Below are 56,084 nucleotides of genomic sequence, written 5' to 3'. Positions count from 1 at the left end.
CCCATTGCGGGTCATCGTTCAGGCACGGCACCAGCACCAACTCCTCCCCTCCCGCCTCGCGGAACTGTTCCTTGCCGCGATCGCCGATCTCTTCCAGGGTCTCGATGCAATCGGCGACAAACGCCGGGCACATCACCAGAATCTTCTTCACGCCGCTCTTGGCCAACTCATCCAGCCGCGCTTCGGTGTAGGGTTCGATCCATTTCGCCCGGCCCAGCCGCGACTGAAACGACACCGACCATTTACCGTCCGGGATGCCCATGCGCTTGGCAAACTCGGCCGCCGTGCGCAGGCACTGGCCGCGATAGCAGGTGGCAACCACCTCCGGTGGTGCACCGGCGCAGCAATCGCCGCCGCCCTCGAAACTGTGCCCCGGATTGAGTTTTTTCAGGTGCCGCTCCGGCAAACCATGGAAGCTCAGCAGCAGGTGATCGTAATCCTGCTGCAAGTGCGGTCGGGCACTCTCCGCCAGCGCATCAAGGTATTCCGGCTGATCGTAGAACGGCTGCAATACCGACAGTTGCACATCGAGTTTCTTCTCGCGCACAACCCGCTTGGCTTCTTCGATCACGGTGGTCGTGGTGCTGTCGGCGAACTGTGGATAAAGCGGCGCGAGAGTAATGCGCTTGTGCCCCGCTGCGACCAGCTTCAACAGGCTTGTCTCAATCGATGGCTCGCCGTAACGCATGGCCAGTTCCACCGGGCCGTGGGTCCACTGCGCCTTCATCTGCTGTTGCAGGCGACGGCTGAGCACCACCAGCGGCGAGCCTTCATCCCACCAGATCGAGGCGTAGGCATGGGCCGACTGCTCGGGGCGCTTGATCAGGATCAGCGACACCAACAGACGCCGCACCGGCCACGGCAGGTCGATCACGTACGGGTCCATCAGAAATTGATTGAGGTAGCTGCGCACGTCGGCCACCGAAGTGGAGGCCGGCGAACCCAGGTTGACCAGAAGCAAGGCGTGATCGGTCATGCAACGTCCTATTTCAGAGGCGGCTGGAGAGATCGTCCAGGGCCGCGCGTAAATCCGTGAAGCGGAAACTGAATCCGGCTTCCAGCAAGCGTGCCGGTGTGGCCCGTTGGCCACCCAGCAACAGCAATGACATCTCGCCGAGCCCGACCTTCAAGGCGAGGGCCGGCATCGGCATGAACGCCGGGCGATGCAGCACGCTGCCCAGCGTCTTGGCGAATTCGCGATTGCGCACAGGTTTCGGTGCGCACGCATTATAAGGACCGCTGGCCTGATTGCGGTGCAGAAGAAAATCAATCAGGGCGATTTGATCGTCGATATGAATCCACGACATCCACTGCCGACCATTGCCCAAAGGCCCGCCCAGTCCAAGTTTGAACGGCAACAACAGGCGCGACAAAAAACCGCCCTCGGCCGACAGCACCAGCCCGGTCCGCACCATCACCACGCGAATGTCCATCGCTTCGGCGCGTTGCGCGGTTTCTTCCCAGGCAATGCACAACTGACTGGCGAAATCGTCGATCACCGGTGGCGAATCTTCGGTCAACTCGCGCTCGCCGCCGTCACCGTACCAACCCACCGCCGAGCCCGAGATCAGCAGTGACGGTTTCTGCCCGCGATTTTCCAGCCACGTCAGCAACGTTTCGGTGAGCGTGATGCGACTGCTCCACAACACGGCTTTACGCCGATGGGTCCACGGCCGGTCGGCAATCGGCGCGCCGGCGAGGTTGACGATCACGTCGACCGGCTCGTCGCCAAAGTCCTCCAGACGCGCAATGCCACGCACTGGCGCTCCACAGATTTTCGCGACTTTTTCCGCGCGACGACTCAGCACGGTCAAGCGATGTCCCTGCCCCAACCAGTGCAGGCAGAGCTGACGTCCGATCAATCCAGTACCGCCGGTCAGCAATATGTGCATGACATCTTCCTCGCGTGGCGTTTTACCCCGATCCCTAGTCTATTTTTATAAGCAGGGATCTTTTCTATCGGGCAGGCTCTATTGTTTAACAATAGGCCAAGCTGTCAGAACGAAAACGCTGGAAGTTATACCAAAAAACAAAATTGTACAGGTTTCATCCACGGCGTAGTCTGTACAGAAAGGTAAACGAGGCCCCTATGACTGTACCTATCGCAATCATTGGCACCGGCATCGCCGGACTCTCCGCCGCCCAGGCCCTGACAGAGGCCGGGCACAGCGTTCAGTTGTTCGATAAAAGCCGTGGCAGCGGCGGGCGCATGTCGAGCAAGCGCAGTGACGCCGGCTCGCTGGACATGGGCGCGCAGTATTTCACCGCCCGCGACCGACGCTTCGTCACCGAGGTCCAGCGCTGGCAAAGCCAGGGCTGGGTCGCCGAGTGGACGCCGCAGCTCTACACCTATCATGGCGGGCAACTGAACCTGTCGCCGGACGAGCAGACCCGCTGGGTCGGCACACCGCGCATGAGCGCCATCACCCGTGGCTTGCTCGACGGCCTGGAAGTGCACTTCGCCTGCCGGATCACCGAGGTCTATCGCGGCGAAGAACACTGGCACCTGCAAGATGCCGAAGGCTTCACCCACGGGCCGTTCAGCCATGTGGTGATCGCCACCCCGGCCCCACAGGCCACCGCGTTGCTGGCCGCTGCGCCGAAACTCGCCGGGGCTGCTGCAGGCGTGAAGATGGACCCGACCTGGGCCGTCGCCCTCGCCTTCGACACGCCACTGGATACACCCATCGAAGGCTGCTTCGTACAGGACAGCGCCCTGGACTGGCTGGCCCGCAACCGCAGTAAACCGGGGCGCGACAACACCCTCGACACTTGGGTCCTGCACGCCACCAGTGCCTGGAGCCGGCAGCATATCGATCTGCCCAAGGAAGCCGTGATCGAGCAATTGCACGGTGCCTTCGCCGAATTGCTGCACAGCGCCATGCCCGCGCCCACCTTCAGTCTCGCCCACCGCTGGCTCTATGCCCGCCCATCCACCAGCCATGAATGGGGCACGCTGGCGGATGCCGATCTGGGGCTGTATGCATGCGGCGACTGGTGCCTGTCGGGCCGGGTCGAAGGCGCGTGGCTCAGCGGTCAGGAAGCTGCACGTCGCCTGCACGAACACCTGCAGTGAACCGCTTCAATCCGCGCAAACTGCTGCTGTCGAAATGGACAGCAGCCCTCCCGCAAAACCGTGAAAAGCATTTTCTGATAACCAGACTATTCTGCGACGAGGATGGCACGGTGCTGGAGATTGAATTACACGCTGTGTTGACCCGACACAGCACGCAGTTGGACTGGCACGCATTGCAGGACGATGCGCACTGGAAAATGGGCTGGCTCTAGTTCTCGCCAAAATCCTGTACAAATAAATTGACTTGTACACCCTTGAATCTATGCTGAAGGAATGTTGTACAGAATAATTATTTTGTACAAATTCAGATTCGAGGTGCCTCCATGTCCGAACCGTCCCCACCCAAGATCGCCATCAGCGCCTGCCTGATGGGAGCCGAAGTGCGCTACAACGGCGGGCACAAGGAATCGCGGCTGTGCACCCGCACCCTCACTGAGTATTTCCAGTTCGTCCCGGTCTGCCCGGAAGTCGCGATTGGCCTGGGAATTCCCCGCGAGCCGATTCGTCTGGTCGGCGACCCGGATCATCCACAAGCCCTCGGCACTGTTCATCGCGAGACAGACGTCACCGATGCGCTGTCCGCTTATGGCCAGAAAATGGCCACCGAACTCGATGACATCTGCGGCTACATCTTCATGCAGCAATCGCCGTCCTGCGGGCTGGAGCGGGTCAAGGTCTATCACCACAACGGCGCGCCGATCGGCAGCGGGCGCGGGATCTACGCCCAGGCCTTCTGTGCCCGGCACCCAGATCTACCGGTGGAGGAAGCCGGACGATTGAACGATCCGGTCCTGCGGGAAAATTTCATTACCCGAGTGTTCGCCTACAGCGACTGGCAGCAGGTGCTCGAACACGGCTTGAGCCGCCGCGCCCTGACCGACTTCCATTCCCGCTACAAGTACCTGCTGATGGCCCATAACCCGGTGCAATACAAGGCGCTGGGCAATCTGCTGGGCAACATGGGCCGGATCGATCCGGTGGAGCTCGGCCCGCGCTACTTCAGCCAGTTGATGGCAGCGCTGACCACCTGCGCCACACGCCGCACCCACAGCAACGTGTTGCAGCACATCTGCGGTTACCTGAAACGGGCCATCAGCGCCGAAGACAAACAGGAAATGCAGCACGTCATTGGCCAGTACCGCCACGGCATCGTGCCGCTGGTGGTGCCGCTGACGCTGCTCAAGCATCACTTTCGTCAACACCCCGATCCGTACATCGCGCAACAGGTTTACCTGCAACCGCACCCGGAAAACCTCAGCCTGCGAAACGCCATTTGATGAACGACTCACCCGACAGCAGCGCCCGCGAAGACCTCGGCGCCGACTTCAAGAAAGCCCTCGACGACGGCTGGCTGCCGATCCGCGAGGTCGCGCGCCAGACCGGCGTCAACGCGATCACCCTGCGCGCCTGGGAACGCCGTTACGGATTGATCGTGCCCCAGCGCACGCCTAAAGGTCATCGTTTGTATTCGGCCGAACACGTGCAGCGCATCCAGACCATCCTCACCTGGCTCAACCGGGGTGTTGCGGTCAGTCAGGTCAAACCGCTGCTCGACACACCGCAAGCCTTCAACGAGCCGCTGGAAAACGAATGGCAGCCGTTGCATCAAGCCGCACTGCAGGCGGTCATCCAATTGAACGAACGCAGCCTCGACGACAGCGTCAACCAGGCCATGGCGTTGTACCCGCCGCGAACCCTGTGCGAGCAATTGCTGATGCCGTTGCTGGCGGAACTCGAACAGCGCTGGCAGGGCCAGTTCGGTGCGCAGATGGAGCGGGTGTTCTTTCACGCCTGGCTGCGTAGCAAATTTGGCGCACGCATCTACCATAACAACCGTCAGTTGCGCGGTGCGCCACTGCTGCTGGTCAATCATTCGGACTTACTGCTGGAGCCGCACCTGTGGCTCTGCGCCTGGCTGATCAGCAGCGCCGATTGCCCGGTGCAGGTGTTTGACTGGCCGCTGCCGGCCGGGGAACTGGCGTTGGCAGTCGATCATCTGCAAGCCCGTGGCGTACTGCTGTATTCCAGCAAAGCCATGAACCTTGCGCAGTTGCCGAAGCTGTTGAATGGCGTCAGCTGCCTGAAAATGATTGCCGGACCAACGGTGTGCATCCACCACGCCGAGTTGTCCGTAAGAACCTCCGAGATCGCTGATCTGTACCTGGCCGAAGATCCTCTGGCGGCGCATCAGGTGCTGATAGAGCGAGAGTTGATTTGATGAAGACTGTCGAGAACACCATGCAATTGATCTGGCTGCGCAGCGACCTGCGCCAACATGACAACACCGCCCTGACGGCCGCCGCCGAGCGTGGCCCGACCGTGGCCGTGTACCTGTTGAGCCCCGAGCAATGGCAGAAACATGACGACGCTCCGTGCAAGATCGATTTCTGGCTGCGCAACCTGCGGGAGCTGAGCAAAAGCCTCGCAGCACTGAACATCCCGTTGTTGATCCGCAGCGCCCCGCGCTGGGATCAGGCGCCAGCGGTGCTGCTTGAGCTGTGCCGGCAATGGAAGGTCGAGGCCGTTCACGTCAACGAGGAATATGGCATTCACGAAAGCCGCCGCGATGCAGCGGTTGAGCAGGCGTTGCAAGCCGAAGGCATCACGTTTCACAGCTACCTCGATCAATTGCTGTTCAAACCGGGCAGTGTGTTGACCAAGACCGGCACCTACTTTCAGGTGTTCAGCCAGTTCCGCAAAGTCTGCTACGAACGTTTGCATGGCTCGATGCCGCCGCTGATTAATGCTCCGTCCGCGCAGGCCCCGCTGCACATCGACAGCGACCCGGTGCCTGAGTCCATCGACGGTTTCCCGACACCCGGCCAAGCCCTGCGCAACCTGTGGCCCGCTGGTGAAACCGAGGCTCAACGACGCCTCGACACCTTCGCCGACGTGCAGATCGACTATTACAAAAGCGAACGCGACTTCCCGGCCAAGCCTGGCACCAGCCAACTCTCGGCCTATCTCGCCGCCGGTGTGATTTCGCCGCGCCAATGCCTGCATGCCGCGCTGCAAACCAATCAGGGCGAATTCGAAAGCGGCAAAGTCGGCGCCGTTACCTGGATCAACGAATTGCTGTGGCGCGAGTTCTACAAACACATTCTGGTGGGTTACCCGCGGGTGTCCCGGCATCGCGCGTTCCGCCCAGAAACCGAAGCCCTGGCCTGGCGCGATGCGCCGCAGGAACTGGCGGCCTGGCAGGAGGCGCGCACCGGCCTGCCGATCATCGACGCGGCCATGCGCCAATTGCTCGAAACCGGCTGGATGCACAATCGCCTGCGGATGGTGGTGGCGATGTTCCTGACCAAGAACCTGCTGATCGACTGGCGTGAAGGCGAGCGTTTTTTCATGCGCCACCTGATCGACGGCGATCTGGCGGCGAACAACGGCGGCTGGCAGTGGAGCGCTTCAACCGGCACCGATGCAGCGCCGTACTTCCGGATTTTCAACCCGGTCAGCCAGTCGGAAAAATTCGACAGCGAAGGCCTGTTCATCAAACACTGGCTGCCTGAACTGGCCGGACTGAACAAGAAGGAAGTGCACAACCCGGCGAGCGCTGGCGGGCTGTTCGGGGTGGCGGACTACCCGTCGCCAATCGTCAACCTGAGCACCTCGCGGGAGCGGGCGCTGAGCGCGTTCAAGAACCTGCCGTCACGTCAGACGGCCGGAGGCGGGCATGAGTGAATTCCTGCGCCGCTTCGCCCGCCAGTTTGCGCAGTTGAACAAAGACAACCTGCACAGCCTGGACGCGCTCTACAGCGAGGACATTCATTTCACCGATCCCTTGCACGAGGTGCAGGGGCTGACGCAATTGCGCAGCTACTTCAGCGAGCTCTACGCCAATGTCAGCGAGCTGCGGTTCGACTTCCACGGTTTCGACCAGATCGGCGACTGCGAAGGTTACCTGCGCTGGGTCATGAGTTACCGCCACCCGCGTCTGGCGGGCGGGCGATTGATTCGCGTCACGGGCTGCTCGCACCTGCTCTGGCGCGACAAGGTTTATCGCCACCGGGATTACTTCGATGCCGGGGCGCTGCTTTATGAACATCTACCTGTATTGGGCCGGGTGATTGCCTGGCTGAAAAGGAGACTGGGATGAGTCGTTCAACGCCACGCCGTTATTGGCTGACCGGCGCCAGCAGTGGCATCGGCGCAGCACTGGCGGAAGAAATTCTGAAAACCGGTGCACACCTGGCGGTCAGTTCCCGTCAGGTCACACCACTCAAAGCGCTGTCGCAACGCTATCCGGGCCAAGTGCTGGTGCTGCCGGGGGATTTGACCAACAGCCAGACCGTGCGGGAAATCGGTGAACAGATCGCGATGGACTGGGGGGCGTTGGACAGCGTGATTCTCAACGCCGGCACCTGCGAGTACGTCGATGCCCAGCAGTTCGACGCCTCGATCATCGAGCACGTGGTGCGCACCAACCTGCTCGCCAGCAGCTACTGCATCGAAGCCGCCCTGCCCTTGCTGCGCAAAGGGACCGCGCCGCATCTTGTGGGCATGGCCAGCTCCGTCACTTATGTGCCATTGCCTCGGGCCGAAGCTTATGGCGCATCGAAGGCCGGGTTGCGGTATCTGTTCGAGTCGTTGCGCATCGATCTGGCGGACGAAGGCATTGAAGTCACGGTCATCAGCCCGGGCTTTGTCGAAACACCATTGACCGCCAAAAACGATTTCCCGATGCCATTGAGCTGGCCTGCGGAAAAAGCGGCGAGTCACATCTTTGGCAGACTCAAGGAGCGGCCTCTGGAGATAGCCTTTCCGGCGCTGTTCATGGCTGCGCTCTGGCCATTGTCGAAAATGCCGGCGCGGGTACAACTGGCGATTGGCAAACGCATGGTGCGGCGCAGCCCGCCGCTCAGGGATCTGACGTGAACATCGCCATTGTCGGCAGCGGGATCGCAGGCCTGACCTGCGCCTACCTGCTCAATCGCCGGCATGACGTGACGGTGTTCGAGGCCGGCGACTGGGTCGGCGGCCATACGCACACAGTAAAAGTGACGCTGGATGGGCGTGATTACGCAGTGGACACCGGGTTCATCGTGTTCAACGACTGGACGTACCCGAACTTCATTCGCTTGCTCGGCCAGTTGGGCGTAACCGCCAAGGCCACCGAGATGAGCTTTTCGGTGACCGACCCCGACACCGGCCTGGAATACAACGGCAACAACCTCGACAGCCTGTTCGCCCAACGCAGCAATCTGTTGTCGCCGGGGTTCTGGGGCATGCTGCGCGACATCCTGCGCTTCAATAAGGAAGCCCGGCGCGACCTCGCCGAACAGCGGATAACCACTGACACCACGCTGGATGATTACCTCAAGGCCGGCGGTTACGGCGAGCGCTTCATCCTGCATTACATCGTGCCGATGGGCGCGGCGATCTGGTCGATGCCCATGGCCCAGATGCTGAATTTTCCGTTGCAGTTCTTCGTGCGGTTCTTCGAGAACCACGGTTTGTTGTCGGTCAGCAATCGTCCGCAATGGCGAGTGATCGAGGGCGGCTCGAGTGCTTACATCGCGCCGCTGACCGAGTCTTTCAAAGAACGGATCCGCGTGAACTGTCCGGTAAACCGGATCGATCGCAACGAACACGGCGTGGTTATCCACAGCCCCGCCGACATCGAACACTTCGACAAAGTCGTGCTGGCCTGCCACAGCGATCAGGCATTGCGTCTGCTGGCCAATCCCGGCAGTGCCGAGCGGGAGATTCTCGGTGCCCTGCCCTACGCCGACAACGAAGTGGTGCTGCACACCGACACCCGCCTGCTGCCGACGCGCAAACGGGCCTGGGCCAGCTGGAACTATCGCCTCGGCGGGGCCGGCCATACCCAGGCGGCCGTCACTTACGACATGAATATCCTGCAAGGCATCCAGAGCGACACCACGTTCTGCGTCAGCCTCAACCAGAGCGCCGGCATCAGCCCGTCCAAAGTGCTTGCCCGTTTCACCTATGCCCATCCGCAATTCAGCCTCGCAGCGGTGGCGGCACAACAGCGCTGGGCCGAACTCGACGGAGCACAACACACCCATTATTGCGGCGCGTACTGGGCCAATGGTTTTCATGAAGACGGCGTGGTCAGCGCTTTACGCGTGGCCGCCGCGTTCGGAGAAAGCCTGTGAACAGCGCACTTTACAGTGGCTGGATCGCCCATCGGCGATTCGCTCCGCGCCGTCATGAATTCCGCTACCGGATCGGCCTGATCTATCTCGACCTGGCCGAACAGGACGCCGTGCTGAGCCTTTCGCCCTTGGCAGGCGCGAGCCGGTTTGCCCCGTTTTCGTTTCGCGAGACCGACTACCTCAAGACCTTCACCGGTCGTGGTGTGCGGCTGATCGATGCCGTGCGCCTGCTGGTCGGTGAGGCCCTTGGTCACGAGCCGCAGGGCTCGATCTGCCTGCTCACTCAGCCCCGCAGCTGGGGCCTGGCATTCAACCCGGTGAGTTTCTTTTACTGCCACGAGGCCGACGGGCAACTGGCGGCGATTCTCTGCGAAGTCAGCAACACGCCGTGGCGCGAGCGCTATCACTATGTGCTCCCGGCTCAAGCGCCGACCAACGTACGCGACTTCCACCAGCATTTCGCCGTGGCCAAGGCGTTTCACGTTTCGCCTTTCCTGCCGCCGGATCTGGAATACCGCATGAGCTTCAGCCCCGCCGCGCAAACCCTGGGCGTGCACATGGCCGACTGGCAAGGCGAGCAAAAACTGTTCGACGCCACGCTCAACCTGAAACGCGAAGCCCTTGATCGACGCAACCTGCACCGGCATCTGTGGCGCTTTCCCTGGATGACCGCCAAGACCGCGCTGGCGATCTATTGGCAGGCCCTGCGATTGCTGCTCAAGCGCACCCCGCTGTTTCCCCATCGGACGGCCGACGACAGCTTTCGAACCGCCACTGCGTCTCCCGAGGAGCACCGCCATGAAATCCTCTAGTGTTTCGGCCAGAGCCGCCATCCCGTTCAGTACGCACGGCATCACCGGTTCGCTGCTGCGCCGCGGTGTTCTTCGTCAGCTCGCACAGCTCAAGCATGGGCAACTGGTGGTGATCGAGGACGGAGAACGCCAGGTCTTCGGCACGCCGGGCAGTGCGTTGCTGGGCGAGATTCATGTCCTTGATGCGGCGGCGTGGGGCATGGTCGCGGGCAACGGTTCGATCGGTGCGGGTGAAGCCTTCATTCATGGTTACTGGAGTTCGCCGGACCTTACGGCGGTAGTGCGGGTCTTCGTCAGCAACCTTGAGGTGCTCGATGGCATGGAGGGCGGACTGGCGAAAATCGGCCGGCCGCTGGTGCGCGGGCTGCACTGGCTTAACCGCAACACACGCAAGGGCTCGCAGAAAAACATCGCCGCGCACTACGACCTCGGCAACGATCTGTTCGAGCAGTTTCTCGACCCGACCATGATGTACTCGGCGGCGCAGTTCCTGCGCCCCGACGACAGCCTGGAACAGGCGCAGCTGAACAAACTGGAGCGGATCTGCCAGAAGCTCGCGCTCGAACCCGGCGACCACCTGCTGGAAATCGGCACCGGCTGGGGCAGCATGGCGCTGTATGCCGCGCAGCACTATGGCTGCAAAGTCACCACGACCACGCTGTCCAAAGAGCAATACGCGTTCACGGCCCGGCGCATCGAAAGCCTCGGCTTGCAGGATCGAGTGACGCTGCTGCTCAAGGACTACCGCGACCTCACCGGCCAGTACGACAAACTGGTATCGATCGAGATGATCGAAGCGGTCGGCCATCGCTTCCTGCCGACCTACTTCAAGCAATGCGCGCACCTGCTCAAGAGCAACGGCCTGATGCTGCTGCAAGCAATTACCATTCGGGACCAGCGTTACGAGCAGGCGAAACGCGGCGTGGATTTCATCCAGCGTTACATCTTCCCCGGCGGCGCCCTGCCCTGTGTGCAGAAGATGCTCGAAATCGTCAGCCGCGACACCGACATGAACCTGCTGCACATGGAAGATTTCGGCCTGCACTACGCCCGGACCCTGCGCCTGTGGCATGAGAACTTTCGCCATGCCCACGGCCGCCTGAGCGAATTGGGCTACGACGATTATTTCCTGCGGCTGTGGGAGTTTTATCTGTGCTACTGCGAGGGCGGCTTCCTCGAACGCACCATCGGCACCGCGCAATTGCTGTTGGCCAAACCGGCGGCCATGCCGGCACCGCTGCTCGGGCGCTTCGATGCTTGAGCGGATCGCCAACGCCGTTCTGTTCCAGATTGGCTGGCTGGCCTGCGTGCTCGGCGGCAACAGCCTGTGGTTGCTGGTGGCGCTGGCGGTGCTGGTGATTCATCTGCGCTGGATCAGCAGTTGGGCGGCGGAGGGCCGACTGATTCTCAGCGTGGTGATTCTGGGTACGGCCGTGGACAGTGGCTTGCGCGGCCTCGGGGTGTTCGAGTTCAAGGATCTGTCGCCGCTGATTCCGCTGTGGCTGATGTTGTTGTGGGCACTGCTCGCCACGACGTTACGCCATTGCCTGCAATGGAGCGCCCGGCCATGGTGGCTGGCGGCTCTGCTCGGAGCCGTCGGTGGCGCGTTGTCGTATTGCGCCGGTGGACGACTGGCCGGGGTGCAATTTCCCTACGGCGAGTTACCGACCTTGATCGGCATCGGTCTGTTGTGGGCGCTGCTGTTTCCGTTGCTGCACCAACTGTCCGGGCGTCTGGAAGACTGATCGTCTGTCAGGGCTTTCACACGTCCATCGGGCACTGCCGTACACTGGCGCCCATGAAAACCATTCCCCTCAAGCCAATCGACGAGCCCGCAGTCACCTGTTCGACCTGCGCGGCCTGCTGCTGTCAGCTCGAAGTCATGCTGATCACCGACACCGGCGTGCCCGAGCGCTATATCGATACCGATGATTGGGGTGGTGAAGTGATGTTGCGCCTGGACGACGGCTGGTGCGCGGCACTGGATCGCGACACGATGATGTGCACGATCTACGAAAAACGCCCGCTGATCTGCCGCGAATTCGAAATGGGCGCCCCGGAATGCATCGACGAACGCCAGGGGATTGCCACGGCGTATCGCTGAATACAAAAAAAGGAGCGCCGGGCGCTCCTTTTTCATGGGTGTTACAGCGGCATCGAATAATGCAACGAGTAGCTTTCTACCCCGTCGTTGTTGCTCGACATGCCGGCGTTGGAATAGTGAGTCGCGCGAATCCCCACCTCGTGCCCGCCATGGAAACGCAAACCGAAACCGAAACGGTCTTCGAACTGGAAGGCCTGGCCGATCTTGTTGCCTTCGTATTCGGTGTTGGAAAACACCGCAGCGCCGATGCCGGCCTCGACGTACGGCTTGATCGACTCGCCGGAAAACTCGTAAACAAACACCGGCGAGAACGACAGGCTGTTGTTGCTGGAGCCCTTGTCGCCTTCCCAGTAGGTGTAGGCGCCACTCCAGTAACCGGTCAGGCGACCGACATCGCTTTGCAGCCAGCTCTTGTCCCAGTCGAAATTCATCCCCAGGCGATACGTCATCGTTGAATCGCTGGTGGCCCCAACCCCGAATTCCACACCCGCGGCTTGCGCGGTAAAACTTTGCCCCATCAGTGCGGCCGCAATCGCGGCCAAGCAGAATAGTCGCTTCACTTGAAACATCCTTTTCCGAACGGTCGTATGGTTTTTAGTTTGCTTGACGCTATAGAAATCGGCGTTTGAACAGAAGTTCAGCTGATTTTTCAGTTATGACGCAACTTTTTTACAAACCGAAGCTTTGCACATCGCCGGGCAATTGTCCCAGCAATGGCAGTATGTTTTTCAGGGATTGCGGATCGGCACTGGTCCAGAATTTCGCGGGGCGGTTCGGGCCCTCGGCGAGCAATTCGCGCTCGGCCAGCAGACGCTGAAGTTGCCGGGCCACGGCGGCGCCGGTGTCGATCAGGCTGATGTCGTCGGGGAGCATCGTCTTGAGCATCGGCTTGAGAAACGGATAGTGGGTGCAGCCGAGAATGATCGTGTCGCAGCCTGCGCCCAGCAGCGGTTCGACGTAGTGCTGAAGCAACTGACGCAGCGCTTCGCTGTGCAGGTCGCCGTTTTCGATCCGCTCGACCAGTCCCGGGCAAGGTTGGGTAATGACCCGAATATCGGTGGCAAAACGATCGAGCAAGGCCGCGAATTTCGCGCTCTGCAAGGTGCCGGTGGTGGCGAGTACGCCGACTACTCCGCTGCGAGTGGCGGCAGCAGCCGGTTTGACTGCCGGCTCCATGCCGACAATCGGCCAGTCGGGGAAGTCACGCCGCAGGTCAGCGACGCCGGCCACGGTCGCGGTGTTGCAAGCGATCACCAACGCCTTGGCGCCCTGCTCGCAGAAAAAACCGGCCATCACGCTGCAACGCTCGCGAATGAACTCCGGGGTTTTCTCGCCATAAGGAATGTGGCCGCAATCGCCGAGGTAGAGCAGCGATTCATTGGGCAGCAACTGCTGGATTTCCGCCAGCACCGACAGGCCGCCGACGCCGGAGTCGAATACGGCGATCGGCGCCTCACGCATGGTGCGAACCACAGACACTGCATCCAGGATCACGCTTGACCCGCAGTTCACGGAAGCGCGAGCCCAGTGCATCGATCAACAGCAGACGACCCACCAGTGGCTCGCCGAATCCTGCCAGCAACTTCAACGCTTCCAACGCTTGCAGGCTGCCGACCAGGCCAACCAGAGGACCGACCACGCCGGCCTCGCTGCAGGTCAGTTCGGCTTCGCTGCCGTGACCGTACAGGCAGTGGTAGCACGGACTTTCGGCACGACGCGGGTCGAACACCGAGAGCTGCCCTTCGAGGCGGATCGCCGCGCCGCTGACCAGCGGTTTGCGCGCAGCCACACACGCAGCGTTGACTGCTTCGCGAGTGGAGAAATTGTCCGAACAGTCGAGCACCAGATCCACCGCAAGCACGGCAGCAGCGAGGGAGTCCTCGTCCAGCGCCTGGCGATGGGGCACCAGTTGAATTTCAGGATTGATCGCGCTCAGGCGCTTGAGCGCCGAGTCGACCTTGGTCATGCCGACGCTGTCGGTGTCGTGGATGATCTGGCGTTGCAGGTTGGTCAGGTCGACCGTGTCGAAATCCGCCAGATGCAATTCACCGACACCCGCCGCCGCCAGGTACAAGGCCACCGGTGCGCCGAGACCGCCGAGGCCGACGATCAGGACACGGCTGTCCTTGAGCTTCAACTGGCCATCGATGTCGATGTGTTGCAGCAGGATCTGCCGACTGTAGCGCAACAATTCCTGATCATTCAGCACGGCAGGCGCCCCAGGCTGATCCGTTGATGGCCGCCCAGATCGGTGCGGCTGTGGACTTCTTCGAAACCTTGCGTCAGCAGCAGATCGCGCACGGCTTCGGCTTGATCATAGCCGTGTTCGAGCATCAGCCAGCCACCGGCCTCCAGATGTACCGGCGCCTGGGCGATGATCAAACGAATATCGTCGAGCCCGTCGATACCGGCCACCAAGGCGCTTTCCGGCTCGAAACGCACATCGCCTTCGGCAAGATGCGGATCGGCGGCGCGGATATACGGCGGGTTGCTGATGATCAGCTCGAAACGCTTGCCTTCGAGGGCACTGAACCAGTGGCTGCTCATCACCGTGGCGTTGTTCAGGTGCAGGCGCTGACGGTTGCGCTCGGCCAGGGCCACGGCTTCCAGCACACGATCCACGGCGGTGACGTTCCACGCCGGACGCTCGCTGGCCAGGGCCAGGGCAATCGCGCCGCTGCCGGTGCCGAGGTCGAGCACTTTGGCCGGGGTCGCCGGGAGCAATTCCAGTGCGGCCTCCACCAGCAGTTCGGTGTCCGGACGCGGGATCAACGTGTGCGGCGCGACTTCCAGATCGAGCTTCCAGAAACCCTGCTGGCCGAGAATATAGGCCACCGGTTCACCGCTGCGACGACGCTGCAGATATTCGGCGAAGACCATCACGGCTTCGCTCGGCACGATGCGCTCGGGCCAGGTGTGAAGAAAACTGCGCGACTTGCCCAGCGCCGCGGCAAGGAGCAGTTCGGCGTCCAGGCGCGCGGTGGGCGAGTCCGGCAGTTCGGCGGCGCGCAACAGGCTGGCGATGATGGTCATTTATTCACCTATCGCTGCAAGTTGGTCGGCCTGGTATTCGGCCAGCAACGGCTCGATCACCGCTTCGACGCCACCGGCGAGGATTTCGTCGAGGGAATACAGGGTCAGGTTGACGCGATGGTCAGTGACCCGGCCCTGGGCAAAGTTGTAGGTGCGGATGCGTTCGGAGCGGTCACCGGAACCCACCAGCAATTTACGCTCACTGGCGATGGCGTTGGCCGCCGCTGCGGTCTGCTGGTCGTTGAGCTTGGCCGACAGCCAGGCCATCGCCCGTGCACGGTTCTTGTGCTGGGAACGCTCTTCCTGGCACTCGACCACGATGCCGGTCGGCAAGTGGGTGATACGGATCGCCGAGTCGGTCTTGTTGACGTGCTGACCACCGGCCCCGGAGGAACGGTAGGTGTCGACGCGCAAATCCGCCGGGTTGATCTCGATCGCTTCCTGCTCGTCCGGCTCCGGCAACACGGCCACGGTGCAGGCCGAGGTGTGGATCCGGCCCTGGGATTCGGTGGCCGGCACACGCTGCACGCGGTGGGCACCGGACTCGAACTTCAACTTGCCGTAGACGTTGTCGCCTTCAACCCGAGCGATGACTTCTTTATAGCCGCCGTGCTCACCCTCGTTCTCCGAGAGGATTTCCACCCGCCAGCCACGCCGTTCGGCGTAACGCGAATACATGCGGAACAGGTCGCCAGAGAAGATCGCCGCCTCGTCACCACCGGTGCCGGCGCGGATTTCGAGGAACACGTTGCGCCCGTCGTTCGGGTCCTTAGGCAGCAGCATGCGCTGCAAGGTGGCTTCCAGTTCGATGAGTTGCTCTTTGGTTTCGCGGACTTCTTCCACGGCCATTTCACGCATGTCCGGGTCGCCGTCCTTGAGCAGCGCCTGGGCGCCTTCCAGATCGGCCTGGGCTTTGAGCAGCTGTTTATAGGCTTCGACGACCGGCTCGACTTCGGCGTATTCCTTGGAATAGGCGCGGAATTTGGTCTGGTCGGAAATGACTTCGGCGTCGCCAAGCAGCGCCGTCAGTTCCTCGAAACGGTCCTGGAGGATATCCAGCTTATTGAGCAGTGACGCTTTCATTGCGGTTTTTTATCCGAAAAGCTATCCGGTGAGCCCTCGAGGGCAAAGAGTTCCTGGGCCATGGCCAGCGCATCGAGGCGGCCTTCGGCAGAAAGCTTTTTCAACTGTACGCTCGGGGCGTGCAGGAGTTTATTGGTCAGGCCACGGGCCAACTGGCCCAGCACGTCTTCGGCGTTGCCGCCGTTGGCCAGCAGGCGCAGGGCCTTTTGCAGCTCTTCGTCGCGCAGGCGTTCGCTCTGTTGACGATAGGCCTTGAGCACATCGACCGCCGCCAGTTCACGCAGGCGCACCATGAAATCGTCGGCACCGACCGAAACCATCTCTTCGGCCGCTTGCGCTGCGCCCTGGCGGCTCTTGAGGTTTTCGGCGACCACTTCGTGCAGATCGTCGACGCTATAGAGGTAAACGTCGTCGAGTTCGCCGACTTCTGGCTCGATGTCACGGGGAACGGCGATGTCGACCATGAAGATCGGCTTGTGCTTGCGCAGCTTCAGCGCACTTTCCACCGCGCCCTTGCCGAGGATCGGCAACTGACTGGCGGTGGAACTGATGACGATGTCGCTGCGCACCAGTTCGGCCGGGATGTCCGAGAGTAGCACCGCGTGGGCGCCGAACTGTTCGGCCAGCAGGCTGGCGCGCTCCAGTGTGCGGTTGGCCACCACGATACGCTTGACCCCCAGCTCATGCAGATGGCGGGCGACCAGGGTGATGGTCTCGCCGGCGCCGATCAGCAGGGCCTGGCTGCGTTGCAAGTCGCTGAAAATCTGTTTGGCCAGGCTGACGGCGGCAAACGCCACGGACACCGGGTTCTCGCCGATGGCGGTGTCGGTGCGTACTTGCTTGGCAGCGTTGAACGTTGCCTGAAACAACCGGCCCAGCAACGGCCCGATGGTGCCGGCCTCGCGGGCCACGGCGTAGGCCGATTTCATCTGGCCGAGGATCTGCGGTTCGCCCAGCACCAGCGAATCGAGCCCGGAGGCGACCCGCATCATGTGACGAACTGCCGCATCATCTTCGTGCACATAAGCACTCGCGCGCAGCTCATCGAGGCTTAAATGGTGATAGTCGGCCAGCCAGCGCAGCACGATATCGGCCGAAAGCTGATCCTGTTCTATATACAGTTCACTGCGATTGCAGGTGGAAAGGATCGCAGCTTCGCGGCTGTCGGTGAGTCGGCAGAGCTGCTGCAAGGCCTCCACCAGCTGCTCAGGGGTAAAGGCCACGCGCTCGCGGACGTCTACTGAAGCAGTCTTGTGGTTGATACCGAGTGCAAGGAAGGCCATTCAAGGTCGCTGATGGTGACGTGAAGCCGGCAATTGTCCTACTTCGTCAGATTCAGAACAACTACCGCTGACTATTGTCCCAATTGTCCGCCCCTATAATGGCCACAATCGAGACTCGGTTATGTTTGGCCGAAGGCTTGTGTCATGATGATCCGACCGCAGGTTAGTCGTCCTCTTCCTATATGAATAGATCTTCCGCGTTGCTCCTTGCTTTTGTCTTCCTCAGCGGCTGCCAGGCCTTGGCCCCCGTTTCGCACGATGGCACCTCATCGGTCGAAGACACCACGCCAGCCCCTGAAAAGCCCAAGGTTTACAGCTCGTTCAGCGAGGAAACGGTGTTCAGCCTGCTGAGTGCCGAACTCGCCGGCCAGCGCAATCGTTTCGACATTGCCCTGGACAACTACGTGACCCAGGCCATCAACACCCAGGATCCGGGTGTTTCCGAGCGGGCGTTCCGCATTGCCGAGTACCTGGGCGCGGATCAACCGGCGCTGGATACCGCATTGATCTGGGCAAAAAACGCCCCGGATGACCTCGAAGCGCAACGCGCCGCCGCCGTGCAACTGGCTCGCGCCGGGCGCTATGACGACTCGATGGTCTATATGGAGAAAGTCCTGCAGGGCAAGGGCGACACCCATTTCGACTTCCTCGCGCTGTCGGCCGCCGACACCGATCAGGAAACCCGCAACGGTCTGATGAAAAGTTTCGACCGTCTGTTGCAGCGTCACCCGCACAACAATCAGCTGATTTTCGGCAAGGCCCTGCTGATGCAGCAGGATGGCGACACCAAAGGTGCGCTGGCCCTGCTCGAAGACAATCCGCCAGATGACGGCGAAATCGCCCCGATCCTGCTGCGCGCCCGCCTGTTGCAAGGGCTGAACCGTGGCGACGAGGCCCTGCCGCTGCTGCAGAAAAACATCAAGAAGTACCCGGACGACAAGCGCCTGCGCCTGACTTACGCGCGGATGCTGGTGGAACAGGACCGGATGGATGACGCCAAGGTCGAGTTCTCGACCCTGGTCCAGCAATACCCGGAAGACGACGAACTGCGTTACTCGCTGGCACTGGTCTGCCTGGAAGCCAAGGCCTGGGATGAGGCCAAGGGTTACCTGGAAGACCTGATCGCCCGCGAAAGCCATGTCGATTCCGCGCACCTGAACCTGGGCCGCATCGCCGAAGAACGCAACGACCCGCAAGGCGCGCTGATCGAGTACGCCCAGGTCGGACCGGGAAACGACTATCTGCCGGCGCAACTGCGTCAGGCCGATATTCTGATGAACAACGGCAAGACCGCCGAAGCCCAGAGCAAGCTGGCCGCCGAACGTGATGCGCAGCCGGATTACGCGATCCAGTTGTACCTGATCGAGGCCGAGACCCTGTCCGCCAACAATCAGGGCGACAAGGCCTGGAAAACCCTGCAACAGGCGTTGCTGCAATACCCGGATGATCTGAATCTGCTCTACACCCGGGCAATGCAGGCGGAAAAACGCAACGACCTGGCACAGATGGAAAAAGACCTGCGCCTGATCATCAAGCGCGATCCGGACAATGCCATGGCCCTCAACGCCCTCGGCTACACCCTGTCCGACCGCACCACCCGCTACGCCGAAGCCAAGGCGCTGATCGAGCAGGCCCATCAGATCAATCCGGAAGACCCGGCGGTACTCGACAGCCTCGGCTGGGTGAATTTCCGCATGGGCAACCTGGATGACGCCGAGAAGTACCTGCGCCAGGCCCTCGAGCGCTTCCCCGATCACGAAGTCGCCGCTCACCTGGGCGAAGTCCTGTGGACCAAGGGCAATCAGCGCGAAGCGAAACAAATCTGGGGCAAGTTCCTCAAGGATCAGCCCGACAGCACCATTCTGCGCAGCACCATCAAGCGCCTGACCGGATCCGAGACTCTTTAACTCATGTTTTTGCGCCACGTCATAGTTTTCAGCTTCATCGCCCTGCTCGCCGGTTGCGCGGGTTTTGGCGCTCGCGAATCGGTCGAGGGCCATGGCAGCCCGGCACAATGGGCCGCTAACAAACAGCAACTGACCGGCCTCGATGGCTGGCAGATCGACGGCAAGATCGGCATCCGCGCCCCGAAAGACTCGGGCAGCGGCACGCTGTTCTGGCTGCAGCGCCAGGATTACTACGACATCCGCCTGTCCGGTCCGCTGGGTCGCGGCGCGGCGCGGTTGACCGGTCGCCCGGGCAAAGTCTCGCTGGAAGTCGCCAACCAGGGCCGCTATGACGCGCAGTCCCCGGAAGTCCTGCTGGAAGAACAGCTCGGCTGGAAATTGCCGGTATCGAACCTGGCCTGGTGGGTTCGCGGCCTGCCGGCTCCGGCCAGCAAGAGCCGCCTGACCCTCGATGGCGACAGTCGCCTGGCCAATCTGGAGCAGGACGGCTGGCAGGTCGAATACCTGGGTTATGCCGAACAAAATGGTTACTGGTTGCCCGAGCGGATCAAACTGCACGGCACCGACCTGGACGTGACGCTGGTCATCAAGACCTGGCAACCGCGTAAATTGGGGCAATAAGCATGACCGCTCCACGCCTGACGCTGCCCTCTCCGGCCAAACTCAATCTGATGCTGCACATTCTCGGTCGCCGTGAAGACGGCTATCACGAGTTGCAGACGATTTTTCAGTTCCTCGACTACGGCGACGAAATCACCTTCGCCGTGCGCGACGATGGCGTGATTCGCCTGCACACCGAATTCGACGGCGTGCCCCACGACAGCAACCTGATCGTACGGGCGGCGAAAAAACTTCAGGAACAATCCGGTTGCGCCCTCGGCATCGATATCTGGATCGACAAGATCCTGCCGATGGGCGGTGGCATCGGTGGCGGCAGCTCGAATGCGGCGACCACGCTGCTCGGCCTCAATCATCTATGGCAGTTGGGCTGGGATGAAGATCGGCTGGCAACACTGGGCCTGAGCCTGGGTGCCGACGTCCCGGTTTTCGTGCGCGGGCACGCGGCTTTCGCCGAAGGTGTCGGCGAGAAACTGACCCCTGTCGAGCCTGTCGAACCGTGGTATGTCGTGCTCGTTCCGCAAGTCTCTGTTAGTACGGCAGAAATTTTTTCAGATCCGTTGTTGACACGTAACACGCCGCCCATTAAAGTGCGCCCCGTTCCCGAGGGAAACAGTCGAAATGACTGCTTGCCGGTGGTAGCAAGGCGTTATCCAGAAGTACGTAACGCATTGAATTTGTTAGGTAATTTTACCGAAGCAAAACTCACCGGAACTGGAAGTTGTGTGTTTGGGGGCTTCCCAAGCAAAGCTGAAGCTGATAAAGTCTCGGCCCTTCTGACAGAGACCCTTACAGGGTTTGTAGCGAAAGGAAGCAACGTTTCGATGTTGCATCGCAAGCTGCAAAGTCTGCTCTAAAGGAACCAAGTGCCCGGCACTTGCAAGCAACAGATACAGGGGCGTCGCCAAGCGGTAAGGCAGCAGGTTTTGATCCTGCCATGCGTTGGTTCGAATCCAGCCGCCCCTGCCATTTTCCTATACTCATCCAGGTATACCCTCAGCCTTCAGGTACTGCGCGTGTCCAAGATGATGGTCTTTACGGGGAACGCTAACCCCGATCTGGCTCGGCGTGTTGTACGTCAGCTGCATATCCCTCTCGGTGACATCTCTGTCGGTAAATTCTCCGACGGCGAAATTACAGCCGAGATCAATGAAAACGTTCGCGGTAAAGACGTTTTCATTATTCAGCCGACTTGCGCTCCGACCAACGATAACCTGATGGAACTGGTAGTGATGGCTGACGCCTTCCGCCGCTCCTCGGCTACTCGTATCACTGCTGTTATTCCTTATTTTGGTTATGCCCGTCAGGATCGCCGTCCGCGTTCCGCACGTGTGGCTATCAGCGCGAAAGTCGTCGCTGACATGCTTACCGTAGTCGGCATCGACCGTGTTCTCACGGTTGATCTGCATGCTGACCAGATTCAGGGTTTCTTCGATATTCCGGTAGATAACATCTACGGCTCCCCGGTTCTGGTGGATGACATCGAAGATCAGCGCTTCGAGAACCTGATGATCGTGTCCCCGGACATTGGTGGCGTCGTGCGTGCACGTGCCGTTGCCAAGTCCCTGGGCGTGGATCTCGGGATCATCGACAAACGCCGTGAGAAAGCCAATCACTCTGAAGTGATGCATATCATCGGTGATGTCGAAGGGCGTACCTGCATTCTGGTCGATGACATGGTCGATACCGCCGGCACTCTGTGCCACGCGGCCAAGGCCCTGAAAGAGCATGGCGCAGCCAAGGTCTTTGCCTACTGCACACACCCTGTGCTGTCGGGTCGGGCCATCGAGAATATCGAAAATTCCGTGCTGGACGAGCTGGTGGTCACTAACACCATCCCGCTGTCCGCTGCAGCACAAGCCTGTGCACGTATCCGTCAACTGGATATCGCACCGGTTGTTGCCGAAGCGGTTCGCCGCATCAGCAATGAAGAATCGATCAGCGCGATGTTCCGTTAAGGGCCCTGCCCTTCTCGAAATGTCTCGTTGACGAAAAGCGCCCCGCCCCGGCATTCCTGCCGGGGCGGGGCTTTTTTGCCCATACCGTGTTCGGCGCTGGTCGCAAACGCCACTCGGTCATGGCTATTTTGGAGATACAAAATGAACGATTTTACTCTGAATGCTGAAGCGCGTTCCGACCTGGGGAAAGGTGCGAGCCGCCGCCTGCGTCGTCTCGCCGCCCTGGTTCCAGCTGTTGTTTACGGTGGCGACAAAGCCCCTGAATCCATCAGCATGCTGGCCAAAGAAGTTGCCAAACTGCTCGAAAACGAAGCGGCTTACAGCCACATCATCGAGCTGAACGTTGGCGGCACCAAGCAAAACGTGATCATCAAAGCTCTGCAACGTCACCCGGCCAAAGGCCACGTGATGCACGCTGACTTCGTACGCGTTGTAGCTGGCCAGAAACTGACCGCTATCGTTCCTGTGCACTTCATCAACGAAGCTGCTCCAGTGAAGAAAGGCGGCGAAATCTCGCACGTTGTTGCCGAGATCGAAGTTTCCTGCCTGCCGAAAGATCTGCCTGAGTTCATCGAAGTCGACCTGGCTGACGCTGAAATCGGTTCGATCATTCACCTGTCGAACATCAAAGCCCCTAAAGGCGTTGAGTTCGTTGCTCTGGCTCACGGTAACGACCTGGCTGTTGCCAACGTCCACGCTCCACGTGTTGCTCCAGAAGCTGCCGAAGGCGCAGCAGAGTAATTCACTCTGTGAAGCCGGAGTGAGCAGGTAACATCGCGGACTGGAACGTAGCGAGAAAGCGGGCGAGAACGCGGAGTTTACATCCATGGTAAATGAGCATTTTTCGTCCACTTTCGCCGCCTTCCCTGATCGCGGCGATGTTATCCACCACTCCAAGGAAGGGCCCCTATCGTGACTGCCATCAAACTGATCGTTGGCCTGGGAAATCCAGGCGCTGAATACGAACAGACCCGGCATAACGCAGGGGCCCTTTTTGTTGAGCGCATCGCCCACGCACAGAATGTGAATCTCGTGGCCGATCGCAAGTATTTCGGCCTGACCGGGCGGTTTTCGCATCAGGGTCAGGATGTTCGTCTGCTGATTCCCACCACCTACATGAACCGCAGCGGCCAGGCCGTGGCGGCACTCGCCGGTTTCTTCCGCATCAAGCCTGAAGAAATCCTGGTGGCGCACGACGAACTCGATCTGCCTCCGGGCGTCGCCAAACTCAAGGTTGGCGGCGGTCATGGCGGTCACAACGGATTGCGCGACATCATTGCGCAATTGGGCAATCAGAATACGTTCCACCGCCTGCGGCTTGGCATCGGCCACCCGGGCGTCGCCAGTATGGTTTCAAATTTCGTCCTGGGTCGTGCGTCACGCGCCGAACAGGAAAAACTCGATGCCAGCATCGACTTTGCCCTCGGCGTGCTGCCGGATATCCTCGCCGGTGAATGGAACCGTGCGATGAAAAACCTGCACAGCCAGAAGGCCTGACTCTTATCCGAGGGGAAACACCATGGGATTCAATTGCGGCATCGTCGGCCTGCCTAACGTCGGCAAGTCCACCCTGTTCAACGCCCTGACCAAATCCGGGATCGCGGCCGAGAACTTCCCCTTCTGCACCATCGAGCCGAACAGCGGCATCGTGCCGATGCCGGATCCGCGTCTGGACGCCCTGGCGGCCATCGTCAATCCGAAGCGCATCCTGCCGACCACCATGGAATTCGTCGACATCGCAGGCCTGGTAGCCGGCGCCTCGAAAGGTGAAGGCCTGGGCAACAAGTTCCTGGCCAACATCCGCGAAACCGACGCAATCGCTCACGTGGTGCGCTGCTTCGAAGACGAAAACGTGATCCACGTTTCCAACAGCGTCGACCCGAAACGCGACATCGAAATCATCGACCTGGAACTGATCTTCGCCGACCTCGACAGCTGCGAGAAGCAACTGCAGAAAGTCGCGCGCAATGCCAAGGGCGGTGACAAGGACGCAGTCGTTCAGAAAGCCCTGCTGGAGCAACTGATCGCTCACTTCACAGAAGCCAAGCCTGCGCGCAGCCTGATGAAGAACATGAGCGCCGATGAGAAAGCGGTGATCAAAGGCTTCCACCTGCTGACCACCAAGCCGGTCATGTACATCGCCAACGTCGCTGAAGACGGTTTCGAGAACAACCCGCACCTGGACGTGGTCAAGGCCATCGCCGAAGAAGAAGGCGCCATGGTCGTTCCGGTCTGCAACAAGATCGAAGCGGAAATCGCCGAGCTGGACGACGGTGAAGAGAAAGACATGTTTCTCGAGGCCCTGGGCCTGGAAGAGCCTGGCCTGAACCGTGTGATCCGCGCCGGCTACGAAATGCTGCACCTGCAGACCTACTTCACCGCCGGTGTCGAAGAAGTCCGCGCCTGGACCGTCCGCGTCGGTGCCACCGCACCACAAGCTGCTGGCGTGATCCACACCGACTTCGAGAAAGGCTTCATCCGCGCCGAAGTGATCGCCTACAACGACTTCATCCAGTACAAGGGCGAAGCGGGCACCAAGGAAGCCGGTAAATGGCGCCTGGAAGGCAAGGATTACATCGTCAAAGACGGCGACGTGATGCACTTCCGCTTCAACGTGTAAAAGCTGCACCCAAAAAAAAGCCGCGTTTGATACGCGGCTTTTTTGTGCCTGAAATTCAGCCCGTCAGACTTTTTTGGTTCTTGGCAGAAAAATCGCCAGCACCCCGAACAACGGCAGGAACGAGCACAGGAAGTACACGTACTCGATGCCGTGAATGTCCGCGAGATGCCCGAGCAACGCCGCACCAATCCCGCCAAAGCCGAACATCAACCCGAAGAACACGCCGGCAATCATTCCGACGTTGCCCGGCACCAGTTCCTGCGCGTACACCACAATCGCCGAGAACGCCGAAGCGAGGATGAAGCCAATCACCACGCTCAGAACAGTGGTCCAAAACAGGTCGACATGCGGCATGAGCAGCGTGAATGGCGCAACGCCAAGGATCGAGAACCAGATCACCGCCTTGCGCCCGATCTTGTCGCCAATCGGCCCGCCGAAGAATGTCCCCGCCGCCACCGCGCCAAGAAACAGAAACAGGTGCAACTGCGAACTGGCCACCGACAGGTCGAACTTCTCGATCAGGTAAAAGGTGAAGTAACTGGTCAGGCTGGCCATGTAGAAATACTTGGAGAACACCAGCAATCCAAGCACCACCAGCGCGCTGGTCACCCTACCCTTCGACAACCCGTGAGTCGCCGCCTGGCCAGCCTTGAGCTTGAACAGGTTCAGGTGATGGGCGTACCAACGGCTGATGCGGTACAGCACGAACAGCGCAAACACGGCGAACAGCCCGAACCACGCCACATTGCCCTGCCCAAAGGGAATGATGATTGCCGCCGCCAGCAACGGCCCGAATGCCGAACCGGCGTTACCACCCACCTGGAAGGTCGATTGCGCCAGACCGAAACGCCCGCCCGACGCCAACCGCGCGATACGAGAAGCTTCGGGGTGGAAGGTCGAGGAGCCGATGCCGATCAGCGCTGCCGCCAGCAGAATCAGCGGGAAACTGCCGACCATCGACATCATCACAATACCGATCAACGTACACACGGAACCGGCCGGCAACAGCCACGGTTTTGGGTGCCGGTCAGTGTGGTAACCGACCCACGGTTGCAGCAGCGAAGCGGTCAATTGGAACGTCAGGGTGATCAGGCCGACCTGGGTGAAGGTCAAGCCGTAGTTGGCCTTGAGCATCGGATAGATCGATGGCAGCACTGACTGGATCAGGTCGTTGATCAAATGCGCCAGCGCCACCGCGCCGATGATGCGCATCACCAGAGGACTGCTTTGTGGAGGAGCGGACGCCGACGCAGCGGCGGTCTGAACGTTGCTGATAGCCATGGGAGTTTCCGTACAGCAGATGGGTGCACACGGGCAGGTGCGTCAATGTGCCATTTTTCGGTGCGCCAGCGCCATCCCCTTAGCCAGCTAACGAACTATTCATTCATCGCAACACAAGTGATAGCGCAAAGCCATGGTCTGATTCTTGCCTTGCTTCTCCGCTTGAACGCGGCCCCCTTACAAAGGGGATCGAGAATGGGAAGTTTTGCTACAGAGTCTGCCTACAGAGCGGACGAGAGTGGACTTTCGAAGCCTTTTAGCAGGGCACTGATCGCGCTCGCAACGAACGCGATGCACGCCAATGGTGCGTGGTGTCCAGAGGAGTCATGGGGCATGCAGGCTTTCTTATCACCGGGGATCAAATTGCTGGGGCGGTTTGGCTTCGCGCGTAAATTCCAGTTGTTGTTTCTGCTGTTCATTCTGCCGTTGGCCGGTAGCCTGTTGATGATCGGCCAGGACTATCGCGACAAGCTCAACCTGATTTCCGGCGAACGTGCCGGTGTGCGTCAGTTGCTCGCCCTCGATGCGCTCGACAACCTGCTCGCCGCTCAGCGCGACCGCGCTGCCCGCTGGCGTGCCACGGAAACCAACCGCCAACCGACGCCCGCGACTCTCGCCGCCATGGCCGCATTCGATGGCGTGCAACCTGCCGTCGCCCAAGCCACACAGGATCTGGGTAATGCGTTGAAAGCCGAAGGCGCGGAAGGTGAAACACTGGCTCGCTATCAGGCCCTGCAAACCGCCCTCGGTGGTCTGGACTCCAAGAGTCTGGCCGGCGTCGGCTGGTGGCCGGACGGTTACGATCGCTTCACCAACGCCCTCAGTGCCCTGCAAGCGTTGCGCGAACAAATCGCGATGGACAATCGCCTGATCCTCGCGCCATGGCTGGAAACCTATCTGCTGACACAGATTTCCACTCAACATGCACCGGACCTGATCGAACGGGTCGGCCGACTGGCAGCCGTGGGCCAGGCGTCTGTGGTGTCCGGGCAGTTCACCCTGCAAAGCCGCCTGCAACTGCGTGATCTGCGCAGTCGTATCGGCGATGCTCGCGAGCAGCTTGTAAAAACTGCAGGCCTGCTCGAAGCGCGTCTCCCGCCGGCCCTGCAAGGCTGGGCCGGGCAATACCACGACAGCCTCAAGCAGCTGGATGCCGGGTTGAAAGTGCTGGATGACGGCGTCTTCGGCGGCAGTATCAATCTCAAACCGGAAGACTTCGAGCGCAGCCTCGATGCCCTGCTCGGCAACCTCGCCACGCTGCGCCAGCAATCGCTGCTGTCGCTGGATCAGCGCCTGGACGACTACCACAGCTCGGCGATTCGTCAGTTCATCGTTGTGGCGACGGTCTTCGGTTGTCTGCTGCTGGCAGCGCTGTATCTGTTCGTCTGCCTGCAAGCCTCGATCCGCCGTAGTGCCAGCGGCATTACGGTGCTCGCCGAAGCCTTGCGCGACGGCAATCTGAGCCTGCAAGTGCCGGTCGTGGGCCGAGATGAACTGGCGTCGATCAGCACCGCGCTCAACGTGGCCGTGGTGCAACTACGCAACAGCCTGCTGGGCGTCGATCACGAGACCTCGCAACTGAGCAACGCAGTGCGCAGCCTCAACGATCACTCCAGTGGCGCTCTCAGCGAAGTCGAAGCGCAGCAATTGCAGATCAGCCAGATCGCCGCCGCCGCCACGCAATTGGCGGCGACCTCCCAGGGCGTCGCGCAGAGTTGTGAACAAGCCTCCGGCAGCGCCCAGCACACCCGCCGCATCGCCGCCGACAGCAGCCGCGACAGCCAGCGCACCACGGCGAGCATTCAACAGCTCAACCAGCGCCTGAATGAGACTGCTGCCGCGCTAGGCCGCGTCAGCGAGCAAGGCCAACAGATTCAATTGGTGGTCGATACCATTCGTGGCGTCGCCGAGCAAACCAACCTGCTGGCGCTCAACGCCGCCATCGAGGCCGCTCGTGCCGGTGAACAGGGTCGCGGTTTTGCTGTGGTGGCCGACGAGGTGCGCAGCCTCTCGCAACGCACGCAATCGTCCACCGCGCAGATCGCCGGCACCGTCGACAGCTTGCGTGCGACGGTGAATGAAGCGGTAAGCCTGATGGAAGCCGCGTGCGGCCAGGCGCAATCGGATGCCGAAGCCGTCACCGGGCTGGGCGAACGCCTGGGAGAAATCGCCAGCGCCGTGCAGAGCGTCACCGACACCCTCGCGCAAATCGCCACGGCGGTCGAGGAACAGGCGAGCACCGCCGATGAAGTCAGCGGCAATATCCAGCAGGTCGATCAAGCGGCGGTTCGTCTGCTCGAAGGCGCCCGGGCCGTGAACCTCGCGGCGGACACCTTGAGTCAGGGCAGCCACGCCTTGAGTGCGAATACCGGGAGATTTCAGCTGCGATGAAAGCTCTTCCCGCCCCGTTTTTCGGTGCGGGAGGATAAGCGGTTGAAAATAAGAAGAAATATTTTAAATTTACGCTTGACGCTTTTCCATTTCAGGGGAATAATGCGCGCCACTTGGCTACATAGCTCAGTTGGTTAGAGCATAGCATTCATAATGCTGGGGTCCGGGGTTCAAGTCCCTGTGTAGCCACCAAGTACTAAAAACGGCTTACCGAAAGGTAGGCCGTTTTTTTATGCCCGGAGAAAAGTGGCCTACCTCAGTGGGCCGGCCTGATTCCGTAGGAACAGAGCGCGAAAGACGTACTAAGAGGATTATTCGTTCGATTAGGTCCCTGTATCTCGGCAAGTCGGTTTGATCGCTCTCCCGATTGACCGACAAGCTCCCCCGTCTCGTTCCAAAGACAGACAGGGAGTTGTCATGGACCTGGACAAGTACCTTTTCGACGATGAATGGCATCGAAAACGCCCGAACGGCGGTGCCTCATGGGCCGCCTGGTTTCCGCCCCGAGAGCCGGAACCCGTCTACGTTCCAACAGATGAATGGCCAACCCCAAAACCCCGCGATGATCTGGTATTTGCCAAGTCCTGCACACCGGACAACTGGTGTCGAACGGATGCCGGCACAACACCTGAGCCCGCCTCCAGTTTCGGCAAGGTCATGGTGGCGGGCGCCATACGCTTTCCCGCAGCCAGTAGGGCCGTAGCGAAAGCAATCGGTGCCGATCTGGCCTAGGGGCGCATGGCGGGCGGTGGAATTCTGCAGCAACGTCTCAACTGGGCCATACGGGGCGCAGGCGGGCCGGCCAGTGTGTTCATCCTCGGGATGCTGCCGGCCAGAATGGGCGACGGCACCCTTTATACCGACGAACAATTACGCACCCTGCCCCGCGCCACCACTCGCGTGCGCTTCCAGTTTCGGCGTGACATCGACGGGGTGATGCAGATCTACGGCATCCACACCGGCGTCTCGGGCGACGATTCGGTGCGTACCGTAAAAGTCGAGTGGAACAACGACAAGACCGCCATGGAGGCCAAGCTCAACGGCATCACGATTTTGTGGACGCCGCAACGCGGGCCGCTGGGAGCGATGCCGCCGCTGGTTCATCCGGAGCACGGCGAAGCACTGAGTACGATCCTCGTCCACCCGATCGCCGCGAACACCGACAGCCAGATAGAAATCCTGCCCGGCGAAGACATCACCGCCGAGGATTGCATTCTGGTGTTTCCGGCGGAGACCGGGCTGAAGTCGTTGTATGTGGTGTTTTCGAAACCGGCGAGATTGATGCCGGGGACGGTGACGGGGGTTGGGGAGGATGTTTCCGGAATATGGCTCGTCGGAGCAAACTCAGGGGTGGGAGTTCCAATTCCAACAGACGTGGCAGACTCACTGCGGGGACTCGAATTCCAAAGCTTCGACTCGTTTAGAGCGGCCTTTTGGAAAGCCGTTTCGGAGTCAGCCGCGGCAGATCAATTCATCAACCAGAGCGCCGGCCGTATGCGTAAAGGTAAAGCGCCACGCGTGCGAAAAGCCGATAGCGTCGGAGGCAGAAGATCTTACGAGCTTCATCACCTCGAAAAAGTATCCGAGGGCGGCGGCGTCTACGACGTCGATAATCTGCGAGTGAATACGCCGCGAAACCATATCGATATCCATCGGAACGAATAGGTCACCCATGACAGACAATCTACTGAAAGGCAGCATTTCGGAATATACCGAGGTCGAGTTCGTCGCGTTGCTGGAAGAGCTCGCTAGAGAAGATAAAGAAGCCGAAAACGATGATCGCGCTGACTTGCTACTGTTGCACTTCGAGAAAATCAGCGAACACCCAGCCGGGTCGGATCTGATCTATTACCCAGAACCAGGTGCGGATAGCTCCCCTTGGGGGGTAACGCAAATTGTGAAGGACTGGCGAGCGACGCAGGGTTTGCCAGGGTTCAAGCAGTAAACATCTGGCATCGATACTCCAGACGGCTGCGTATCACTAAGCAGTCAAAACGGCTTACCAAAAGGTAAGCCGTTTGTTTATCCCTCGCCCACTAACGCCGCCAGCCCCTTCGCCCAGATCTGCCGCGTGCGCAAACCGACCATCGCCCGCCAGTCCGGATCGGCCGGATAGAACTGCTCCAGCAGATTCAGTTTGATCTCACGCCCCGTCGCATCCAGCGGATCGCCATGCAGATGCAGCCAGTGATCGTCGCGCAAGTAGCGATGCACGTCCGGCCCCGGATAAGTCCCGCACTCGATCACGAACGGCATCAACTGCATATTCGGCAGCGCGTTAAGCAACGCCTGCGAGGTGTAACCGGTAGCGGTTGCCGCGACACCGGTTTCGCTCAAAGTCTCGGCACCGGTATGCAGCGTGTAGAGCCACGGGCCGTAGATCGATTGCGCCCGGGCCAGTGCCGGATACGGTGCCTGAGTGATCGTCAGCAGCATTGGATGACCGTACTCGCCAGCGCCGGTGTGCAGGTCGAAACACATCACGGTTTCAGCACCGGCCAGGTGGTTCTCGATGATCTGATGCAGCGTGCGATTCGACCAGCTCGGGGCAAAGCCTCCGAAAAACAGTCCATCGGGATGACTGTGCTGACCGCCCTCGACAATCGACATCACCGCCGGCCAGCCGTGCTCGGCGATTTGCCCATCGAGCAAGACATCGGCGCACTGCCGCTCGGGGCCATTCAAATCGGCGCAGGCGTAGATCTCATGCAGCGCGGCGTAAGCCTGGTTGTCCGGAAGCGGTTGATTGAAATCCAGATGATTACGATTGAGGTCGATGTTGTCTTCGTTGACCCGTCGCAACCATGCGGTGCCCCACGGATTGATCAGGTGAATCATCACCACCGCCACATCCTTCGGCAGCGAGCCCGGAGTGAAATGCTTCAACCAGTCGATCTGACATTCCGAACCGTAGTAGCCCTCCACCCCGTGGGTGCCGCTGAGCGCCACCAGACGCCGTTTAGCCTGCGGATCTCCCAGCACCGCCACATCGGTGCTCAACGGCTCGCCAAACGGCCCGCAGCGCGGATGTGCGTAGGAGGTGAGCGTCGCACCGGCCGCAGTGGCGGCGGCAAGAAACTGTTCGCGCTGATGGCGGTAGCTGGACTGGGTCGGAAACTCGCTGTGCATAGTGGCCTCTTGTTGATTGTTCTGGCTTCACGCTTGGCCCTGACCCTACAGAAAATTCGCCAAGGCATGAAGGACAAACATACCGACGGTTTGCGTCCTGCACGGTCGGCCGATACAGTCCGTCAGACTTTTATCCCACGGACGGAGAGCCCCGCGTGTTTCCAGCCCTGCCCCTGAGCCGCTTTCGCCTGCCGGCCCTGACGCTGATCGTCAGCGCCATCACCCTCACCGCCTGCAATGCACCGCCCTCCTCGACCTTGCCGCTGGCGCCGGAAGCCGCCTCTGGTTACCGCACCGACCTGCAAGCCAGCCATGCCGAAAAACACATGGCCGCCGCTGCCAATCCGCTGGCTGCCGAAGCCGGTCGCGAGATGTTGCGTCAGGGTGGCTCGGCCATCGATGCCGCCATCGCGATGCAAGCCGTGTTGACCCTGGTCGAACCGCAGTCCTCCGGGATCGGCGGTGGCGCGATGATCGTGCTGTGGGATGGCAAGCAGGTGCGCACCTACGACGGTCGCGAAACCGCACCGGCCGGCGCGACCGAGAAGCTGTTCCTGCAGGCCGATGGAAAACCGATGCCGTTCCCGCAGGCGCAGATCGGCGGACGCTCTGTCGGCACACCGGGTGTGATGCGTGCGCTGGAACTGGCGCACAAACAACAGGGCCGCTTGCCGTGGGCGACATTGTTTGCACCGGCAATCAAACTGGCCGAACAGGGCTTTGCGATCTCCCCTCGCCTGCATTCGCTGCTGGAGTCCGACCCGGTGGTGCGTCGTTCGCCGGACATGGCCAGGTATTTCTTGAACAGCGACGGCAGCGTCAAAGCCGTCGGCACCCGACTGCAAAACCCGGCGTTGGCCGCCGTGCTCAAACGCATCGCCAACGAAGGAGCGGACGCGCTGTACAAAGGCCCGATCGCCGAAGAAATCGTGGCCAAGGTCCAGGGCCACGCCAATCCCGGCAGCCTGTCACTGAACGACCTTCAGCACTATCAGGCCAAGGAGCGCGCACCACTGTGCACCGACTACAAGCGCTGGCAGGTTTGCGGGATGCCGCCGCCGTCATCAGGCGGGATTGCGGTGGCGCAGATTCTCGGCACCTTGCAGGCGCTGGAAACCCGCGACCCGCGTCTGTCCCTGACACCGCTCAAACCGGCGCAAACCGATAAACCGGCCGGCCTCGAACCTGCGCCGCAAGCCGTCCACCTGATCGCCGAAGCCGAACGACTGGCCTACGCCGACCGCGCGCAATATGTGGCCGATACCGACTTCGTACCGGTGCCGGTCAAAGGTCTGGTCGATCCGGGTTATCTGGCCAGCCGCGCGAGCCTGATCGGCGAACGCAGCATGGGTACCGCCAAGCCCGGTACCCCACCGGGCGTGCAGGTTGCCTACGCACCGGATCGCTCGCCGCTACGCATCTCAACCTCGCAAGTGGTGGCGGTGGATGACTTCGGTGGCGCGGTGTCGATGACCACCACCATCGAAGCGGCATTCGGCTCGCACCTGATGGTTCAGGGCTTTTTGCTTAACAACCAGATGACCGACTTCTCGTTCATCCCCGAAGAGAACGGACAGAAAGTCGCCAACCGCGTGGAACCCGGCAAACGCCCTCGCTCGTCAATGGCACCGACCCTGATCTTCGACCGCAGCAGCGGCGAGTTCGTCGCCACCGTCGGCTCTCCGGGCGGCTCGCAGATCATCGAATACGTGGCCAAAACCACCGTCGGCCTGCTCGACTGGAACCTCGACCCGCAAAGCGCCATCAGCCTGCCCAACTTCGGCAGCCGCAACGGTCCGACAGAACTGGAACAGGGCCAGTTCACCCCGGCACTGATCCAGGCGCTCAAGGACAAGGGCCATACCGTCAACGAAATCGACATGACCAGCGGCACCCAGGCCATCGTGCGGGTCAAGGATGCGCAGGGGAAAGCAACGCTGGTCGGTGGGGCGGATCCTCGGCGTGAGGGGGAAGCGGTGGGGGATTGAGTTACCGTTGCCAACTGAAAAAGGCTTACCGAGAGGTAAGCCTTTTTTGTATGTCCATGAATCCGATTCGGTTAAATCACATTGCCTTTTCCTACACCGGAAAAATGCTGTCCGGGATAGAGTGCTTGCAGAGTTCTCACAAACAGTACGACGCAATCGACGCTGATACCGTCGAAATGGAGTAACCCATGAACATACGTCCGATTCATACCGAAGAAGACTACCGTGCGGCGCTCGAAGACGTGTCCGCTCTTTTCGAGAATGAGCCAGAACCCGGCACGCCTGAAGGTGATTACTTCGACATCATGATCACCCTTATCGAGGCCTATGAGGCCAGGCACTTCCCACTCGACCTGCCCAACCCGATTGATGCCATAAGGTTTGGATGGAGCAGTCCGGGCTGTCGGCAGCCGATCTCGCTCCCGCAATTGGCCGGACAAATCGCGTTTATGAGGTTCTGAATGGCAAGCGCGCCCTGACGCTTCCCATGATCTGGAAACTTCACGAGTTGTTCGGTATTCCGGCAGAAAGTCTGATCAAACCCATGAAATCGGTTTGATAGAAAAGCCCGAGTACAGCAAGCTCGATATGCCGCCCCCAACGCATATCACCGGTACAGAGCAATAAGATCGAACACTTTCCCGGGCTTGAGCTTGCCCTTAGGGCAATCCTTAATGTGGAGTCCGAGCAGCCAACAGGAGAGGTTCATGCTTACCATCGGACAAATGGCCCGCAGCCACGGGCTCACCACCAAGACTTTGCGCCATTACGACAGCATTGGCTTGTTCAGCCCGGCAGTCACCGGGCGTGACAACGGCTATCGCTATTACCGCCCGGAGCAGATTGTCACGCTTGGGCGGATCATCTGGCTCAAACAATTGGGCATGGCGCTGGAAGACATTCGTACCCTTGCCTCAAGTGGGGGCCTGGACAGCGTCATCAACCTGCGCGAGTCCCTTGAAAACCACGCTCGGCAGTTGAAGGCCGATATCCAGCGTAGCGAAAACATCCTGGGACAACTGACCCGCTACCTCGCGCAACCGGATCGTGAATTACCCGCCATGCAGACACCTCAGCGCATTGCCTGCCCCGAGTTGCGCATCATGGGGATGTCCTGGCAGCAGGAAGATGAAGGCACCATCGCCCAGATGTGGCAACGCTTCGTACCACGAGAAAGTGAGATCGATCGGCTGCACGACCCGATCGGCACCTTCGGTGTATGCCAACCGCTGGAGGACGGCCAGTGGCGCTATATCGCCGGACTGCCGGTGGGTGCCGATGCGCCTCTGGTCGCAGGCATGGTCGAGCTGCGGATACCGGCGCGTGACTATGCCCGCGTTGAACACCACGGCACCGTCACCACGTTGCCGGAAACCTTCCGCGCCGCCTACAGCGAATGGCTGCCCGCTGCCGGCATGGCACCGGCCGAAGGCATCGAGTTCGAATACTGCGGAGAACGTTTCTTCGGCCCGATGGACCCGCGCAGCGTGGTTGAAATCTACATTCCGTTGCACGACCCGGATTGATCCTGGAGCCTGCTGCGACAAACTTCACTGACCATCCCCGTGTTGCCAGAGCAGCACCTGCGCCTGGCAACCGGAACCCTCAGGCTTCGCCCTCCTCATCCGCAACCCTGACCAACAGATCGCCGGGCTGACAGTTGAGGTACTCGCAGATGGCATCCAGCGTCGCCAGTCGCAGCCCTTTGACCTTGCCCTGTTTCAGCAGCGACAGGTTGGCCTCGGTGATGCCGATGGCCGCTGCAAGGTCTTTGGATTTGACCTTGCGCAACGCGAGCATCACATCCAGTTGAATCACGATAGGCATGTCGACCTCATATAAACGTGCGGTTTTCCCGGTCCACTTCGCTTGCTTGCGACAGGATCCGCGCAATCACCGCGATACACGCGGCCAGGAACAATGCGACGAACGAAGCAGCCGTGATACTCAGGGTGAACAGCCGCTCACCGACCGGCGCATTCTGGGTGACCCACAAGCTGAGCATCGGCTCACAGAGGAAATCCAGCAGCACCCAGATCGCCACGGCTCGCCCGACCTTGCCCAGATAACCGGCCGTTTCACCGGCGAAATACTCACCCCGCCCATAGCTCTGAAACAGCCGGCGCAAATGGTTCAAGCCAGACGCCAGCGCCAGCAGGGGAATACTCGACAGCACGATCCCGCCCAGCTTCTGCCACCACGGGAACAGTGTTGCGGTGTCGACCATTTGTGACAGTTGACGCTCGCTCAGCGCAAACCCCAGCCCCCAGCCCTCCTTTTCCGCCAAGGGTGGGTAAACCCACAACACAGCATTGAGCAGCAGCATTGCGACGATCAGGATTAACGTCATCGTCGCCATGCGCCGACTGAATCGAACGAGTCCGCTGGTGGTCATGGGAAAGCCTCACAAGAATGAATGTGAGCGCCACACTAGCGATTAAAATTATCGAATAACAATAATTAATTGCTGCAAAACATTAACAAGCCGTCAAACGTCCAGATTCTTGCCGACCACCGGATCGCCGATTTTCAGAAAATTCCCACCGGCCACATGATGCAGCGTGCGCAGTTCATCATGCCCTTCAAAATGCCAACGCCCGTCGCTGAAGACTCGCGAATCAGCCTGCGCCGCGATCACCTCTGCCAGGAACAGATCGTACTGTTCATGATTGCGCGGCTCCGGCAGCAACCGACACTCGAGCCACGTCACGCAGCCTTCGAGCAGCGGCGCCTCGATCTGCTCGCCAGCGAAAGTCTGCAAGCCATGGGCCTGAAACTTGTCCCGGCCCTGATCACGATTGATTTCGAGGCCCGAAGTCGAACCGACGGTCTGCACAATGTCGGCCTGATTCACACAGGGAACGTTGAGAACGAAGGTGCCGGACGCTTCGAGCAATTGCCGGGTCCAGGTGGACTTGTCCAGCACCACCGCGACTTTCGGCGGTTCGAAATCCAGCGGCATGGCCCAGGCGGCAGCCATGATGTTGCGCTGCCCGTCATGGGCGGCGCTGACCAGCACGGTCGGCCCGTGATTGAGCAAACGGTAGGCTTTGTTCAGGGGAACCGGGCGACGGAAGGATTCGCTCATGGGATCTGCTCCGGGAAAAAGAGCCGATTGTAGCGGGATAAAAACAGCGAAGGGATTGCCTTGGACAATCCCTTCGCCTGGCAGGCATCAGCTGGACAACTGGTTGGCGAACTGGCCGACCGCGTTCACCACTTTCTGCGCGCCATCCTGGATCTCGACGATCACCGTACCGGCCTCTGCCGCCAGCGCCAGCCCTTGCTCGGCCTGAAGCTTGCCATCGGTCATCAGCGCCACGGCGTTGCGCGCCATGTCCTGGTTCTGACGCACCACACCAACGATTTCCTCGGTTGCCTGGCTGGTGCGCGAGGCCAGTTGCCGTACTTCGTCGGCCACCACCGCAAAACCACGGCCCTGTTCGCCTGCACGGGCGGCTTCAATGGCGGCGTTGAGCGCCAGCAGGTTGGTCTGCTCGGCAATGCCGCTGATGGTCTTGACGATGGTGCCGATCACCTGCGATTGCTCGTTCAGCGCCTCGATGCCTTCGCCGGCGGTCTGCATGTGCCGCGACAGGTCGCGCATCACGTTGACCGCTTCGGTGACCACACGGGTTCCGCGCTGGGCGGTGCTGTCGGTCTGCAAGGACGTGCTGTAGGCGATGTTGGCGGCCTCGGCGACGGCTTGCTCCTGATTGACCTGATCGGTGATCACGGTGGCGAACTTCACCACTTTGTAGAGTTTTTCGTTGGCGTCGAGTACCGGGTTGTAGGACGCCTCCAGCCAGACGATCCGGCCATGCTGATCGACGCGCTTGAATCGTCCGGCAACGTACTCACCGTTGTTCAAGCGGCGCCAGAAGTTCTGGTACTCGGCACTGTTGTACTCATCCGGTTCGCAGAACATACGGTGATGTTTGCCCTTGATCTGCGCCAGGCTGTAGCCCATCCCCTGGAGAAACCGGTCGTTGGCACTCAGCACGTTACCGTTGAGGTCGAACTCGATCACCGCCGTCGAACGCACCAGCGCGCCAATCAGGTTCTCGTGCTCGCGGGAGGCTTCGATGGTGCGGGTCAGGTCGCTGGAGAAAATCGAGAAATGCTTGATCCGTCCGTCTGATGAGCGGATCGGCTGAGCGATCGAACGCAGCCACGCCTCTTCGCCATTGCCGCGCGACAGACGCACGGCACCGGCGAAATGCTCGCCCCGGGTCAGTGCAGACTTGAAGCGGTGATGAAATTCGTCGGACTTCACATGGGCCGGCACGATGTCTTCGATCGCGCGGCCGACCAGGTCCTGGCTCTTGTAGAGCATTTCATTGAGGAAGTTCTGGTTGACCGATTGAATCCGTCCGTCGGGCTCAAGGGTCAGCACCAGCATCTCGCTTTCCAGGCTCTCCTTCACTTGCAGAAGGCTGGAGAGTTCTTCACGAAGAGCCGCCAGCTCTTGCTTGAGGCGTTTGTTGAACATGGGAAAGCACCGATGGACTAGATGGAAAGCGGGGTTACAGCCTAACCATCGGCCTTGGAAATCTTTTCTGAAGTGCGTTTGAGCCTTGTCCTACAAAAATAGTTACGCCTCGGGAAATCAGGCTGTTCCAGCCACCTGACAATGTCCTGCGCGCGGCATCCGCGAGCCGAAATACGCCGCACTGGCGACGCCCACCGCGCCCATCACCGCACAGAACATCACACAGATCCATGGGCTCCACGGCATCAGACCGATCAGCAGCAACGGTGTGACACTGGCCCACGCGGCGTAGGCAATGTTGTAGGTAAAGGAAATACCCGACACGCGGATACGGGCCGGAAACAGACTGACCATTACCGACGGCACGGCGCCGACCACGCCACAGCAAAGCCCTGCGATGGCGTAGGCCAGACCGACCCAGTCACCGCCGACAATCAGGCAGGTGTAGAGCACGCCGATGCCCAGAGGCAACAACAGGCTGTACAGCATGACGGTGCGCCAGGCGCCGATGCGATCGACCAGCCCGCCGGCAATCACGCAGCCGATGTTCAGGAAGACGATGCCCAGGGCACTCAATGCAAAGGTATGGCTGGCAGTCATGCCGAAAGTCTTTTGCATCATGGTCGGGGTGATGACGACGAACACCACCACTGCCGAAGTCAGTACACACGTCAGGAGCATGGCCGGCAGCATCGCCAGACGATGCTCACGCAATACCGTGCGCAACGGCAGTTCGACCCGAGCCTCACGTTGCGCTTCCATGGCCATGAACACCGGGGTTTCGCTCAGCCAGCGACGCAGCCAGACGCCGATCACACCGAACACGCCACCGAGCAGAAACGGATAGCGCCACGCGTAATCAAGCACTTCGGCGGGAGTGAAGACTTGTGCCAGGAAGGTCGCGGTCAGTGCGCCGATCAGGTAACCAAACGTCAGCCCGGCCTGCAGAAAGCCCAAGGCGTAACCGCGATGCCCGGCCGGCGCGTGCTCGGCCACGAACACCCAGGCGCTCGGCACTTCACCGCCCACCGCCGCGCCTTGCAGGATGCGCAGCGCCAGCAGCAGCAACGGTGCGAAATAACCGATCTGTGCATAAGTCGGCATGATCCCGATCAGCAGGCACGGCAGCGCCATCATCAGGATGCTCAGGCTGAAGACCTTCTTGCGTCCCAGCCGGTCGGCGAAATGCGCCATCAGGATCCCGCCCAGCGGGCGCGCCAGATAACCGGTGACAAAAATCCCGAAGCTTTGCAGCAGACGCAGCCACTCAGGCATTTCCGGCGGGAAGAACAACTGGCTGAGGGTCAGGGCGAAGAACACGAAAATGATGAAATCGTAGATCTCCAGCGCCCCGCCCAGGGCTGCAAGGCCGAGGGTCTTGTAGTCGGAACGGCTGAATGGCGCCGGTCGGGCTTCGGAGTTGGCAGTCATGGCAAAGAACTCTGACACAGGCAAAAAACAAGGCGCCCATGGTCTACGCAAACGGGCCGATGGACAACCCGTTAGACCATAGTCTGATTCGGCAAAACACGGTCACAAAAATCCGCCGGTTGATTTACTGTTGGCACCTGTCCAGACGGGCCGGCCAAGCCCCGAAGACCACAATAAACATAAAAATCCGAGGTACTCCCGTGGCCGTTGATATCGAAGATAGCCGCTCTGCGCGCTTTGCCTTGCGCTGCTCAAGCTTTGCCGAACGCTGGTTTCCCGACTCCTGGGTGTTCGCCGCACTGGCGGTGATCATCGTGGCGCTGGCCACCCTGGCCATGGGTGCCAAACCCACCGACGCCGCCATGGCCTTCGGTGACGGTTTCTGGAGCCTGATCCCCTTCACCATGCAGATGGCCTTCGTGGTCATCGGCGGTTACGTGGTGGCCAGCTCGCCGCCGGCCGTAAAGCTGATCGACCGTCTGGCAAAGATCCCGAAGAACGGCCGCTCCGCCGTGGCCTGGGTCGCGCTGATCTCAATGGTCGCGTCATTGCTCAACTGGGGCCTGTCGCTGGTATTCGGCGGTCTGCTGGTGCGCGCCCTCGCCCGTCGCACCGATCTGAAAATGGATTACCGCGCCGCCGGTGCCGCTGCCTATCTGGGCCTTGGCGCCGTGTGGGCGTTGGGCTTGTCGTCGTCTGCCGCACAGTTGCAAGCCAACCCCGCCAGCCTGCCGCCGTCGATTCTGTCGATCACCGGGGTGATTCCGTTCACCCAGACGATTTTTCTCTGGCAGTCGGGAGTGATGCTGCTGGCGCTGGTGGTGATCTCGATCATCATCGCCTACGCCACCGCACCGGGTCCGAACTCGGCGCGCGATGCCAAGGCTTGCGGCATCGACCCGGCCTTCAACCTGCCGCCCCTGCAACCGCGCACCCGGCCCGGCGAATGGCTGGAGCACAGTCCGCTGCTGATCATCGTGCTAGTGCTGCTGGCGGCCGGATGGCTGTTCCACGAGTTCTCGACCAAACCTGCGATCACCGCGATTTCCGGGCTCAACACCTACAACTTCCTGTTCATCATGCTTGGCGCGTTGCTGCACTGGCGCCCGCGCAGCTTCCTCGATGCGGTGGCGCGAGCGGTGCCGACTACCACCGGCGTGCTGATCCAGTTCCCGCTGTACGGCTCGATTGCCGCGCTGATGACCACGGTCAAGGGCACCGACGCCCAGACTCTGGCCCACCACATCTCGACCTTCTTCGTCAGCATCGCTTCCCACGACACCTATGCGCTGCTGATGGGCGTGTACTCGGCGATTCTCGGTTTCTTCATTCCGTCCGGAGGCGGCAAGTGGATCATCGAGGCGCCGTACGTGATGCAGGTGGCCAACGACCTCAATTATCACCTGGGCTGGGCGGTGCAGATCTACAACGCCGCCGAAGCCCTGCCGAACCTGATCAACCCGTTCTACATGCTGCCGCTGCTGGGCGTGCTGGGGTTGAAGGCGCGGGACCTGATCGGCTTCTCGTTCGTGCAACTGCTGGTGCACACGCCGCTGGTGCTGCTGTTGCTGTGGGCGCTGGGGACGACATTGGCGTATACGCCGCCGGTGATGCCATGACGCGGAGTCATCTTCAGGCGTAATTCTCATGAGGGAGCTAGCGTACTGGCTCCCTCATTTGTTTCTGCGCCTTGGAAATGTCACCCAACCGTCACATTCCCTTGCTAGCGTCCGCCCGAAACATACTGAAACAATTAAGCAAAAACGGACTTCGACATGAACGACGACACAGACGGCAAAGATCCCTCCTCGCCAGAATCCGACAATCCCACCGACACCAGCCGTCGCCGCTTTCTCGGCGGTGTCGCCGTTCTGGGTGTGGGCGCCACGCTGGCAGGGTGCGGAAATGCCGGTGATCAGCCGGGCAAACCCGAGGAGCGCCCGCTCTCGCCTGCCGAGCTGGACAAGGCCCTGCGCGATCAGGTGAAGACCGTTGTGGTGATCTACGCCGAGAACCGCAGTTTCAATAACCTGTTCGGTGATTTCCCCGGTGTCGAAAAGCCGTTGTCGGCGCTCAAGCCTGCCGACTATCAACAGCGTGACCGCGACGGCAGCCTGCTGCAGACCCTGCCGCCAGCCTGGGGTGGTGTGTTGCAGATCGGCCCGCAGACTCTCGATGGCGTGACCTATCCCAGCGCGGTCCAGTTCCAGGAAAACCTGCCCAACGCGCCTTTCGCCCTCAAAGGCCCGAACGCCGAGGACTTGCCGCTCGGCCTGGTGACTCGCGACTTGTGGCACGTGTTCTATCAGAACCAGATGCAAATCAACGGAGGCAAGAACGACGGCTTCGTTGCCTGGGCCGACGCCGGTGGTCTGACCATGGGTCACTACGCCCAGAGTCGCTACTCCCTGCGCCTGTGGGACGTGGCCCAGGAATTCGTGCTGTGCGACAACTTCTTTCAGGGTGCATTCGGCGGCTCGTTCCTCAATCACCAATACCTGATCAGTGCCACTGCGCCGTTCTACCCGAACGTCGCCAGTTCGGTCGCCAAGAGCCAGATCGCTGCGCTGCAAAGCGACGACCCGGCCGACCCGCGCCTCAAGCCGCTGGAGCAATCCCCGGCCAGCGCCATGACCGGCCCGCCGCAGTTTGGCCCAAGCGCGCTGACCCCGGACGGTTACGGGGTCAATACCCTCGCCCCGCCCTACTGGCCGACGTGGATTCGCGACCCGGAGCGTCCGGCGTATTCCAAAGCCGATCTGCCAAACGTCCTGGTGCCCCAGACCCACGAACACATTGGCGACAAGCTGTCGAAGAAGAACGTCGACTGGGCGTGGTACGCCGGTGCCTGGCAAGCGACGCTGGATCAGTACAAGGATTCCGGCGGTATCCCGAAAATCCCCAACTTCCAGTACCACCACCAGCCGTTCAACTACTTCCAGCAGCAAGGTCCGGAGCATCCCGAAGAGCGCAGCAAACGCCTGCGCGACGCCGGTCTGGGCGATGAATCGAGCACCAACAAGTTCTTCGCCGATGCCGAAGCGGGCAAGTTGCCGGCCGTGAGCTTCTACAAACCCCAGGGCAACCTGAACATGCACGCCGGTTACGCCGACGTGGCCTCCGGCGACCGCCACATCGTCCGTGCCCTGAAAGTGCTGCGGGAAAGTCCACAGTGGAAAAACATGGTGGTGATCGTGACCGTCGATGAAAACGGCGGCTGGTGGGACCACGTCGCGCCGCCCAAGGGCGATCGCTGGGGGCCGGGGTCGCGAGTACCGGCGCTGGTGGTTTCACCGTTTGCCCGCAAAGGCACGGTGGATCACACGGTCTATGACACCGCTTCGATCCTGCGCCTGATCACCCGGGTGTTTCAGCTGGAGACTCTGGCGGGTATCAAGCAGCGTGACGATGCAATGACCGGCCGGGGTCAGAAGCCGATGGGCGACTTGACCAACGCCCTGCATTTCAAGGTCTGAGGGCAGGTCCTGCGGTACAGCTCAAAAAACTGTGACTGACGGCTTCTCGCCATCACCCGGCTGATCCAATATGTGGCGCACCCGACCAACGGGGAACCCACGCTGAAAAGGATCTGAGCATGTTCAAACTCGCAGGACTTACCCTCGCTGCGCTCACGCTGAGCGCAGCCGCCCACGCCGATGTCGACCTGAAACTGGGCAGCACCGAGCGCGTCACCCGCCTCTTCGCCTATCCCAACAATTGCAGCGTGATCTGCTTTCGCAACTGGACGCTTGAGCAGACTGTCGCCCATTACCTGACTCAAAGTGTGCAGCGCGATGGTTATGCCAACGCCAAGGTGCTGGTGAAAACCGACAACCATCAGCTGTACGCCGAGATCAGCGGCGTGCCGAAAGGCTATGACAAGCCGCTGGCCGCGCTGCTGGATGCCGGCGACCTGGCCTACACCGGCGCCAGCAAGCTCAATGCCGATGGCAAATGGGCGTATAGCTGGTATCTGTTCCTGCCACTGGGCATGGCTCTGGAAAACCGTAAAAGCGTCGAACTGCTGCACTTCCCGCCGGATTACTCGCTGACCCAGGCCCAGGATTACCTGCGCTCCAACACCACCGACCGCTGGGCTGCGCTGCTGACCGACAACGGCATCCCCGCCGACCAGACGCCGGGCTATCAGACCATCATCGACATCGCGCCGATTGCCGCGCCCGCCAGCGCCGGCAAGGATCTGGAAGGGGTCTACGACTACTTCAAGGACTACCAGACCACCATGGTCAAGGAAGTCAGTCAGAACGCCAAAGGCGCCACTCTGCCGATGGTCGCTTTCGGCGCGCCAGTGCGTAACTGGATCAAACAGCAATACGGCGCGACCGTGAATGTACTGGGCCTGGCCACCATCAGCCCAAGCGCAGGCGTGAACGTGCCGGTGCTGGGTTCCAACCACCCGAGTTACATCTGGTACGCCGCCGACCCGGCCAACTACACCGGCGACGACGCACAGGCCAAGGCCGATGCGGCAGGTTTGAAAGTGATGGGGCAAGACTTGAGCGCAGCCTGCTGGCAGGCCGGGATGGGCAGCAAACCGGGCACCGATCCGAAAACCTTGCTGAACAGTTGCACCCAGACCTGGCAAGTGACGCAGAAAACCAAGACCTGCGAACTGTTCTACACCTCGATCCGTAACGAAACCGCAGCGCAGGCGGCGACCACCTGCTCGACCCCGACGATCAAGACTCAGCTGCAACAGCTGAACGGTCCGTTGCCGGCCATGGCAGCACCTGCTCCCCACCTCTGATCGAACGCATGAAGTTCCCGTGTCAGCCTTGGCTGACTCGGGAAAGCGTCTATTTCGCCTGTCAGATCTGACAGTAGACCGCTAGTGTCATTTACGGGATTCTTGGATTCAAAGCTCGGACTCAAGGACTGACAGGATGTCAGTCTCGGCAATCGCGACACCTGGCCGACAAGGAACGTTATGAACACTTACGCACTGCAAAGTGGCTCCCCTCGCGACACCGAGGGCATTTATCCCTTCGCCGGACTCCCCGTTCGCCTCGGATTCCCCTCCAGAGCTGATTTCGAAATTGTTCAAGGCAGCCATGCCATGTCCATCGCCGTCGTGGCGCGCCGGGAATTCCTGCGTATCACCCGAATGTGCAGGGTCTCGGGTCAACTGCTGCCTTACCGCTGCCGGCAGACCCGACAACTGCAGCCCGGTATTCATATCTACGATCCGCGTTTCTTCGGACTGTTCGAACACTCGTGCGACCCGAACGTGTTTCTCGACATGAGCGAATTGTGGCTGTGGGCACTGCGGGACATCAAACCCGGCGACCGGCTGACCATGGATTACACCGCCACCGAGGACAAACTGCTCAGGCAGTTCGTCTGCGGTTGCGGGTCTTCACACTGTCGCGGGTGGATCGTCGGCTACGACGAATCCCCCAATCTTGAAGGCCAGCGCTATTTGCAGAGCTGGCGTCGGCAAGGTTTGCGCTGACCGGAGAGTTACTGCGCTTCTACCGGACGCAAACGGTATTGCGGCGGCAGTTGCTCGAAACCGCTGATGGTCGTGTTCAAGCTCTTCCAGCGGCCATCCTTGATGCCGTAGATGCAACCGTGGATCGACAGGCTCTGCCCGCGATGCCAGGCGTTCTGGATGATGCTGGTGTGAGCGACGTTGGCCACTTGCTGGATCACGTTGAGCTCGCACAGACGATCGACCTGCTCTTCTTCGGTCGGCAACTTGGCCAGTTCTTCACGTTTTTCGTAATACAGATCGCGGATCGACCGCAACCAGCCATCGATCAGACCGAACTGGCGATCCTGCATCGACGCCCGCACACCGCCGCAACCGTAGTGGCCGGTGACCAGAATGTGTTTGACCTTGAGCACGTCCACCGCGTACTGGATCACCGACAGGCAATTGAGGTCGGTGTGCAGTACCACGTTGGCAACGTTACGGTGAACGAACAGATCACCCGGCAGCATGCCGACGATCTCGTTGGCCGGCACCCGCGCATCGGAGCAACCGATCCACAGGTATTCCGGCGTCTGCTGGCGGGCCAGTTTGGCGAAGAAATCCGGGTCTTCCTTGGTAATCGCGTCAGCCCAACGCTCGTTGTTATCAATCAGGTCTTGTAAGTCATGCATGCTGTAAGGCCTCAAGAAAGATGCGCTGCTTTGACAGACAACCGTCCGTCGGGGTCACGAAAGGATCGCAAGTGATTTCGTTGGAATTCTCGTGTGCCCGGTGAGTCCACCTCAGTAAGGCCCACAGTATGAGGATTTGCCATGACTGATTCACGACGTCCCTTCGATGCGGTGCAGCCGGAGCCCATCGATGATAACGAAGACCGCATGGGATCGGTGCATGAGCTGGACTTCGACGACGAACAGCCCAGCGCAAGGATCGGCGACGAACTGACGGAAACCGAGCGTGAACAGCTGATGCCCCGCGAGCGGGTGCGTGAGGCGGGCCTGACCGGTGCTTCGGTATCTGACCACGAGCCGACCGACGATGATCTGAGCCCGGAAACCCTGATCCATGAGGACGGCGCGCGGGATGCGGACGAGCCAGGATCAGGCAATCAGGCGGATTGGGACTTGAGCATTGTCGATGAGGACGACATTGGCGGCGGGGACGGGCTGGATGAAGCGGAAATGGCACGGCGCGATCCGATGGATGGCAAGCGAGGATGACCTGAAAGATCGCCATCGCGGGGTGACCCGCGATGGCGATCAACGCTTAATCCACCAGGGTGCAGGCCATGACCACAGCGTCTTCACGCCCGCCTACCGCCGGGTAGTAATCCCGGCGCCGGCCGATTTCGTTGAAGCCATAGCGCTCATACAAGCGAAAGGCCGAGGTGTTGCTGTCGCGCACTTCGAGGAAACATTCCCGGGCATCCGCCGCATAGGCGCGGGACATCAGGTGCTCGAGCAATGTCAGCCCCAGGCCCCGGCCCTGATTTTCCGGTTTGACCGTGATGTTGAGCAGGTGCGCCTCATCCAGAATGATCTGCACTACGCCATGTCCGACTTGTTGCTCACCTTCGAACATCAGCCAGATCTGGTATTTGCCCAGCCCGTCGAGAAAAATCCCGCGAGTCCATGGATGGCTATAGGCCGCGAATTCAATCTTCAGTACGGCATCCAGATCGGCTTCGACCATCGGGCGGAACGTTACAGCGTCACTCATTCGATTCTTTCCAGCGCGCCATCAGCCGACGCATGGCTTGCCACACGGCGGCCTTGCGCTGTGGCTCTTCCATCAACAATTCAAGCCCCGGCACGGCCCACGCCAGGCCAAGACCCTCGATTTGCAATTCGCGATTGAACGCTTCGGCATCCGCTTCGCCGGCAAATCGCACCGCCGGCAGGCCGATCAGCCACAGGCAGGCGCACGGCGCCGCCTCCATTTGAACCGACAGGAAACCCTGGACGAAATCCCGGGCCGCTTCGGGCCCCTGATCCATGGTGCCGCGCACCAGCAATGGCCAGCGCACCGGATCACCGACGATCTGCGGCGCATCCGGCAGACCGGCGGCGCGCAGCATATCCTTGAGCAACAGATACGCCGGATCGCGGGACTGGAAAGAATCGCCTGTGGGTAACTCCACCAACAGCAGGCAACGACCGGCCCGCAGCAATTGCAGAGTAAAACGCGGTGGCGGGACCGGCGCCGGTTTGACCACCACAGGCGTTTCGTCGACTTCTTCCACCGGCTTGGCGCCCGTGCGGGTGCTGGCCAGCGAAGGTCGCGGGACCTCGATCTTCGGCCGTTCGACCGGACGCGCGGCAGGCTGCACCGGCGCATCGGCCTGCGGCGCAGGTGCCACGAACACCGGGACGTCAGGCTCGGGCTCGGCAACGTCCAGCAGCTCGGGCCGTGACGGCGCGGCAAAGGGCAATTCGGTGCGCGGCAGCCAGTTGACCACCTGCATGGCGTTCAAATAGGCGCGGCGGCGGGACTCGATTAGCAAGGGTCGGCCACTTGTGGATAACTGAAGTGCGCTGATTCTACCGCCCTTCGCTCAAGATCGCCCGCTGTTGATCGATAGTCTTGACCGATACCTTGACGCAAAGAAAAGCGACAGCCCGTCCCGAGAGTGAATCGCATCCCGCGCGATGCAGTACAATCGCGGCTTTTAATCGCCAACCAGCCGGCCATTCCGATGATCGAACCCAAGCGCGTCTTGCGCGCCCTCGCTGAACACTGGGCACTTCTGGAGCCACTGTGCGAGCACTTCGACCAAGGCACCCTGAGCCTCAACGAACTGCGCACGCAACTGGCCGCCCAACAACTGGACAGCACGCCGCAGGACATCACCAGTCTGCTCGACGTGTGGATTCGCCTCGACATTCTGGTGCCCGTGGCCAAAAGCCCGAACCGTTTCGAGCTGAACGCGCAGATTCACGACTTCCTCGCCTACCTGCGTCGGGAACACCGACTGGGCCTGTGCCTGGAGATCGAAGCTTATTTGCGTCACCTCGAGCGTCTGGCCGGTTACATCCAGGATGCGTTCGACATTCGCGATGGCAATGATCTGGCGCGTCAGTTGCGCCTGCTCGACATGCGCGTGCGCGACGTTCTGAAGAAACTCGACAACGACGAACAGGCGCTGGTGGCCGTGGCCGAGCGGGCCAAGACCAGCGACCGGCAGATTCCGCTGCGTCAGCGTTACGCCGAAGTACTGGCGACCTGGGACGAATACGTCGAGCCGATGATTGATCTGGTGAACGCCGACGGCGCCTTCGAACAAGGCGTACGCAAGGTCGAAACCGTGCTGCTGAAGATGCTCAGTGAACAGCAGCGCCTCGGCCATCTGGTCGATGACGACATGCTGCTGCGCACCCACGCGCGCATCCTCGAGATGCAGACCAGCGCCCAGCTGACCCTGCGTCACGCCCGCGAACTGCTGCTGCCGTTGCGTGAAGAAGCGCGTCGACACAACGCCGTAACCCGTGGCGCCGCCCTCGCCCTTGCCGCGATCCGCCGCAAAGGCATCGACGCCGTACCGCAAGCCGCGATGCCGCTGTTCACCCGGCCGCAAAGCACCTTCCTTGGCAGCGCCAGTCAGGTTGAAGCCTACGTCTACGCCCTGGCCCGTTTCGAGCCGAAACCGGCGCGCTTCCCCAAGGCGCACAAGACACAGAAAGGCGAAGCCCCGCGCGCACCGCGCACCGTGCGCGAAATGGTCGACCGTTGCGAAGAATCCCTGCCAATGCCGGATCTGATGACCTGGCTGCTGGAGCAGGAACCGGACGGCGCGACCGACGAATTGCTTTACTGGTTCTCGCGCCTGTCGCGGGAAAAACGCTTCAAGCGCGAGCGTCTGGAACGCCGCGAATACCACACACACGAGCACCAGGTCAGCCTGCGCTCCTTCGCCCTGCTCTCGGCCGCCGACACCGCCGCCGAGGATTCTGCGAGCATTCCCAATGCATCTTGATCTTTCCGAACTGTCGCAACTCGCGCCGATCTTCCGCGAGCTGTTCAAGGGTTACCACGTCAGCCGCCGCGATCCGGAGCTGTACGCGCAACTGTCGAACTTCCAGGACCAGTACCGCACGCTGTTCAAGGCACTGGGTTTCGAACTGGTCTGCGACACCCGTGGCTTCTACTATTTCGTGCCGGACATGGCGGCAGCGGCGGTGAACAAGACCGCTCAGCGCCTGGCGCTGTTCACCTTCATCCTCGTCGAGCATCTGGCCGATCAGGGCCGCGATCCGATCGCTGTGCTCGACGGCGGCAGCCTCGGCCGCGAAGAATTGCCGTCGCTGCTGGAAAAGTACCGCGACCTGTTCATCCAGGCCGAAGTTCAGACCGTTGAAGAGCTCGAAGAAAAAATCATGCGCCGCATGACCCAGCTCGGTTTCGCTGGCGAAGAAAACGGCGTGTACCGTTTCCTGCCGCCGATGCACCGTTTCCTCGACGTCTGCCTCTCGGTTCAGCAGGACCGCGATCTGGCAGCCAGCGTGCACAGCGTGCTGCCGCTGCCGGCACCGGTGCTGATCGACGAAGAGGCCGAGGCCAAATTCCTCGAGACCGACGATCCACTCGATCTTTCCGAATTTGAGGAAGAGAGCGAAGAAGACGCACTGGCCCGCGCCATTGCCGAAGAACAGGAGTCCGACGCATGAGCCAGGAACGCTACGGCATCCGCCGCTTTGCCCTTTTGAACACCGCCGGTTACAGCCTCGGCCTGTTCCCGCTGGAAGAACCGCTGTCGGTCTACGGCGCGAACAACCTCGGTAAATCCGCCTCGATCAACGCCTTGCAGTTCCCGATCCTGGCGCGCATGTCGGACATGAGTTTCGGCAAGTACAGCCTGGAACAATCCCGGCGTTTCTACTTTGCCTCCGACACCAGCTACATCCTCGTCGAAGTGAACCTGCCCCACGGCCCGCACGTGATCGGCGTAGTCGGTCGCGGCCCGGGTGGTGGTTTCGGTCACCAGTTCTTTGCCTACGCCGGCAAGCTCGATCTGGCGCACTACCAGAAAAACGACACCTGCCTGCGTCAGAAAGAACTGTTCAGCAACCTTGAGAAGGAAGGCCTGAAAGCCTACGAACTCAAGCCTGATGAACTGCGCCGTTTGCTGGTTGGCGGTCATACGTCGATCCCGCTGGATCTGACCCTGATCCCGCTGCGCTCCACCAGCGAGCAGAGCCTGAAGACTTTCCGCGCGCTGTTCATCAACCTGCTGCACATGCGCGAAATCACCGCAGCCAAGCTCAAGCAATTGTTCCTTGATGCCTTCGAACACAGCCTGCGTTCCGGCAGCGTCGATTACATCGCCGCGTGCGAAGAAGCTTTCCGCGACGTGCGTCGCATGGAACAGGACTACAACTCGCTGGTGGCTGCCGGTCCACTGGTCGAAGCCTTGGCCAACGGCGTGAAACAGCGCGACGTGCTGCGCGGCAAGCTGCATCGCCTGTCGCCGCTGCTCGATTCGTTGCTCGGCACCTGGTCGGATTACGCCGGTGCGCGCAAAGAAGAACTGGCGATCCAGGCAGAACATTACCGTCGCGAGCAGGACGATCTGCAAAACGATCAGCGCGGTGGCACCCAGGAGCTGATGCGTCTGGAGCGGGAAATCTCCGGTATCCAGCGCTGGCTCGGTGAGTTGTCGGTGCTGAAAAACCGCTTTGCGCTGGTCGATGACGTCAAGGTACTGGAGCAGCAACTGCTGGCCGCCAAGGACGCTCACGATGAACTGGCCGGTGCGCTGGCGCAGTCCCGTCAATTCAGCGCCGAGGATCTCGAGGAGCGTCTGCGGGATCTGGAAAAACGCCTGAAGTCGGTGAAACAACAACTCGATCACGCCGACAACAACAGCTACGCCCGCCTGCGTGAAGAGTTCTCGCAACAGGACGTCGAACGCCTGATGCGTCTGTTCAACAGCGCACTGTTCAGCCTGCCGCTGGGCGAACACGGCATCACCCTCGACGAGGACGGCGAGTGGGTCAAATCGGTCGAGCTGATCCTCGACGGCTTCAAGGGCGAGCGTTTCGAAGTGCCGGGCCTGTCGATCGACATCTCGCACATCGAGCCGCCGGCCCTGCAAGCGCTGGCCGACCGTGCCGCGCTGCGTGATCAGAAAGAGCGTCTGGAAAAAGAACTCAAGCAACTGAAAACCCAGCAAGCCGTGGCCGCCGACCGCGCCGCGAGCAAGACCCAGACCGAAGCGCTGTACCAGCAGGTGCTGGATGCGCAGAAAGCTTTGGAAGACTTCCGCCGCACCCAGACCCTGAGCGCCGAAGAAGGTGACAAGCTGGAGCAACTGGCGCAGATGGAAGCCGCGCAGGACGAACTCAAGCGTTCCAGCGATGCGTTCACCGAGCGCGTCCAGCAACTGTCGGCCAAGCTGCAACTGGTCGGCCGGCAGATCGCCGACATGGAAGCCAAGCAACGCACCCTCGACGATGCCTTGCGTCGCCGTCAGTTGCTACCGGCGGATCTGCCATTCGGCACGCCGTTCATGGATCCGGTCGACGACTCCATGGACAACCTGCTGCCGCTGCTCAATGACTATCAGGACAGCTGGCAAGGCTTGCTGCGTGCCGATGGCCAGATCGAAGCGCTGTACGCGCAAGTGCGCCTCAAAGGCGTGGCCAAGTTCGACAGCGAAGACGACATGGAGCGCCGTCTGTCGTTGCTGATCAACGCTTACGCGCACCGTACCGACGAAGCCCTGACCCTCGGCAAGGCGCGTCGCGCAGCCGTGACCGATATCGCGCGGACCCTGCGCAATATCCGCAGCGACTACGACAGCCTCGAGCACCAACTGGCGCTGTTCAACCGCGAGATCAACAAGCGTCAGGTCTCCAACCTGCAGAGCTTCCGCATCGTGCTCGCGCCGAACAAGGAAGCGCTCAAGCACATCGACCAGATCATCCACAGCGCCGGTCAGTACGAAGAAGGCGAAACCCTGTCGGTGTTCGACCTGAGCCAAAGCGCGGAACAGGACAACAAGAACGAAGAGGCCAAGGAATACCTGGCGCGTCTGGTGGCGGCGAACCACAACCAGCTCGGCCTCAAGGACTTGTTCGAGCTGGCGTTCGAGATCACCAAGGTCAACGGCCAGCCGGTGATCCACACCGACATCGATGGCGCGGCGTCCAACGGCACCACGATGACCATCAAGGCGCTGACCAACATGTACTTGTTGCTGCACTTGATGGACCGCGACCTGGCCGGTCGCGTGCGCCTGCCGTACTACCTCGACGAGGCGGCGGACATCGACGAGAAGAACCAGGCAGCATTGCTGGAAACCAGCCTGCAACTGGGCTTCGTGCCGATTCTGGCGAGCGTGAAGCCGCAGGTCTGCGCCAGTGTCGCCATCGACCTGGAAGGCGGCAGCGGCCCGGCCGGCATCTACATCGACGAGGCGGACTGGAAATACATCCGCCGTCACGATGTGGTGAAAGCCACCATCAATGTCGAAGCGGACGAGCCGGAGCTGGATGCGGTTTGATGCGTAACTGACGGGCACAAAAAAGGGCCGCGATCCATTGGATCGCGGCCCTTTTTCATGGGCTCGGGATTATTTGCCGAGGGGGATTTTCGGCGCCCAGGTCAGCCATTCGTCTTCGAACTTGTCGAACAGCGCGAAGGTCTGTTCAGCCCGAGCCGGGTTGCCCATCCGCTCACCGTCCGGCGTGGCGAAGGCGATGCCGCCCTGTATCGCCGTCTCCAGAGACTCAGTGCGTACGGTCACGCCTTTGAACAAGCCGATATCGAAACCGACACCGCTGGTGTTCCAGAAGCGGCTACCGCTACGTACCAGTGGCGCGTACTTCGGCTCGATCAGGATGTGCACCAGTACGCGATCCGCAGTCTGGCCCAGTTCATAACCGGTGACTTTACCCACGGTGATTTCGCGGTAAGTCACTGGCACACCCGGTTTGAGCGAACCGCGACGAGCGGCGCTCAAGACCAGGCTCAAGCCTGCTTCCTGCTTGGCCAATTCTGGCGGATTGGCCAACGCCACGAAGTTCTTCTGCGGGCCGAGGTTCTTGGCTGCCGGTTGCACTTCGAGATATTGGCCGGTCACCAGGGTTTCCAGGTTCGAGGTTTTGATCAGCCCCAACTCCGGTTTGACCACCCAGAACTGACTGCCGACCCGAGCAATCTTCTCCGGCACTTCTGTGATGCGCGCGGTGAGGATCACCGATTGCAGGTCATCGGTCAGGTCGACGCTTTCGATCTTGCCCACATCCAGGCCTTTGAAGCGAATCGGCGTGCCGCTGCGCAAACCGTCGGCACGGTCGACCTTGATGGTGACCACCGCGCCCTTCTGATTCGCGTCATCATGATTGGCGAACAGACGGAAGCGCGGAATGCGCTTCTGCAGCGGAGCCTTGGCTTGCGGCGTTTCGAAGGCGATGCCGCCGGCCATCAGGGTCTGCAACGACTCGCTCTTGACCTGAATGCCGCCGGTCAAGCCACCGGTCAACGTGACACCGCTGACGTTCCAGAACCGGGTCGAGGCGTTGACCAGGTTTTCGTATTCCTTCTCGATGTGGACACCGATCACCAGTTGCTTCCGGGTCTTGGAGAATTGATAGCTCTGCACCGAACCGACCTTGACCTGCTTGTAGAGGATCGGGCTGCCGACATCGATCGAGCCGAGCGTGTCGGTGAACAGCACCAGGTGCAGACCCGGTGAACGGAGGTCCAGCGGCGGCGCTTTCGGCCGGGCTTCGAACTCACGCTGCGGAGCGCCGCCCTTGTCGCCTGGGCGCACGGCGATGTAGTTACCTTTGACCAACGCTTCCAGACCGGTGATGCCGGCCAGGGAAATCGACGGCTTGACCACCCAGAACTGGGTGCCGGTGACCAGATATTCTTCAGCCAGAGGATCGAGGGTCAATTCAGCGGTGGCGCTGGACAGATCCGGATCGATCTTCAGCGCTTTCAGGTTACCGACCTGAATGCCCTTGTACATCACCGGGGTACGCCCGGCCTGCAGACCTTCGAAATCACTGAGTTTGACCTTCACGCGGATGCCGGCGGCGGCCGCATCGAAGTCTTCGTAGAGGCGGAACGGTAGGCTCGGATCGGTCGGCGGGCTGTCCTTGCGGTTCTCCGGCGTGGCGAAGGCAATACCGCCGGCGACGATGCTGGCCAGGGATTCGCTGCGCACTTTCACCCCGGACAGGTTGGCGTCGATGCTGATGCCGCTGGCGTTCCAGAAGCGCGTATGTTTACGCACCAGTTTGGCGTAGGTCGGCTCGATGAACACTTTGAGTTCGACAGTGCTCTGGTCTTCCGACAGCACGTAACTCTTGATCTGGCCAACCTTGATCTGCTTGTAGAACACGGGGCTGCCACGGTTCAGCGAACCCAGGCGATCCGCCTTGATCGTCAGGTGCAGGCCGGGTTTGGAGTCCGACAGCGGCGGCTCTTCGGCCAGGGCCTTGAACTTGCGGGTCGGCTCGCCTTCACCCGGGCTGATCGCGACATAGTTACCCGATACCAGGGTTTCCAGACCGGTGATACCAGCCAGTGTCACACTCGGTTTGACCAGCCAGAAGCGGGTACTGGTCTTCAGGTATTGATCGACATCCTTGTTCATTTCGATGGTGGCGATCACGCCTTTGGTGCCGCCTTCGTCATCGAGCTTGAGAGCTTTGACCTTGCCGACGGGCATGCCTTTGTAGACCACTTCGGTCTTGTTGGCCTGGATACCTTCACCGCTTTCGAAGCGCACCTGAATCTCGATGCCGGTTTCGTTGTAGGCACGCCATCCCAGCCAGCCGCCGATGATCAGGGCAATCAGGGGCAGTACCCAAATGGCAGACCAGTTCGAAGCCGGTCGGGTTTTCGCTACAGGCAAATCAGTCATGGTCGGCGTCCGACTCCGTGTTATCCCAAATCAGTCGGGGATCGAAAGTGACAGCGGCGAGCATCGTCAGAATCACCACACTGGCGAAGGCGATGGCGCCAAGATTGGCTTCGACGCTGGCAAGCCGGCCGAAGTTGACGACCGCCACCAGAATGGCGATCACGAAAATATCGAGCATGGACCAGCGGCCGATGAACTCGATGAAGCGGTACATCCAGATCCGCTGACGTGCAGACAAGGGCTGGCGGCGCTGCACCGAAAACAGCAACAGCGCGATACCCACCAGTTTGAATGTCGGCACCAAAATACTGGCGATGAACACCACGGCAGCGATCGGAATCATGCCGTGCTGCACCAACTGGATCACACCGGACATGATCGTGCTCGGATCACCCTGGCCCAGCGAGCTGACTGTCATGATCGGCAGTACGTTGGCGGGGATGTAGATAATCGCCGCAGTGATCAGCAACGCCCAAGTACGCGCGAGACTGTTCGGGCGCCGCGCATGAACCAGCGCACCACATCGGGTGCAGGTCTGAACATCGCTTTCGGTATCCTGCCTGTTCAGTTCGTGGCATTCGGTACAGATCAGAATGCCTGCATCAATCGCCCGCATGGGCATCTTCTCCTGATAACGCCTGCCAGATCTGGTGCGGTGACATCACCACTTCGAGCCAGACCTGAACCAGTAACAAGCCGATGAAACACGCCAGACCGAGGCCCACGGTGATAGCCGCCATGTCCGCCAGTTTGACGATCGCGACCAGGACGCCCATGAGGTAGACCTCGAGCATGCCCCAGTCTTTGAGGTGGTGATAAATACGGTAGAGCAGCAGCCCATAACTGCGCCCGATGTTGAAACGGATCGTCAGCAATACCATCAGTTGGCACAGCAGTTTCAGCAGTGGAATTGCCATGCTGCACAGGAATACGACGACTGAAACGCCGCGCATATCGGTATTGAACAGGCCGATTACACCGCTCCAGACAGTGTCCTGCGACGATTGCCCCAGAACATTGAGCTGCATGATGGGTAAAAAGTTCGCCGGCACGTAGAGCAGCAGTGCGGCAATGACCAGGGCAAGACTGCGCTGCACCACGTTATGACGGTGGGCATACAGTTCATAACCGCAGCGTGGGCAGAGGGCTTTTTCGCCGTGAGCAAGCTTGGGCTTGCGCATCAGCAGATCGCACTCATGACAGGCCACCAAGTCATCCAGCGGTAATTCTGACAGCCCGGGGGCGTCAACCGAATCTGACATAAGGGCTCTGACTCCGAAAAAGTTGGGATCTATTCTAGTGTTCTGATTCGAAAATAACTGTGCAAATTTGTTCGCTGACGCGAGCAAAAACTTTCCTGCGGGCAAAACAAAACCCCAACTGCTTTCGCAATTGGGGTTTCGGAATTTAATCTTGACGATGACCTA

At 60.6% G+C, this 56,084-nt stretch carries 53 protein-coding genes, 2 tRNA genes and 3 pseudogenes (1 of these 58 running past the window's edge); 36 read left to right on the top strand and 22 right to left on the bottom strand.

Annotated features, from left to right (window positions below):
- Together hemH and AC1RMX_RS26375 are read right to left on the bottom strand one after the other, a co-directional pair.
- Positions 1-976, bottom strand: partial view of a ferrochelatase gene (gene hemH, locus AC1RMX_RS26380; protein WP_096822767.1) — the 5' portion only. 47 nt of this gene lie to the left of the window's left edge; only the first 976 of its 1,023 coding nucleotides appear in the window; the start codon lies at positions 974-976; its stop codon lies off the left edge, out of view.
- Positions 977-989: 13 nt separating this feature from the next.
- Positions 990-1,892 carry a TIGR01777 family oxidoreductase gene (locus tag AC1RMX_RS26375; RefSeq protein ID WP_493073513.1) on the bottom strand — a complete coding sequence of 301 codons (903 nt, stop codon included), beginning with the start codon at positions 1,890-1,892 and terminating at the stop codon, positions 990-992.
- Positions 1,893-2,089: 197 nt separating this feature from the next.
- On the opposite strand from AC1RMX_RS26375, the gene AC1RMX_RS26370 reads away from it, so the two are divergent.
- From AC1RMX_RS26370 to AC1RMX_RS26315, 12 genes are all read left to right on the top strand, one after another.
- Positions 2,090-3,076: an NAD(P)/FAD-dependent oxidoreductase gene (locus AC1RMX_RS26370; RefSeq protein ID WP_096822763.1), complete on the top strand. Its 987-nt coding sequence runs from the start codon at positions 2,090-2,092 to the stop codon at positions 3,074-3,076.
- Positions 3,073-3,288 carry a TIGR02450 family Trp-rich protein gene (locus AC1RMX_RS26365; protein ID WP_096822761.1) on the top strand — a complete coding sequence of 72 codons (216 nt, stop codon included), beginning with the start codon at positions 3,073-3,075 and terminating at the stop codon, positions 3,286-3,288. The genes AC1RMX_RS26370 and AC1RMX_RS26365 overlap by 4 nt, the downstream gene beginning before the upstream one ends.
- Before the next feature lie 111 nt (positions 3,289-3,399).
- Positions 3,400-4,353, top strand: a complete 954-nt coding sequence (locus AC1RMX_RS26360; RefSeq protein WP_096822759.1) for a YbgA family protein — start codon at positions 3,400-3,402, stop codon at positions 4,351-4,353.
- Positions 4,353-5,294, top strand: a complete 942-nt coding sequence (locus AC1RMX_RS26355) for a MerR family transcriptional regulator (protein WP_493073512.1) — start codon at positions 4,353-4,355, stop codon at positions 5,292-5,294. The genes AC1RMX_RS26360 and AC1RMX_RS26355 overlap by 1 nt, the downstream gene beginning before the upstream one ends.
- Positions 5,295-5,314: 20 nt before the next feature.
- Positions 5,315-6,760: a deoxyribodipyrimidine photo-lyase gene (gene phrB, locus AC1RMX_RS26350; protein ID WP_493073536.1), complete on the top strand. Its 1,446-nt coding sequence runs from the start codon at positions 5,315-5,317 to the stop codon at positions 6,758-6,760.
- The gene (locus AC1RMX_RS26345; RefSeq protein ID WP_096822755.1) at positions 6,753-7,175 is read left to right on the top strand and encodes a nuclear transport factor 2 family protein; all 423 of its coding nucleotides are present in this window, start codon (positions 6,753-6,755) and stop codon (positions 7,173-7,175) included. The genes phrB and AC1RMX_RS26345 overlap by 8 nt, the downstream gene beginning before the upstream one ends.
- Positions 7,172-7,954: an SDR family NAD(P)-dependent oxidoreductase gene (locus tag AC1RMX_RS26340; RefSeq protein ID WP_096822753.1), complete on the top strand. Its 783-nt coding sequence runs from the start codon at positions 7,172-7,174 to the stop codon at positions 7,952-7,954. Before AC1RMX_RS26345 ends, AC1RMX_RS26340 begins: the two co-directional genes overlap by 4 nt.
- On the top strand, positions 7,951-9,198 hold the full coding sequence (locus AC1RMX_RS26335; protein ID WP_493073510.1) for an NAD(P)/FAD-dependent oxidoreductase: 1,248 nt from the start codon (positions 7,951-7,953) through the stop codon (positions 9,196-9,198). Before AC1RMX_RS26340 ends, AC1RMX_RS26335 begins: the two co-directional genes overlap by 4 nt.
- Complete coding sequence (locus AC1RMX_RS26330; protein ID WP_493073509.1) at positions 9,195-10,010, top strand: DUF1365 domain-containing protein; 816 nt, start codon at positions 9,195-9,197, stop codon at positions 10,008-10,010. The genes AC1RMX_RS26335 and AC1RMX_RS26330 overlap by 4 nt, the downstream gene beginning before the upstream one ends.
- The gene (locus AC1RMX_RS26325) at positions 9,997-11,271 is read left to right on the top strand and encodes a class I SAM-dependent methyltransferase (RefSeq protein ID WP_493073508.1); all 1,275 of its coding nucleotides are present in this window, start codon (positions 9,997-9,999) and stop codon (positions 11,269-11,271) included. Before AC1RMX_RS26330 ends, AC1RMX_RS26325 begins: the two co-directional genes overlap by 14 nt.
- Positions 11,264-11,755: a DUF2878 domain-containing protein gene (locus AC1RMX_RS26320; RefSeq protein WP_493073507.1), complete on the top strand. Its 492-nt coding sequence runs from the start codon at positions 11,264-11,266 to the stop codon at positions 11,753-11,755. The genes AC1RMX_RS26325 and AC1RMX_RS26320 overlap by 8 nt, the downstream gene beginning before the upstream one ends.
- A gap of 53 nt (positions 11,756-11,808) precedes the next feature.
- Positions 11,809-12,114: a YkgJ family cysteine cluster protein gene (locus AC1RMX_RS26315; RefSeq protein ID WP_493073505.1), complete on the top strand. Its 306-nt coding sequence runs from the start codon at positions 11,809-11,811 to the stop codon at positions 12,112-12,114.
- Positions 12,115-12,155: 41 nt separating this feature from the next.
- On the opposite strand, the gene AC1RMX_RS26310 is transcribed toward AC1RMX_RS26315, so the two are convergent.
- From AC1RMX_RS26310 to hemA, 6 genes are all read right to left on the bottom strand, one after another.
- The gene (locus AC1RMX_RS26310; RefSeq protein ID WP_096822791.1) at positions 12,156-12,674 is read right to left on the bottom strand and encodes an acyloxyacyl hydrolase; all 519 of its coding nucleotides are present in this window, start codon (positions 12,672-12,674) and stop codon (positions 12,156-12,158) included.
- Between the two features lie 109 nt (positions 12,675-12,783).
- Positions 12,784-13,575: a glutamate racemase gene (gene murI, locus AC1RMX_RS26305; protein ID WP_493073504.1), complete on the bottom strand. Its 792-nt coding sequence runs from the start codon at positions 13,573-13,575 to the stop codon at positions 12,784-12,786.
- Positions 13,568-14,323 carry a molybdopterin-synthase adenylyltransferase MoeB gene (locus AC1RMX_RS26300; RefSeq protein WP_096822740.1) on the bottom strand — a complete coding sequence of 252 codons (756 nt, stop codon included), beginning with the start codon at positions 14,321-14,323 and terminating at the stop codon, positions 13,568-13,570. The genes murI and AC1RMX_RS26300 overlap by 8 nt, the downstream gene beginning before the upstream one ends.
- On the bottom strand, positions 14,317-15,147 hold the full coding sequence (gene prmC / locus AC1RMX_RS26295) for a peptide chain release factor N(5)-glutamine methyltransferase (RefSeq protein WP_493073503.1): 831 nt from the start codon (positions 15,145-15,147) through the stop codon (positions 14,317-14,319). Before prmC ends, AC1RMX_RS26300 begins: the two co-directional genes overlap by 7 nt.
- A complete protein-coding gene (prfA, locus tag AC1RMX_RS26290; protein ID WP_096822736.1) occupies positions 15,148-16,230 on the bottom strand; it encodes a peptide chain release factor 1 in 1,083 nt (360 codons plus the stop codon).
- On the bottom strand, positions 16,227-17,513 hold the full coding sequence (gene hemA, locus AC1RMX_RS26285) for a glutamyl-tRNA reductase (RefSeq protein ID WP_007951716.1): 1,287 nt from the start codon (positions 17,511-17,513) through the stop codon (positions 16,227-16,229). The genes prfA and hemA overlap by 4 nt, the downstream gene beginning before the upstream one ends.
- Before the next feature lie 182 nt (positions 17,514-17,695).
- Between hemA and AC1RMX_RS26280 the strand changes: the two genes are divergently transcribed.
- From AC1RMX_RS26280 to ychF, 8 genes are all read left to right on the top strand, one after another.
- Complete coding sequence (locus tag AC1RMX_RS26280) at positions 17,696-19,420, top strand: tetratricopeptide repeat protein (protein WP_096822734.1); 1,725 nt, start codon at positions 17,696-17,698, stop codon at positions 19,418-19,420.
- Positions 19,421-19,423: 3 nt separating this feature from the next.
- Positions 19,424-20,041: a lipoprotein insertase outer membrane protein LolB gene (gene lolB, locus AC1RMX_RS26275; protein ID WP_096822732.1), complete on the top strand. Its 618-nt coding sequence runs from the start codon at positions 19,424-19,426 to the stop codon at positions 20,039-20,041.
- Between the two features lie 2 nt (positions 20,042-20,043).
- Positions 20,044-20,895, top strand: a complete 852-nt coding sequence (ispE, locus tag AC1RMX_RS26270; protein ID WP_096822731.1) for a 4-(cytidine 5'-diphospho)-2-C-methyl-D-erythritol kinase — start codon at positions 20,044-20,046, stop codon at positions 20,893-20,895.
- Between the two features lie 37 nt (positions 20,896-20,932).
- Positions 20,933-21,007 (top strand) — tRNA-Gln (locus AC1RMX_RS26265).
- 47 nt (positions 21,008-21,054) lie between these two features.
- Positions 21,055-21,996 (top strand): ribose-phosphate pyrophosphokinase, encoded by a 942-nt coding sequence (locus tag AC1RMX_RS26260; protein WP_003171603.1) that lies wholly within the window; start codon positions 21,055-21,057, stop codon positions 21,994-21,996.
- Positions 21,997-22,137: 141 nt separating this feature from the next.
- Positions 22,138-22,737, top strand: a complete 600-nt coding sequence (locus tag AC1RMX_RS26255) for a 50S ribosomal protein L25/general stress protein Ctc (RefSeq protein WP_096822729.1) — start codon at positions 22,138-22,140, stop codon at positions 22,735-22,737.
- Positions 22,738-22,908: 171 nt separating this feature from the next.
- The gene (gene pth, locus AC1RMX_RS26250; RefSeq protein WP_493073501.1) at positions 22,909-23,493 is read left to right on the top strand and encodes an aminoacyl-tRNA hydrolase; all 585 of its coding nucleotides are present in this window, start codon (positions 22,909-22,911) and stop codon (positions 23,491-23,493) included.
- Between the two features lie 22 nt (positions 23,494-23,515).
- Entirely contained in the window at positions 23,516-24,616 is a 1,101-nt protein-coding gene (gene ychF / locus AC1RMX_RS26245; RefSeq protein ID WP_096822727.1) for a redox-regulated ATPase YchF, read from the top strand.
- A gap of 63 nt (positions 24,617-24,679) precedes the next feature.
- On the opposite strand, the gene AC1RMX_RS26240 is transcribed toward ychF, so the two are convergent.
- Positions 24,680-25,897, bottom strand: a complete 1,218-nt coding sequence (locus tag AC1RMX_RS26240) for an MFS transporter (RefSeq protein WP_096822726.1) — start codon at positions 25,895-25,897, stop codon at positions 24,680-24,682.
- 333 nt (positions 25,898-26,230) lie between these two features.
- Here AC1RMX_RS26240 and AC1RMX_RS26235 point away from each other — a divergent pair, with 333 nt between their 5' ends.
- The 5 genes from AC1RMX_RS26235 (at position 26,231) to AC1RMX_RS26215 (ending at position 30,233) form a co-directional block, all read left to right on the top strand.
- Positions 26,231-28,288 carry a methyl-accepting chemotaxis protein gene (locus AC1RMX_RS26235; RefSeq protein ID WP_096822724.1) on the top strand — a complete coding sequence of 686 codons (2,058 nt, stop codon included), beginning with the start codon at positions 26,231-26,233 and terminating at the stop codon, positions 28,286-28,288.
- A 115-nt stretch (positions 28,289-28,403) separates the two neighbouring features.
- Positions 28,404-28,480 (top strand) — tRNA-Met (locus tag AC1RMX_RS26230).
- Between the two features lie 225 nt (positions 28,481-28,705).
- Positions 28,706-29,020: a hypothetical protein gene (locus AC1RMX_RS26225; protein WP_493073500.1), complete on the top strand. Its 315-nt coding sequence runs from the start codon at positions 28,706-28,708 to the stop codon at positions 29,018-29,020.
- Positions 29,021-29,026: 6 nt separating this feature from the next.
- Positions 29,027-29,953 carry an S-type pyocin domain-containing protein gene (locus tag AC1RMX_RS26220; RefSeq protein ID WP_493073499.1) on the top strand — a complete coding sequence of 309 codons (927 nt, stop codon included), beginning with the start codon at positions 29,027-29,029 and terminating at the stop codon, positions 29,951-29,953.
- 7 nt (positions 29,954-29,960) lie between these two features.
- Entirely contained in the window at positions 29,961-30,233 is a 273-nt protein-coding gene (locus AC1RMX_RS26215; protein ID WP_096822689.1) for a bacteriocin immunity protein, read from the top strand.
- Between the two features lie 77 nt (positions 30,234-30,310).
- On the opposite strand, the gene AC1RMX_RS26210 is transcribed toward AC1RMX_RS26215, so the two are convergent.
- Entirely contained in the window at positions 30,311-31,417 is a 1,107-nt protein-coding gene (locus tag AC1RMX_RS26210) for a DUF2817 domain-containing protein (RefSeq protein WP_493073497.1), read from the bottom strand.
- Positions 31,418-31,572: 155 nt separating this feature from the next.
- Between AC1RMX_RS26210 and ggt the strand changes: the two genes are divergently transcribed.
- The 3 genes and pseudogenes from ggt to AC1RMX_RS26195 all read left to right on the top strand — a co-directional run bounded on the left by ggt (position 31,573) and on the right by AC1RMX_RS26195 (position 34,931).
- Positions 31,573-33,405 carry a gamma-glutamyltransferase gene (ggt, locus tag AC1RMX_RS26205; protein ID WP_493073496.1) on the top strand — a complete coding sequence of 611 codons (1,833 nt, stop codon included), beginning with the start codon at positions 31,573-31,575 and terminating at the stop codon, positions 33,403-33,405.
- Between the two features lie 188 nt (positions 33,406-33,593).
- Positions 33,594-33,964 (top strand): annotated as a pseudogene (locus tag AC1RMX_RS26200) (helix-turn-helix domain-containing protein).
- A gap of 148 nt (positions 33,965-34,112) precedes the next feature.
- Positions 34,113-34,931 (top strand): MerR family transcriptional regulator, encoded by an 819-nt coding sequence (locus AC1RMX_RS26195; RefSeq protein WP_493073495.1) that lies wholly within the window; start codon positions 34,113-34,115, stop codon positions 34,929-34,931.
- Positions 34,932-35,010: 79 nt separating this feature from the next.
- Here the strand turns inward: AC1RMX_RS26195 and AC1RMX_RS26190 are convergent, their stop codons facing one another.
- The 6 genes and pseudogenes from AC1RMX_RS26190 to AC1RMX_RS26165 all read right to left on the bottom strand — a co-directional run bounded on the left by AC1RMX_RS26190 (position 35,011) and on the right by AC1RMX_RS26165 (position 39,328).
- Positions 35,011-35,232 (bottom strand): helix-turn-helix domain-containing protein, encoded by a 222-nt coding sequence (locus AC1RMX_RS26190; protein WP_102621208.1) that lies wholly within the window; start codon positions 35,230-35,232, stop codon positions 35,011-35,013.
- Positions 35,233-35,239: 7 nt separating this feature from the next.
- Positions 35,240-35,800 carry a DUF2975 domain-containing protein gene (locus tag AC1RMX_RS26185; RefSeq protein ID WP_493073493.1) on the bottom strand — a complete coding sequence of 187 codons (561 nt, stop codon included), beginning with the start codon at positions 35,798-35,800 and terminating at the stop codon, positions 35,240-35,242.
- Between the two features lie 93 nt (positions 35,801-35,893).
- On the bottom strand, positions 35,894-36,493 hold the full coding sequence (locus AC1RMX_RS26180; protein WP_493073492.1) for a flavin reductase family protein: 600 nt from the start codon (positions 36,491-36,493) through the stop codon (positions 35,894-35,896).
- 87 nt (positions 36,494-36,580) lie between these two features.
- Positions 36,581-37,012: pseudogene (locus AC1RMX_RS26175) on the bottom strand (methyl-accepting chemotaxis protein); the annotation flags it as partial.
- Positions 37,013-37,120: 108 nt separating this feature from the next.
- Positions 37,121-37,807 (bottom strand): annotated as a pseudogene (locus tag AC1RMX_RS26170) (PAS domain-containing protein); the annotation flags it as partial.
- A gap of 207 nt (positions 37,808-38,014) precedes the next feature.
- A complete protein-coding gene (locus AC1RMX_RS26165) occupies positions 38,015-39,328 on the bottom strand; it encodes an MFS transporter (RefSeq protein ID WP_493073491.1) in 1,314 nt (437 codons plus the stop codon).
- Between the two features lie 200 nt (positions 39,329-39,528).
- Here AC1RMX_RS26165 and AC1RMX_RS26160 point away from each other — a divergent pair, with 200 nt between their 5' ends.
- The 4 genes from AC1RMX_RS26160 (at position 39,529) to AC1RMX_RS26145 (ending at position 44,801) form a co-directional block, all read left to right on the top strand.
- Entirely contained in the window at positions 39,529-40,947 is a 1,419-nt protein-coding gene (locus tag AC1RMX_RS26160; protein ID WP_096822678.1) for a short-chain fatty acid transporter, read from the top strand.
- Positions 40,948-41,103: 156 nt separating this feature from the next.
- Positions 41,104-42,804 carry an acid phosphatase gene (locus AC1RMX_RS26155; protein ID WP_493073489.1) on the top strand — a complete coding sequence of 567 codons (1,701 nt, stop codon included), beginning with the start codon at positions 41,104-41,106 and terminating at the stop codon, positions 42,802-42,804.
- A 119-nt stretch (positions 42,805-42,923) separates the two neighbouring features.
- A complete protein-coding gene (locus tag AC1RMX_RS26150) occupies positions 42,924-44,096 on the top strand; it encodes a hypothetical protein (protein ID WP_192558994.1) in 1,173 nt (390 codons plus the stop codon).
- A gap of 180 nt (positions 44,097-44,276) precedes the next feature.
- On the top strand, positions 44,277-44,801 hold the full coding sequence (locus tag AC1RMX_RS26145; protein WP_096822673.1) for an SET domain-containing protein-lysine N-methyltransferase: 525 nt from the start codon (positions 44,277-44,279) through the stop codon (positions 44,799-44,801).
- An 8-nt stretch (positions 44,802-44,809) separates the two neighbouring features.
- Here AC1RMX_RS26145 and can read toward each other — a convergent pair whose 3' ends face one another.
- Positions 44,810-45,454, bottom strand: coding sequence for a carbonate dehydratase (gene can / locus AC1RMX_RS26140; protein WP_096822671.1), 645 nt, complete (start codon positions 45,452-45,454; stop codon positions 44,810-44,812).
- Positions 45,455-45,595: 141 nt separating this feature from the next.
- Here can and AC1RMX_RS26135 point away from each other — a divergent pair, with 141 nt between their 5' ends.
- Positions 45,596-46,003, top strand: a complete 408-nt coding sequence (locus AC1RMX_RS26135; protein WP_096822670.1) for a serine kinase/phosphatase — start codon at positions 45,596-45,598, stop codon at positions 46,001-46,003.
- A gap of 46 nt (positions 46,004-46,049) precedes the next feature.
- On the opposite strand, the gene rimI is transcribed toward AC1RMX_RS26135, so the two are convergent.
- Together rimI and AC1RMX_RS26125 are read right to left on the bottom strand one after the other, a co-directional pair.
- The gene (rimI, locus tag AC1RMX_RS26130; RefSeq protein ID WP_096822667.1) at positions 46,050-46,502 is read right to left on the bottom strand and encodes a ribosomal protein S18-alanine N-acetyltransferase; all 453 of its coding nucleotides are present in this window, start codon (positions 46,500-46,502) and stop codon (positions 46,050-46,052) included.
- Complete coding sequence (locus AC1RMX_RS26125; protein WP_493066647.1) at positions 46,495-47,247, bottom strand: energy transducer TonB; 753 nt, start codon at positions 47,245-47,247, stop codon at positions 46,495-46,497. The genes rimI and AC1RMX_RS26125 overlap by 8 nt, the downstream gene beginning before the upstream one ends.
- Positions 47,248-47,478: 231 nt before the next feature.
- Here AC1RMX_RS26125 and mksB point away from each other — a divergent pair, with 231 nt between their 5' ends.
- Genes mksB through mksF form a run of 3 tightly spaced genes read left to right on the top strand, consistent with a single transcriptional unit; the run spans position 47,479 to position 52,284 of the window.
- Positions 47,479-48,756 (top strand): Mks condensin complex protein MksB, encoded by a 1,278-nt coding sequence (mksB, locus tag AC1RMX_RS26120; protein ID WP_273539198.1) that lies wholly within the window; start codon positions 47,479-47,481, stop codon positions 48,754-48,756.
- Positions 48,746-49,447, top strand: coding sequence for an Mks condensin complex protein MksE (gene mksE, locus AC1RMX_RS26115; protein ID WP_096822662.1), 702 nt, complete (start codon positions 48,746-48,748; stop codon positions 49,445-49,447). The genes mksB and mksE overlap by 11 nt, the downstream gene beginning before the upstream one ends.
- A complete protein-coding gene (mksF, locus tag AC1RMX_RS26110; protein WP_096822661.1) occupies positions 49,444-52,284 on the top strand; it encodes an Mks condensin complex protein MksF in 2,841 nt (946 codons plus the stop codon). The genes mksE and mksF overlap by 4 nt, the downstream gene beginning before the upstream one ends.
- 69 nt (positions 52,285-52,353) lie before the next feature.
- Here the strand turns inward: mksF and AC1RMX_RS26105 are convergent, their stop codons facing one another.
- Genes AC1RMX_RS26105 through AC1RMX_RS26095 form a run of 3 tightly spaced genes read right to left on the bottom strand, consistent with a single transcriptional unit; the run spans position 52,354 to position 55,919 of the window.
- A complete protein-coding gene (locus AC1RMX_RS26105; protein ID WP_493073488.1) occupies positions 52,354-54,657 on the bottom strand; it encodes a PqiB family protein in 2,304 nt (767 codons plus the stop codon).
- Positions 54,650-55,273, bottom strand: a complete 624-nt coding sequence (locus tag AC1RMX_RS26100; protein ID WP_096822659.1) for a paraquat-inducible protein A — start codon at positions 55,271-55,273, stop codon at positions 54,650-54,652. Before AC1RMX_RS26100 ends, AC1RMX_RS26105 begins: the two co-directional genes overlap by 8 nt.
- On the bottom strand, positions 55,260-55,919 hold the full coding sequence (locus AC1RMX_RS26095) for a paraquat-inducible protein A (protein WP_096822658.1): 660 nt from the start codon (positions 55,917-55,919) through the stop codon (positions 55,260-55,262). Before AC1RMX_RS26095 ends, AC1RMX_RS26100 begins: the two co-directional genes overlap by 14 nt.
- Between the last annotated feature and the right edge of the window lie 165 nt (positions 55,920-56,084).

This window comes from Pseudomonas sp. GW822-FHT03F04, from assembly GCF_058801405.1.
Note: the sequence above shows the minus strand (reverse complement) of the source record. Positions and strands in the feature narration are given on the sequence as shown.

Excerpts from the sequence above, each read along its gene's own strand:
- AC1RMX_RS26225 (WP_493073500.1), top strand. The coding sequence starts at position 28,706 with ATGGACCTGGACAAGTACCTTTTCGACGATGAATGGCATCGAAAACGC.
- rimI (WP_096822667.1), bottom strand. The coding sequence starts at position 46,502 with ATGAGTGACGCTGTAACGTTCCGCCCGATGGTCGAAGCCGATCTGGAT.
- AC1RMX_RS26215 (WP_096822689.1), top strand. The coding sequence starts at position 29,961 with ATGACAGACAATCTACTGAAAGGCAGCATTTCGGAATATACCGAGGTC.
- ispE (WP_096822731.1), top strand. The coding sequence starts at position 20,044 with ATGACCGCTCCACGCCTGACGCTGCCCTCTCCGGCCAAACTCAATCTG.
- phrB (WP_493073536.1), top strand. The coding sequence starts at position 5,315 with ATGCAATTGATCTGGCTGCGCAGCGACCTGCGCCAACATGACAACACC.
- AC1RMX_RS26165 (WP_493073491.1), bottom strand. The coding sequence starts at position 39,328 with ATGACTGCCAACTCCGAAGCCCGACCGGCGCCATTCAGCCGTTCCGAC.
- mksB (WP_273539198.1), top strand. The coding sequence starts at position 47,479 with ATGATCGAACCCAAGCGCGTCTTGCGCGCCCTCGCTGAACACTGGGCA.
- prfA (WP_096822736.1), bottom strand. The coding sequence starts at position 16,230 with ATGAAAGCGTCACTGCTCAATAAGCTGGATATCCTCCAGGACCGTTTC.
- AC1RMX_RS26190 (WP_102621208.1), bottom strand. The coding sequence starts at position 35,232 with ATGCCTATCGTGATTCAACTGGATGTGATGCTCGCGTTGCGCAAGGTC.
- AC1RMX_RS26325 (WP_493073508.1), top strand. The coding sequence starts at position 9,997 with ATGAAATCCTCTAGTGTTTCGGCCAGAGCCGCCATCCCGTTCAGTACG.
- AC1RMX_RS26150 (WP_192558994.1), top strand. The coding sequence starts at position 42,924 with ATGTTCAAACTCGCAGGACTTACCCTCGCTGCGCTCACGCTGAGCGCA.
- mksE (WP_096822662.1), top strand. The coding sequence starts at position 48,746 with ATGCATCTTGATCTTTCCGAACTGTCGCAACTCGCGCCGATCTTCCGC.
- AC1RMX_RS26095 (WP_096822658.1), bottom strand. The coding sequence starts at position 55,919 with ATGTCAGATTCGGTTGACGCCCCCGGGCTGTCAGAATTACCGCTGGAT.
- AC1RMX_RS26180 (WP_493073492.1), bottom strand. The coding sequence starts at position 36,493 with ATGAGCGAATCCTTCCGTCGCCCGGTTCCCCTGAACAAAGCCTACCGT.
- AC1RMX_RS26125 (WP_493066647.1), bottom strand. The coding sequence starts at position 47,247 with ATGCAGGTGGTCAACTGGCTGCCGCGCACCGAATTGCCCTTTGCCGCG.
- AC1RMX_RS26375 (WP_493073513.1), bottom strand. The coding sequence starts at position 1,892 with ATGCACATATTGCTGACCGGCGGTACTGGATTGATCGGACGTCAGCTC.
- AC1RMX_RS26195 (WP_493073495.1), top strand. The coding sequence starts at position 34,113 with ATGCTTACCATCGGACAAATGGCCCGCAGCCACGGGCTCACCACCAAG.
- mksF (WP_096822661.1), top strand. The coding sequence starts at position 49,444 with ATGAGCCAGGAACGCTACGGCATCCGCCGCTTTGCCCTTTTGAACACC.
- AC1RMX_RS26155 (WP_493073489.1), top strand. The coding sequence starts at position 41,104 with ATGAACGACGACACAGACGGCAAAGATCCCTCCTCGCCAGAATCCGAC.
- can (WP_096822671.1), bottom strand. The coding sequence starts at position 45,454 with ATGCATGACTTACAAGACCTGATTGATAACAACGAGCGTTGGGCTGAC.
- AC1RMX_RS26355 (WP_493073512.1), top strand. The coding sequence starts at position 4,353 with ATGAACGACTCACCCGACAGCAGCGCCCGCGAAGACCTCGGCGCCGAC.
- AC1RMX_RS26360 (WP_096822759.1), top strand. The coding sequence starts at position 3,400 with ATGTCCGAACCGTCCCCACCCAAGATCGCCATCAGCGCCTGCCTGATG.
- AC1RMX_RS26185 (WP_493073493.1), bottom strand. The coding sequence starts at position 35,800 with ATGACCACCAGCGGACTCGTTCGATTCAGTCGGCGCATGGCGACGATG.
- hemA (WP_007951716.1), bottom strand. The coding sequence starts at position 17,513 with ATGGCCTTCCTTGCACTCGGTATCAACCACAAGACTGCTTCAGTAGAC.
- AC1RMX_RS26145 (WP_096822673.1), top strand. The coding sequence starts at position 44,277 with ATGAACACTTACGCACTGCAAAGTGGCTCCCCTCGCGACACCGAGGGC.
- AC1RMX_RS26220 (WP_493073499.1), top strand. The coding sequence starts at position 29,027 with ATGGCGGGCGGTGGAATTCTGCAGCAACGTCTCAACTGGGCCATACGG.
- AC1RMX_RS26210 (WP_493073497.1), bottom strand. The coding sequence starts at position 31,417 with ATGCACAGCGAGTTTCCGACCCAGTCCAGCTACCGCCATCAGCGCGAA.
- AC1RMX_RS26320 (WP_493073507.1), top strand. The coding sequence starts at position 11,264 with ATGCTTGAGCGGATCGCCAACGCCGTTCTGTTCCAGATTGGCTGGCTG.
- lolB (WP_096822732.1), top strand. The coding sequence starts at position 19,424 with ATGTTTTTGCGCCACGTCATAGTTTTCAGCTTCATCGCCCTGCTCGCC.
- AC1RMX_RS26235 (WP_096822724.1), top strand. The coding sequence starts at position 26,231 with ATGCAGGCTTTCTTATCACCGGGGATCAAATTGCTGGGGCGGTTTGGC.
- AC1RMX_RS26280 (WP_096822734.1), top strand. The coding sequence starts at position 17,696 with ATGAATAGATCTTCCGCGTTGCTCCTTGCTTTTGTCTTCCTCAGCGGC.
- prmC (WP_493073503.1), bottom strand. The coding sequence starts at position 15,147 with ATGACCATCATCGCCAGCCTGTTGCGCGCCGCCGAACTGCCGGACTCG.
- ychF (WP_096822727.1), top strand. The coding sequence starts at position 23,516 with ATGGGATTCAATTGCGGCATCGTCGGCCTGCCTAACGTCGGCAAGTCC.
- AC1RMX_RS26340 (WP_096822753.1), top strand. The coding sequence starts at position 7,172 with ATGAGTCGTTCAACGCCACGCCGTTATTGGCTGACCGGCGCCAGCAGT.
- AC1RMX_RS26315 (WP_493073505.1), top strand. The coding sequence starts at position 11,809 with ATGAAAACCATTCCCCTCAAGCCAATCGACGAGCCCGCAGTCACCTGT.
- AC1RMX_RS26135 (WP_096822670.1), top strand. The coding sequence starts at position 45,596 with ATGACTGATTCACGACGTCCCTTCGATGCGGTGCAGCCGGAGCCCATC.
- AC1RMX_RS26100 (WP_096822659.1), bottom strand. The coding sequence starts at position 55,273 with ATGCGGGCGATTGATGCAGGCATTCTGATCTGTACCGAATGCCACGAA.
- AC1RMX_RS26255 (WP_096822729.1), top strand. The coding sequence starts at position 22,138 with ATGAACGATTTTACTCTGAATGCTGAAGCGCGTTCCGACCTGGGGAAA.
- murI (WP_493073504.1), bottom strand. The coding sequence starts at position 13,575 with ATGCGTGAGGCGCCGATCGCCGTATTCGACTCCGGCGTCGGCGGCCTG.
- AC1RMX_RS26345 (WP_096822755.1), top strand. The coding sequence starts at position 6,753 with ATGAGTGAATTCCTGCGCCGCTTCGCCCGCCAGTTTGCGCAGTTGAAC.
- AC1RMX_RS26240 (WP_096822726.1), bottom strand. The coding sequence starts at position 25,897 with ATGGCTATCAGCAACGTTCAGACCGCCGCTGCGTCGGCGTCCGCTCCT.
- AC1RMX_RS26105 (WP_493073488.1), bottom strand. The coding sequence starts at position 54,657 with ATGACTGATTTGCCTGTAGCGAAAACCCGACCGGCTTCGAACTGGTCT.
- AC1RMX_RS26370 (WP_096822763.1), top strand. The coding sequence starts at position 2,090 with ATGACTGTACCTATCGCAATCATTGGCACCGGCATCGCCGGACTCTCC.